The 55,292-nt window shown below is 63.3% G+C and carries 56 protein-coding genes and 3 tRNA genes (2 of these 59 cut by a window edge); 27 read left to right on the top strand and 32 right to left on the bottom strand.

The genetic code is table 11. From position 1 onward, the window contains the following. The 8 genes from ileS to AC3XQU_RS00275 form a co-directional block, all read left to right on the top strand. Nucleotides 1-664, top strand: partial view of an isoleucine--tRNA ligase gene (ileS, locus tag AC3XQU_RS00240; RefSeq protein ID WP_489872122.1) — the final stretch only. 2,228 nt of this gene lie to the left of the window's left edge; 664 of the gene's 2,892 nt are visible here — the last part of the coding sequence; the start codon falls outside the window, past its left edge; it ends in the stop codon at nucleotides 662-664. A 73-nt stretch (nucleotides 665-737) separates the two neighbouring features. Then, a complete protein-coding gene (lspA, locus tag AC3XQU_RS00245; RefSeq protein WP_489872123.1) occupies nucleotides 738-1,265 on the top strand; it encodes a signal peptidase II in 528 nt (175 codons plus the stop codon). Between the two features lie 47 nt (nucleotides 1,266-1,312). Further along, the gene (gene coaBC, locus AC3XQU_RS00250; RefSeq protein WP_489872719.1) at nucleotides 1,313-2,533 is read left to right on the top strand and encodes a bifunctional phosphopantothenoylcysteine decarboxylase/phosphopantothenate--cysteine ligase CoaBC; all 1,221 of its coding nucleotides are present in this window, start codon (nucleotides 1,313-1,315) and stop codon (nucleotides 2,531-2,533) included. Nucleotides 2,534-2,546: 13 nt separating this feature from the next. Further along, nucleotides 2,547-2,996, top strand: coding sequence for a dUTP diphosphatase (gene dut, locus AC3XQU_RS00255; RefSeq protein ID WP_489872124.1), 450 nt, complete (start codon nucleotides 2,547-2,549; stop codon nucleotides 2,994-2,996). Between the two features lie 26 nt (nucleotides 2,997-3,022). After that, entirely contained in the window at nucleotides 3,023-4,108 is a 1,086-nt protein-coding gene (locus AC3XQU_RS00260) for a M48 family metallopeptidase (RefSeq protein ID WP_489872125.1), read from the top strand. Between the two features lie 153 nt (nucleotides 4,109-4,261). Continuing rightward, a complete protein-coding gene (locus AC3XQU_RS00265) occupies nucleotides 4,262-5,275 on the top strand; it encodes an XdhC family protein (protein WP_489872126.1) in 1,014 nt (337 codons plus the stop codon). Between the two features lie 93 nt (nucleotides 5,276-5,368). Continuing rightward, complete coding sequence (locus AC3XQU_RS00270) at nucleotides 5,369-6,277, top strand: DMT family transporter (RefSeq protein WP_489872127.1); 909 nt, start codon at nucleotides 5,369-5,371, stop codon at nucleotides 6,275-6,277. Further along, nucleotides 6,277-7,164 carry a DNA-3-methyladenine glycosylase family protein gene (locus AC3XQU_RS00275; protein ID WP_489872128.1) on the top strand — a complete coding sequence of 296 codons (888 nt, stop codon included), beginning with the start codon at nucleotides 6,277-6,279 and terminating at the stop codon, nucleotides 7,162-7,164. The genes AC3XQU_RS00270 and AC3XQU_RS00275 overlap by 1 nt, the downstream gene beginning before the upstream one ends. 24 nt (nucleotides 7,165-7,188) lie before the next feature. On the opposite strand, the gene AC3XQU_RS00280 is transcribed toward AC3XQU_RS00275, so the two are convergent. Both AC3XQU_RS00280 and AC3XQU_RS00285 read right to left on the bottom strand, forming a co-directional pair. Next, nucleotides 7,189-7,602 carry a T6SS immunity protein Tdi1 domain-containing protein gene (locus AC3XQU_RS00280; protein ID WP_489872129.1) on the bottom strand — a complete coding sequence of 138 codons (414 nt, stop codon included), beginning with the start codon at nucleotides 7,600-7,602 and terminating at the stop codon, nucleotides 7,189-7,191. A gap of 173 nt (nucleotides 7,603-7,775) precedes the next feature. Next, nucleotides 7,776-7,852: transfer RNA gene (locus AC3XQU_RS00285), tRNA-Met, on the bottom strand. A 176-nt stretch (nucleotides 7,853-8,028) separates the two neighbouring features. On the opposite strand from AC3XQU_RS00285, the gene AC3XQU_RS00290 reads away from it, so the two are divergent. From AC3XQU_RS00290 to AC3XQU_RS00310, 5 genes are read left to right on the top strand one after another with little or no spacing between them, the layout of a single operon-like run. Then, entirely contained in the window at nucleotides 8,029-8,610 is a 582-nt protein-coding gene (locus AC3XQU_RS00290; RefSeq protein WP_489872130.1) for an NUDIX hydrolase, read from the top strand. 14 nt (nucleotides 8,611-8,624) lie between these two features. After that, the gene (aat, locus tag AC3XQU_RS00295) at nucleotides 8,625-9,359 is read left to right on the top strand and encodes a leucyl/phenylalanyl-tRNA--protein transferase (protein WP_489872131.1); all 735 of its coding nucleotides are present in this window, start codon (nucleotides 8,625-8,627) and stop codon (nucleotides 9,357-9,359) included. Nucleotides 9,360-9,418: 59 nt separating this feature from the next. Continuing rightward, entirely contained in the window at nucleotides 9,419-10,147 is a 729-nt protein-coding gene (locus AC3XQU_RS00300; protein ID WP_489872132.1) for an arginyltransferase, read from the top strand. A gap of 58 nt (nucleotides 10,148-10,205) precedes the next feature. Continuing rightward, nucleotides 10,206-11,234, top strand: a complete 1,029-nt coding sequence (locus AC3XQU_RS00305; protein ID WP_489872133.1) for a quinone-dependent dihydroorotate dehydrogenase — start codon at nucleotides 10,206-10,208, stop codon at nucleotides 11,232-11,234. Between the two features lie 13 nt (nucleotides 11,235-11,247). Continuing rightward, on the top strand, nucleotides 11,248-12,294 hold the full coding sequence (locus AC3XQU_RS00310; RefSeq protein WP_489872134.1) for an aldo/keto reductase: 1,047 nt from the start codon (nucleotides 11,248-11,250) through the stop codon (nucleotides 12,292-12,294). Between the two features lie 6 nt (nucleotides 12,295-12,300). On the opposite strand, the gene AC3XQU_RS00315 is transcribed toward AC3XQU_RS00310, so the two are convergent. The 7 genes from AC3XQU_RS00315 to AC3XQU_RS00345 all read right to left on the bottom strand — a co-directional run bounded on the left by AC3XQU_RS00315 (nucleotide 12,301) and on the right by AC3XQU_RS00345 (nucleotide 18,250). After that, nucleotides 12,301-13,230 (bottom strand): CysB family HTH-type transcriptional regulator, encoded by a 930-nt coding sequence (locus tag AC3XQU_RS00315; protein ID WP_489872135.1) that lies wholly within the window; start codon nucleotides 13,228-13,230, stop codon nucleotides 12,301-12,303. Next, a complete protein-coding gene (locus AC3XQU_RS00320; protein WP_489872136.1) occupies nucleotides 13,227-14,309 on the bottom strand; it encodes a sulfate/molybdate ABC transporter ATP-binding protein in 1,083 nt (360 codons plus the stop codon). Before AC3XQU_RS00320 ends, AC3XQU_RS00315 begins: the two co-directional genes overlap by 4 nt. Next, on the bottom strand, nucleotides 14,306-15,226 hold the full coding sequence (cysW, locus tag AC3XQU_RS00325; RefSeq protein ID WP_489872137.1) for a sulfate ABC transporter permease subunit CysW: 921 nt from the start codon (nucleotides 15,224-15,226) through the stop codon (nucleotides 14,306-14,308). The genes AC3XQU_RS00320 and cysW overlap by 4 nt, the downstream gene beginning before the upstream one ends. Continuing rightward, on the bottom strand, nucleotides 15,223-16,071 hold the full coding sequence (gene cysT / locus AC3XQU_RS00330; RefSeq protein ID WP_489872138.1) for a sulfate ABC transporter permease subunit CysT: 849 nt from the start codon (nucleotides 16,069-16,071) through the stop codon (nucleotides 15,223-15,225). Before cysT ends, cysW begins: the two co-directional genes overlap by 4 nt. 118 nt (nucleotides 16,072-16,189) lie before the next feature. Then, nucleotides 16,190-16,963, bottom strand: a complete 774-nt coding sequence (locus AC3XQU_RS00335) for a sulfite exporter TauE/SafE family protein (RefSeq protein ID WP_489872139.1) — start codon at nucleotides 16,961-16,963, stop codon at nucleotides 16,190-16,192. A 121-nt stretch (nucleotides 16,964-17,084) separates the two neighbouring features. Further along, the gene (locus tag AC3XQU_RS00340; protein ID WP_489872140.1) at nucleotides 17,085-17,723 is read right to left on the bottom strand and encodes a peroxiredoxin; all 639 of its coding nucleotides are present in this window, start codon (nucleotides 17,721-17,723) and stop codon (nucleotides 17,085-17,087) included. A gap of 140 nt (nucleotides 17,724-17,863) precedes the next feature. Continuing rightward, a complete protein-coding gene (locus AC3XQU_RS00345; protein WP_489872141.1) occupies nucleotides 17,864-18,250 on the bottom strand; it encodes a diacylglycerol kinase in 387 nt (128 codons plus the stop codon). 149 nt (nucleotides 18,251-18,399) lie between these two features. On the opposite strand from AC3XQU_RS00345, the gene AC3XQU_RS00350 reads away from it, so the two are divergent. Continuing rightward, on the top strand, nucleotides 18,400-19,203 hold the full coding sequence (locus tag AC3XQU_RS00350) for an IclR family transcriptional regulator (RefSeq protein WP_489872142.1): 804 nt from the start codon (nucleotides 18,400-18,402) through the stop codon (nucleotides 19,201-19,203). A gap of 7 nt (nucleotides 19,204-19,210) precedes the next feature. Here the strand turns inward: AC3XQU_RS00350 and AC3XQU_RS00355 are convergent, their stop codons facing one another. The 3 genes from AC3XQU_RS00355 to AC3XQU_RS00365 all read right to left on the bottom strand — a co-directional run bounded on the left by AC3XQU_RS00355 (nucleotide 19,211) and on the right by AC3XQU_RS00365 (nucleotide 22,163). Beyond that, complete coding sequence (locus tag AC3XQU_RS00355) at nucleotides 19,211-20,419, bottom strand: serine hydrolase (RefSeq protein ID WP_489872143.1); 1,209 nt, start codon at nucleotides 20,417-20,419, stop codon at nucleotides 19,211-19,213. A gap of 133 nt (nucleotides 20,420-20,552) precedes the next feature. After that, entirely contained in the window at nucleotides 20,553-21,248 is a 696-nt protein-coding gene (locus AC3XQU_RS00360) for a nitroreductase (protein ID WP_489872144.1), read from the bottom strand. A 9-nt stretch (nucleotides 21,249-21,257) separates the two neighbouring features. Beyond that, nucleotides 21,258-22,163, bottom strand: coding sequence for a DMT family transporter (locus AC3XQU_RS00365; RefSeq protein ID WP_489872145.1), 906 nt, complete (start codon nucleotides 22,161-22,163; stop codon nucleotides 21,258-21,260). A 330-nt stretch (nucleotides 22,164-22,493) separates the two neighbouring features. Here AC3XQU_RS00365 and AC3XQU_RS00370 point away from each other — a divergent pair, with 330 nt between their 5' ends. Further along, entirely contained in the window at nucleotides 22,494-23,069 is a 576-nt protein-coding gene (locus tag AC3XQU_RS00370; RefSeq protein ID WP_489872146.1) for a phasin family protein, read from the top strand. A 71-nt stretch (nucleotides 23,070-23,140) separates the two neighbouring features. On the opposite strand, the gene AC3XQU_RS00375 is transcribed toward AC3XQU_RS00370, so the two are convergent. The 6 genes from AC3XQU_RS00375 to AC3XQU_RS00400 all read right to left on the bottom strand — a co-directional run bounded on the left by AC3XQU_RS00375 (nucleotide 23,141) and on the right by AC3XQU_RS00400 (nucleotide 28,400). Continuing rightward, complete coding sequence (locus AC3XQU_RS00375; protein WP_489872720.1) at nucleotides 23,141-23,863, bottom strand: ABC transporter ATP-binding protein; 723 nt, start codon at nucleotides 23,861-23,863, stop codon at nucleotides 23,141-23,143. A gap of 2 nt (nucleotides 23,864-23,865) precedes the next feature. Continuing rightward, nucleotides 23,866-24,636 carry an ABC transporter ATP-binding protein gene (locus AC3XQU_RS00380; protein WP_489872147.1) on the bottom strand — a complete coding sequence of 257 codons (771 nt, stop codon included), beginning with the start codon at nucleotides 24,634-24,636 and terminating at the stop codon, nucleotides 23,866-23,868. Further along, complete coding sequence (locus AC3XQU_RS00385) at nucleotides 24,633-25,844, bottom strand: ABC transporter permease subunit (RefSeq protein ID WP_489872148.1); 1,212 nt, start codon at nucleotides 25,842-25,844, stop codon at nucleotides 24,633-24,635. The genes AC3XQU_RS00380 and AC3XQU_RS00385 overlap by 4 nt, the downstream gene beginning before the upstream one ends. A gap of 13 nt (nucleotides 25,845-25,857) precedes the next feature. Then, complete coding sequence (locus AC3XQU_RS00390) at nucleotides 25,858-26,787, bottom strand: branched-chain amino acid ABC transporter permease (RefSeq protein ID WP_489872149.1); 930 nt, start codon at nucleotides 26,785-26,787, stop codon at nucleotides 25,858-25,860. Between the two features lie 184 nt (nucleotides 26,788-26,971). Further along, nucleotides 26,972-27,919, bottom strand: coding sequence for a 4-hydroxy-3-methylbut-2-enyl diphosphate reductase (ispH, locus tag AC3XQU_RS00395; protein WP_489872150.1), 948 nt, complete (start codon nucleotides 27,917-27,919; stop codon nucleotides 26,972-26,974). A 13-nt stretch (nucleotides 27,920-27,932) separates the two neighbouring features. After that, on the bottom strand, nucleotides 27,933-28,400 hold the full coding sequence (locus AC3XQU_RS00400) for an FKBP-type peptidyl-prolyl cis-trans isomerase (RefSeq protein WP_489872151.1): 468 nt from the start codon (nucleotides 28,398-28,400) through the stop codon (nucleotides 27,933-27,935). A 114-nt stretch (nucleotides 28,401-28,514) separates the two neighbouring features. On the opposite strand from AC3XQU_RS00400, the gene radC reads away from it, so the two are divergent. The 3 genes from radC (at nucleotide 28,515) to rpmG (ending at nucleotide 29,768) form a co-directional block, all read left to right on the top strand. Next, nucleotides 28,515-29,186, top strand: a complete 672-nt coding sequence (gene radC, locus AC3XQU_RS00405) for a RadC family protein (RefSeq protein WP_489872152.1) — start codon at nucleotides 28,515-28,517, stop codon at nucleotides 29,184-29,186. 164 nt (nucleotides 29,187-29,350) lie between these two features. Continuing rightward, complete coding sequence (gene rpmB, locus AC3XQU_RS00410; RefSeq protein WP_123069134.1) at nucleotides 29,351-29,587, top strand: 50S ribosomal protein L28; 237 nt, start codon at nucleotides 29,351-29,353, stop codon at nucleotides 29,585-29,587. Nucleotides 29,588-29,600: 13 nt separating this feature from the next. Further along, a complete protein-coding gene (gene rpmG / locus AC3XQU_RS00415; protein WP_005665735.1) occupies nucleotides 29,601-29,768 on the top strand; it encodes a 50S ribosomal protein L33 in 168 nt (55 codons plus the stop codon). Between the two features lie 232 nt (nucleotides 29,769-30,000). On the opposite strand, the gene AC3XQU_RS00420 is transcribed toward rpmG, so the two are convergent. The 5 genes from AC3XQU_RS00420 to AC3XQU_RS00440 form a co-directional block, all read right to left on the bottom strand. Further along, nucleotides 30,001-31,215: a DesA family fatty acid desaturase gene (locus AC3XQU_RS00420; RefSeq protein ID WP_489872153.1), complete on the bottom strand. Its 1,215-nt coding sequence runs from the start codon at nucleotides 31,213-31,215 to the stop codon at nucleotides 30,001-30,003. Nucleotides 31,216-31,320: 105 nt separating this feature from the next. Then, entirely contained in the window at nucleotides 31,321-32,628 is a 1,308-nt protein-coding gene (locus AC3XQU_RS00425) for a mechanosensitive ion channel family protein (RefSeq protein ID WP_489872154.1), read from the bottom strand. Between the two features lie 10 nt (nucleotides 32,629-32,638). Beyond that, nucleotides 32,639-33,976, bottom strand: a complete 1,338-nt coding sequence (locus AC3XQU_RS00430) for an RsmB/NOP family class I SAM-dependent RNA methyltransferase (protein WP_489872155.1) — start codon at nucleotides 33,974-33,976, stop codon at nucleotides 32,639-32,641. Between the two features lie 12 nt (nucleotides 33,977-33,988). Beyond that, entirely contained in the window at nucleotides 33,989-34,621 is a 633-nt protein-coding gene (purN, locus tag AC3XQU_RS00435; RefSeq protein WP_489872156.1) for a phosphoribosylglycinamide formyltransferase, read from the bottom strand. Between the two features lie 60 nt (nucleotides 34,622-34,681). After that, nucleotides 34,682-35,194, bottom strand: a complete 513-nt coding sequence (locus AC3XQU_RS00440) for a barstar family protein (protein ID WP_489872721.1) — start codon at nucleotides 35,192-35,194, stop codon at nucleotides 34,682-34,684. A gap of 284 nt (nucleotides 35,195-35,478) precedes the next feature. On the opposite strand from AC3XQU_RS00440, the gene AC3XQU_RS00445 reads away from it, so the two are divergent. The 4 genes from AC3XQU_RS00445 (at nucleotide 35,479) to AC3XQU_RS00460 (ending at nucleotide 38,855) form a co-directional block, all read left to right on the top strand. Beyond that, nucleotides 35,479-35,994, top strand: coding sequence for a glycine zipper 2TM domain-containing protein (locus AC3XQU_RS00445; protein ID WP_489872157.1), 516 nt, complete (start codon nucleotides 35,479-35,481; stop codon nucleotides 35,992-35,994). Nucleotides 35,995-36,101: 107 nt separating this feature from the next. Continuing rightward, a complete protein-coding gene (locus AC3XQU_RS00450) occupies nucleotides 36,102-36,884 on the top strand; it encodes a spermine/spermidine synthase domain-containing protein (protein WP_489872158.1) in 783 nt (260 codons plus the stop codon). Between the two features lie 23 nt (nucleotides 36,885-36,907). Further along, nucleotides 36,908-38,722, top strand: coding sequence for a type IV pilus assembly ATPase TfpB (tfpB, locus tag AC3XQU_RS00455; protein ID WP_489872159.1), 1,815 nt, complete (start codon nucleotides 36,908-36,910; stop codon nucleotides 38,720-38,722). Between the two features lie 57 nt (nucleotides 38,723-38,779). Then, a tRNA-Lys gene (locus AC3XQU_RS00460) sits at nucleotides 38,780-38,855 on the top strand. 140 nt (nucleotides 38,856-38,995) lie between these two features. On the opposite strand, the gene AC3XQU_RS00465 is transcribed toward AC3XQU_RS00460, so the two are convergent. The 4 genes from AC3XQU_RS00465 to AC3XQU_RS00480 all read right to left on the bottom strand — a co-directional run bounded on the left by AC3XQU_RS00465 (nucleotide 38,996) and on the right by AC3XQU_RS00480 (nucleotide 45,243). Next, nucleotides 38,996-40,993, bottom strand: coding sequence for a T6SS phospholipase effector Tle1-like catalytic domain-containing protein (locus AC3XQU_RS00465; protein ID WP_489872160.1), 1,998 nt, complete (start codon nucleotides 40,991-40,993; stop codon nucleotides 38,996-38,998). Continuing rightward, a complete protein-coding gene (locus tag AC3XQU_RS00470; RefSeq protein ID WP_489872161.1) occupies nucleotides 40,974-41,534 on the bottom strand; it encodes a DUF3304 domain-containing protein in 561 nt (186 codons plus the stop codon). Before AC3XQU_RS00470 ends, AC3XQU_RS00465 begins: the two co-directional genes overlap by 20 nt. Nucleotides 41,535-41,620: 86 nt before the next feature. Then, entirely contained in the window at nucleotides 41,621-42,379 is a 759-nt protein-coding gene (locus tag AC3XQU_RS00475) for a DUF4123 domain-containing protein (protein ID WP_489872162.1), read from the bottom strand. Nucleotides 42,380-42,387: 8 nt separating this feature from the next. Continuing rightward, complete coding sequence (locus tag AC3XQU_RS00480; RefSeq protein ID WP_489872163.1) at nucleotides 42,388-45,243, bottom strand: type VI secretion system Vgr family protein; 2,856 nt, start codon at nucleotides 45,241-45,243, stop codon at nucleotides 42,388-42,390. Nucleotides 45,244-45,440: 197 nt separating this feature from the next. Between AC3XQU_RS00480 and AC3XQU_RS00485 the strand changes: the two genes are divergently transcribed. From AC3XQU_RS00485 to AC3XQU_RS00505, 5 genes are all read left to right on the top strand, one after another. After that, entirely contained in the window at nucleotides 45,441-45,956 is a 516-nt protein-coding gene (locus AC3XQU_RS00485; RefSeq protein WP_489872164.1) for a hypothetical protein, read from the top strand. A gap of 93 nt (nucleotides 45,957-46,049) precedes the next feature. Then, nucleotides 46,050-46,125, top strand: a tRNA-Lys gene (locus AC3XQU_RS00490). A 113-nt stretch (nucleotides 46,126-46,238) separates the two neighbouring features. After that, entirely contained in the window at nucleotides 46,239-47,879 is a 1,641-nt protein-coding gene (locus tag AC3XQU_RS00495; protein WP_489872165.1) for a choice-of-anchor I family protein, read from the top strand. Nucleotides 47,880-47,945: 66 nt separating this feature from the next. Continuing rightward, nucleotides 47,946-48,539: an IMPACT family protein gene (locus AC3XQU_RS00500; protein ID WP_489872166.1), complete on the top strand. Its 594-nt coding sequence runs from the start codon at nucleotides 47,946-47,948 to the stop codon at nucleotides 48,537-48,539. Nucleotides 48,540-48,641: 102 nt separating this feature from the next. Then, nucleotides 48,642-49,808 (top strand): MFS transporter, encoded by a 1,167-nt coding sequence (locus AC3XQU_RS00505; protein ID WP_489872167.1) that lies wholly within the window; start codon nucleotides 48,642-48,644, stop codon nucleotides 49,806-49,808. A gap of 13 nt (nucleotides 49,809-49,821) precedes the next feature. Here the strand turns inward: AC3XQU_RS00505 and AC3XQU_RS00510 are convergent, their stop codons facing one another. From AC3XQU_RS00510 to AC3XQU_RS00530, 5 genes are all read right to left on the bottom strand, one after another. Then, the gene (locus tag AC3XQU_RS00510) at nucleotides 49,822-50,637 is read right to left on the bottom strand and encodes an HDOD domain-containing protein (RefSeq protein WP_489872168.1); all 816 of its coding nucleotides are present in this window, start codon (nucleotides 50,635-50,637) and stop codon (nucleotides 49,822-49,824) included. Between the two features lie 139 nt (nucleotides 50,638-50,776). Next, complete coding sequence (locus tag AC3XQU_RS00515; protein WP_489872169.1) at nucleotides 50,777-51,757, bottom strand: BON domain-containing protein; 981 nt, start codon at nucleotides 51,755-51,757, stop codon at nucleotides 50,777-50,779. A gap of 133 nt (nucleotides 51,758-51,890) precedes the next feature. Further along, nucleotides 51,891-52,589, bottom strand: coding sequence for a hypothetical protein (locus AC3XQU_RS00520; RefSeq protein WP_489872170.1), 699 nt, complete (start codon nucleotides 52,587-52,589; stop codon nucleotides 51,891-51,893). Between the two features lie 137 nt (nucleotides 52,590-52,726). Continuing rightward, on the bottom strand, nucleotides 52,727-54,010 hold the full coding sequence (locus AC3XQU_RS00525) for an MCP four helix bundle domain-containing protein (RefSeq protein WP_489872171.1): 1,284 nt from the start codon (nucleotides 54,008-54,010) through the stop codon (nucleotides 52,727-52,729). Nucleotides 54,011-54,183: 173 nt separating this feature from the next. Further along, nucleotides 54,184-55,292, bottom strand: the 3' portion of a protein-coding gene (locus tag AC3XQU_RS00530) for a DUF8614 domain-containing protein (RefSeq protein ID WP_489872172.1). Its footprint extends 592 nt past the window's final position; 1,109 of the gene's 1,701 nt are visible here — the last part of the coding sequence; the start codon falls outside the window, past its right edge — the gene reads right to left on this strand; the stop codon is at nucleotides 54,184-54,186.

Here is a 55,292-nt window from a genome sequence, read left to right on the forward strand (position 1 = left end):
GGTGTCGCGCCTGCAGAACTACTGCTCGGAAGACCTGGGCGGCTTCTACCTCGACATCCTGAAGGACCGCCTGTACACCACGGGCATCGACTCGCCGGCGCGCCGCTCGGCCCAGACCGCGCTGTGGCACATCGCCCAGTCGCTGCTGCGCGTGATGGCGCCGATCCTGTCGTTCACGGCCGAGGAAGCCTGGGCCGTGTTCGCTGGCCAGCAGGCCTACCAGGACTCCGACGAGACCATCTTCACCCAGACCCAGTGGACCTTCCCGGAGCTGCCCGATGCCGAGGCGCTGCTGGCCAAGTACGCGGCCCTGCGCGACGTGCGCACCGACGTCACCAAGCAGCTCGAAGAGGTGCGCGCTTCCGGCGCCATCGGCTCCTCACTGCAGGCGGAACTGACGATCAAGGCCGCCGGCGACAAGTTCGCGCTGCTCTCGAGCCTGGACGACGACCTGAAGTTCGTCTTCATCACCTCGCAGGCCAGCGTCGAGCAGGTCGCGGACGCCGCCAACGAAGCCGTCGCCGTGACCCCGTCGGAAGCGGCCAAGTGCGAGCGCTGCTGGCATTACCGCCGCGACGTCGGCCACGACCACGCACACGCGGGCCTGTGCGGCCGCTGCACCAGCAACCTGTTCGGCAGCGGCGAGCACCGCCGGTTCGCGTAACAACCCCTCCCCTCACGGGGTCCGCCGCCATGCCGTTTCTTGAAACGGCATGGCGGGTATCGACACAATCATCATGGCTACCAAAAAGAAAACCGCACCCCTCGGCGCCAAGCCGGTCTACAAGAGCTCGGCCAGCCTGCTGCCGTGGTTCGGCATCGCCCTGGTCGTGATCCTGCTCGACCAGGTGACCAAGCTCACCGTCGAGCGCAGCTTCGCCTATGGCGAGACGCTGCCGATGACCAGCTTTTTCAACCTGATCAAGGTCTACAACCCGGGCGCGGCCTTCAGCTTCCTGGCCGATGCCGGCGGCTGGCAGCGCTACTTCTTCACGGCCCTGACCATCGTGGCGGTCGGCTTCATGCTCTACCTGATGAAGAAGCACGCCACCCAGCGCCTGTTCTGCTTTGCCCTCAGCCTGATCATGGGCGGCGCCATCGGCAACCTGATCGACCGCCTGGCCTATGGCCACGTGATCGACTTCCTCGATTTCTACTGGAAGGGCCTGGGCCACTTCCCGGCGTTTAACATCGCCGACATCGGCATCTCGGTCGGCGCCTGCCTGTTCATCCTGGATGAACTGCGGCGCGTGAACAAATCCTGATGCGCACGTCCTGACGCAACTATCCTGATTCTGGAGGCAGCATGAACATGGACCTCAGGGGCAAGAAAATCGTCCTCGGCCTCACCGGCGGCGTGGCCTGCTACAAGGCGGCGGAACTGTGCCGCGCCCTGGTCAAGCAGGGCGCGAGCGTGCAGGTGGTGATGAGCGAAGCGGCCACCCATTTCATCGGCGCGGTGACCATGCAGGCCCTGTCGGGCCAGCCGGTCTTCACCGACCAGTGGGACCCCCGCATGGCCAACAACATGGCCCATATCGACCTGACCCGCCACGCCGACGCGGTGCTGGTCGCGCCCTGCTCGGCCGACTTCATCCGCAAGCTCGCGCACGGCGCCTGCGACGACCTGCTCTCGACACTATGCGTGGCGCGCCCGCGCCACGTGCCGCTGCTCGTCGCGCCGGCCATGAACGTCGAGATGTGGGAAAACCCCGCTACGGCTCGCAACGTCGCCCGGCTGCGGGAAGACGGCATCAAGCTGTTCGGCCCCGCGGCCGGCTCCCAGGCCTGCGGCGAGACAGGGCTGGGCCGCATGCTCGAGCCCGAGGAGCTGGTCGAGGAACTGATCGCTTCCTTCCAGCACAAGGTGCTGGCCGGGCGGCGCGTGCTGATCACGGCCGGGCCCACGTTCGAGCCGATCGACCCGGTGCGCGGCATCACCAACCTGTCGTCGGGCAAGATGGGCTATGCGGTCGCGCGCGCCGCGCGCGAAGCCGGCGCCGAGGTCACGCTGGTGTCCGGCCCGACTTCCTTGAGCACGCCGCACGGCGTGCGCCGCATCGACGTGCTCACGGCGCAGCAGATGCACGATGCGGTCATGGCGGGCGTCGAAGGCCAGCACGTCTTCATCGGCGTGGCGGCGGTCGCCGACTGGCGCGTGGCCAATGCCAGCGACCAGAAAATGAAGAAGACCGAAGACGGCGCCGCGCCCCAGCTGGAATTCGTGCAGAACGCCGACATCCTGGCCTCGGTCGCCGCCACCACCTCGCTCTCGGGCTGGCCGTATTGCGTGGGCTTTGCCGCCGAATCGGAAAACCTGGTGGAGTTCGGCGCGGCCAAGCGCGAGAAAAAAGGCATTCCCCTGCTGGTTGGCAATATCGGCCCGCAGACCTTCGGGCAGGATGAAAACACCATCATCCTGTTCGACGACACCGGCCATACCCTGCTCGAGCGCGCCGACAAGCTTACCTTGGCGCGCCAGCTGGTTTCCGAGATCGCGAAGCGCCTGGAACGGCGCTCGCTCCTGACCTGAACGAAACAAGAACATGAAGAACATCGACCTCAAGATCCTCGACCCGCGCATGAAGGACCTGCTGCCGAGCTACGGCACGCCCGGCAGCGCGGGCCTGGACCTGCGCGCCTGCGTCGACGCGCCGCTCACGATCGAGCCTGGCCAGACGGTCCTGGTGCCGACCGGCCTGGCCATCCACATCGGCGATCCGGGCTATGCCGCCATGATCCTGCCGCGTAGTGGACTCGGCCATAAGAACGGCATCGTTCTCGGCAATCTGGTAGGCTTGATCGACTCCGATTACCAGGGACAGCTGATGGTCTCGACCTGGAACCGCAGCCACACCACCTTCACGCTGCAGCCGATGGACCGGCTCGCCCAGCTCGTGATCGTGCCGGTGCTGCAGGTAGGCTTCAACGTGGTAGACGAGTTTGCATCGAGTGAACGGGGCGCCGGAGGATTCGGCAGCACCGGAAAACAATAACGAACAAAAATAATCCGAGGAGGACCATGATCCGCATTCATCGCCTGCGCCAGGCTGCGTTGGGCGTCACGCTCGCCGCACTGCTGTCGGCCTGCGCCACGCAAGGCCCAACCGCCCCAGGCGCCCAGCCTGGCCCATTCGGCCCCGCTACCCCTGCTACCCCGCAAGTGACGCCGGAAATGACGGCGGCAGCCGAGACGCTCACCAGAATGGCGGCGCTGCAAGACCGCCTGTACAAGGTCGCGGCTCCCCTGCTGATCGATAACGCGGAACTGTGCACCCGCCACGCGCGCAACCTGCTCGGCTTCACCGCCAAGAACCGCTACGCCTATCCGGGCCAGTACAACGAGGCCGCGCACACCGTGCTGGGCATGGGCGAGCGCCTGCAGGTCACCAGCGTGCTGGTGGGCAGCGGCGCGGCCAAGGCCGGCCTGCGCAAAGGCGACGCACTGCTGGCCGCAGGCGGCACGCCGCTCCCGCCGGGCCCGAATGCCTTGACCCAGGCCGGCGCCGTGTTCCGCCCGATCGTGGCCAAGCAAGCCACGCTGCCGCTCACGGTCGAACGCAATGGCAAGCCGCGCGACCTGAGCATCCCGGTCACGCGCGCCTGCGCCTTCGGCATCGAGCTGGGCAACGCCGACAACGTCAACGCCTACGCCGACGGCCAGCGCGTGATGCTCACCCGCGGCATGATGGGCTTTGCCCAGAGCGACGACGAACTGGCCTATGTCATCGCACGCACCATGGCGCACAACATGCTGGGCCATGCGGCCACGCAGCGCAACGGCGCCACCATCGGCGGCATCATCGAGAACCTGACGAACATCTCGCCGGATACCTCGATGCTGATCGGCAGCGGCGGCATCAAGGCCATGCCTGCAGGGCTCGACGCGGCCGCCGACCGCCTGGCGATCTACTTGCTGGCGCGCGCCGACTACCGCATCGACGGTGCCTCCGCGTTCTGGAAGCGCTTCCTCGGCACCTATCCGGCCACGGTCCTGAACAGCCACACGGCCAACCACCCTTCGACGGCGCAGCGCCTTGCCGCCATCGACAAGGCAGTGGCCGAGGTCAAGGCCAAGAAGTCGGCCAAGCAGCCGCTGACGCCGTAAGCATCGTCCGCGTGGATGCCCCCGGCGGGCATCCACGTTTCCCTCCCCCGCGCTTTCCCCGGGCGCGCGTTCTGCCCGCCACCGGCAAGCCCCCCGCATTTTTTGTATCATGGTCCATCTTCACCACTGGCGCCGTGCATGCGGCCGGCATTCATGGACAGTATCGACCTCGACGTATTGAAGACCTGCGACGCCTGGCTGGCCCTGGGCCACCGCTGCCAGCTGGTCACGGTCGTCAAGACCTGGGGCTCGAGCCCGCGCCCGATCGGCGCCACCCTCGGCATCCGCGCCGACGGCACCGTGGTCGGTTCGGTATCCGGCGGCTGCATCGAGGACGACCTGATCGACCGGGTGCGCGCCAGGGGCATCGAGCTGGCGGCCCCGCGGATCGTCAGCTACGGCATCAGCGCCGACGAGGCGCACCGCTTCGGCCTGCCCTGCGGCGGCACCATCGAGCTGGCCATCGAACCGCTGTCGAACGATAGCCGCATCCGCGAACTGCTGGGGCGCCTGGGCGAGGGCGAGCTGGTCGAACGCCGCGTGGACCTGGCGAGCGGCGCGGTTGCGCTCGAGCGCGCCGCCGCCAGCGCCACCCAGCGCATCGAAGACGGCGTGCTGGCCACCATCCACGGCCCGCGCTGGCGCCTGTTCATCATCGGCGCCGGCCCGCTGTCGCGCTTCCTGGCCCAGGTGGCCAGCGGCATGGATTACCGCGTAACCGTGTGCGACCCGCGCGAGGAATACCGCAGCGGCTGGAACCTGCCCGGCGTGGAGCTGGTGCATGCCATGCCCGACGACCTGGTGATCGAAGCACGGCTGGATGCGCGCTGCGCCGTGGTCGCGCTCACCCACGACCCCAAGCTGGACGACCTGGCGCTGATGGAAGCGCTCAAGTCCGAGGCCTTCTATGTCGGCGCGATCGGCTCGCGCCTGAACAACGAGAAACGGCGCGAGCGCCTCAAGCTGTTCGACCTCGACGAAGCCCAGCTGGCGCGCCTGCATGGGCCGGTCGGCATCTACATCGGCAGCAAGACCCCGAGCGAGATCGCGATCTCGATCATGGCCGAGATGACGGCCGTGAAGAACGGCGTGCCGGCCGCGCTGCTGGTGCCGCATGCGGCCGCGCCGGCGCCCGCGACGGCAGCCGTCTGCGCGCGCGAGGCCTGAGCGGGCCGGTCCGCCATCGACCAACGCAAGAAACGGATGGCGCATTGAAGGGCGCGCCGCCATAATCGCAGCTTCGCCCCGACTCGACCTTCCATGAATACCGTGAACATGTTGCGCCTCGTGGCGCTGGCCGCCATCTGGGGCGGCTCCTTTCTCTTCATGCGCATCGCCGCGCCCGTGCTGGGGCCGGCCGTCCTGATCGAATACCGGGTCCTGTTCGCGGCCCTGTTCCTGGCCGGCGTCGCCTGGTTCATGCGCCTGCGCGGCAAGGGTGCGCCGCTCGAGCTGCGCCGGCACTGGAAGCATTACCTGATCCTGGGCTTCTTCAATTCGGCCCTGCCCTTCCTGCTGTTCGCGTTTGCCGCGCGCACCCTGAGCGCGTCGGTGCTGTCGGTGCTCAACGCCACCGCGCCGATGTGGGGCGCCCTGGTGGGCGCCGTGTGGGCGCGCCAGGCCGTCTCGGGGCGCGCCGCGCTCGGCCTGCTGCTGGGCACCGTCGGGGTGGCGCTGCTGGTGGGCTTCGACCACGTGTCGGAACGCCCGGGCGCCTTCATCGCGATTGCCGCCGCGCTGGTGGCGGCCTTCAGCTACAGCATTGCCAGCCAGTACGCCAAGTCGGCCAAGGCGGTGGCGCCGTTTGCCAATGCGCACGGTTCGATGTGGGCCGCCACCGTCTGCACCATCCCGGCGCTGGCCTTCTTCCCTGCGCCAGGCGAGCCGACCGTGGGCATCATGGCCGCCGTGCTGGCGCTGGGCGTGGTGTGCAGCGGGATCGCCTACATCCTCTACTTCAAGCTGATCGAGGAAGTCGGCACCACCTCGGCGCTGACGGTGACTTTCCTGAACCCGATGTTCGGGATCCTGTGGGGCGCGCTCTTCCTGCACGAAACCATCGGCTGGCACACGCTGGTGGGGTCGGCCATCGTGCTGGCCGGCACGGCCCTGGTCACGGGCTTCAGGCCTGCCTTCCTGCGCACGCCCGGCGCGGTGCAGGGCAAGTGATGCAGACCCGGTTCGGCATCGCCCTGCCGCCCGGCTACCGCACCCGGGACGTGCTGGCCTTCCACAGCCGCGATGCCGAAGGGCTCGCGGAACAGGTGGCGCCGCAGGGCGTGCGCAAGGGTGTGCTGTTCGACGGCGTGCCGACCGTGCTGGAGGTGACGTTCGAGGCCGATAGCGCGCGCTGCACGGTCGACGCGGACGGGCCGCTCACGCCGGCCCTCCTCGAGTACGCACAGGAGGCGCTACGCAACATCCTGGGCCTGCGCATCGACCCCACGGCGTTCGCCGCCTTCGTGCGCGACGACCCCGCCCTGGGACCGCTGGTGGCGCACCAGCCGGGCCTGCGCATCGTGCAGTCGGCAACGGTGTTCGAAGCGCTGACCTGGGCCATCATCGGCCAGCAGATCAATTTACCCTTCGCCATTTCGCTGCGGCGCAGCTTCATCCAGATTGCAGGCCGCCCCCACACGAGCGGCCTGTGGTGCTATCCGGAAGCGCGGGACGTGGCGCGTCTTCCCCTAGAGGAGCTGACTAGCCGTAAGTTCTCCCGCGCAAAAGCGGAAACCCTGCTGCGGCTGGCCCAGCTCGTCAGCGACGGCGCCGTCCTGCTGGACCGCGAGCGGCCGATCGGCGAGGTGGTGCAGGAGCTGCTGGCAATCAAGGGCATCGGTCCCTGGACCGTCAACTACGCGCTGCTGCGTGGCTATGGCTACCCGGATTGTTCGCTGGAGGGCGACGTGGCCATCCGCACCGCCTTCCACCGCCTGCTGGGCGGCGACAACCGTCCGGACATCCCGGCCACGGCGCGCCTGCTGGCTCGCTACGCGCCGCATCGCACGATGGCGGCGGCCTACCTGTGGGCCAGCCTGGGCAAGGAATCGGACTGAGCCGCCGAGGCGCGCTTCACGTGCTCAATTCCACCGTGGCAATCCATCGAACTGTTGCGCCCCCTCCCCCGAAAAACGGATCAGTTCCGGCAGAGGAACGGTCGCAAGGTTGTCGCGCCCGTAGTGCCCGCCGAGGGCACTGGGAATCTTGAGGCAATACCTGCGGTCGTCGGTCAACGGCCCCAGCGTCGCTTCGGCCAGGTGCACGACTTCCGGCATATACCAGTCGTTCAGGAAATCCTGGTTATAGGACAGCGCATCGAGCGCATCGCGGCTGTCGGCCAGCGGTTCGCAGCACAGGTCTTGCGGGCGCAGGCGCCAGTAGCGGCCCTCGTCGTCGCGGATGATGAGATTACCGAATGCATTGGCCCCCAGCACCTCGACGGCGGTCAAGCCAACCCAGCCCCAGGCCTCGTTGATGTCGTCTACATTGATCATGCTGTGTCTCCCCCTTGGCGTCATCGGCCGCGATCGCGCCGGCCGTCCTGTGTTGGACCGGGCTGAGCAAGCAAGATTGCAGGCAGACGCGCCAGGTTTGACCTGTGTCGCACCGGGAAGCAGCGCCAATGGAAAAAGCCGCCGACTCTTGCGAATCGGCGGCTTTTCGAATGTGGTTGCGGGGACAGGATTTGAACCTGTGACCTTCGGGTTATGAGCCCGACGAGCTGCCAGACTGCTCCACCCCGCGGAATGAATTATACGCCGGCATGCCCGATTACGCAAATGCAATTCCTTAAAAGATTGAAATTGCAGGACAAGCCCGCTTCCGGCGCCGGCCGCGCGCCGGCGCAGCTGCCTGTGCCGCATCTCATGCGCGCGGGATTTCAGTGTAAAGTAAGCACAATTCCACCCTCCCGACGCCCCATGAAATTCTGTTCCGAGTGCGCCCATCCCGTCGCCCTGGCCATTCCCGAAGGCGACAACCGGCCGCGCTATGTCTGCCCGCAATGCCACACCATCCACTACCAGAATCCCAAGCTGGTGATCGGCACGCTTCCCGTCTGGGAACATGATGGCAAGCTGCAAGTGCTGCTGTGCAAGCGTGCGATTGAACCGCGCCATGGGTACTGGACCTTGCCGGCAGGCTTCATGGAGAACGAAGAGACCACCGAACAGGCCGCCATCCGCGAAACCGAGGAAGAAGCCGGCGCCGATATCGAACTGGGCCCCCTGTTCACCCTGCTGAACGTGGCCCATGTCCACCAGGTGCACCTGTTCTACCTGGCGCGCCTGCGCAGCCTCGACTTCGCGCCCGGCGAGGAAAGCCTCGACGTGCAGATGTTTGCGCAGGACGAGATCCCCTGGGACGACCTGGCCTTCCCCACGGTGCGCAACACGCTCGAACTGTTCTTCGCCGACCGCGTCAAAATCCGCGAGGGCGGCAGCTACGGATTCCACAGCCGGGACATCAATCGCCCGATGCTGGCCCCCCGCGAACCCGACTGACCCATCGAGGCCGCATGATTCCCTGGCTCGAGCCGACTTCGCCGTTTCCCGACGTGTCCGAGGCATTGACGATGGATGCGCCGGGCCTGCTCGCGGCCGGCGCCGACCTCTCGCCCAAGCGCCTGCTGCTGGCTTACCAGAACGGCATCTTCCCCTGGTTCTCGGAAGGCCAGCCCATCCTGTGGTGGAGCACCGACCCGCGCATGGTGCTGCAGACCGACCGTTTCAAGATCAGCGACAGCCTCAAGAAGACGCTCAAGCGCATCGAACGCAGCCGCACGGGCGGCGAAGCGGGCGGGCAGCGCTGGGACGTGCGCTTCGACAGCGCCTTCGAGGACGTGATGCGCGCCTGCGCCGCGCCGCGCCGCGACGGCCCCGGCACCTGGATCTCGGAAGAGATCATCGACGGCTATACCGGCCTGCACGCCATGGGCTATGCCCATTCTTCCGAAGTCTGGCTGGACGGCGAGCTGGTGGGTGGCGCCTATGGGGTCTGCATCGGCCGCATGTTCTATGGCGAATCGATGTTCGCGCGCGTGCCGGATGCTTCCAAGGTGGCGCTTGCCTACCTGGTCGCTTTTTTGCGCCGGCACGGCGTGCGCATGATCGACTGCCAGCAGGAGACCGGCCACCTGGCCTCGCTGGGCGCCGCGCCGATTCCCCGCAGCGCCTTTCTCGCCCACCTGCGCGAGGCCATTCGCGAGCCCGCCATCGCCCGCTGGGAGGTGGCGGCACCGTTGGTTGGCTAACGGTGGCGCGGCCACGAATTCGCTAAAATAGGTGCACCACGTCGTCCCGAGAGCTTTGCATGACGCACCTAAATGACCTGCCCTTCGCTACGCTGCAGTTCTACACGACGGCGCCCTACCCGTGCAGTTACCTCGACGCACGGCAGGCCCGGTCGCAGGTCGCGACGCCTTCGCACCTCATCAACGCCGACGTGTATTCCGAACTGGTGCGCAATGGCTTCCGCCGCAGCGGCATCTTTACCTACCGCCCTTATTGCGACGGCTGCCAGGCCTGCATTCCGGTGCGGGTCAAGTGCGAGGCCTTCACCCCCAACCGCACCCAGCGCCGCGCCTGGCGCCGCCACGGCGACCTGGTCGCGATGGTGGCCAACCTGGCCTTCTCGGACGAGCATTACGCCCTCTACCTGCGCTACCAGACCACGCGCCACGTCGGCGGCGGCATGGACCAGGACAGCCGCGACCAGTACGCCCAGTTCCTGCTGCAAAGCCGGGTCAATACCCGGCTGGTCGAGTTCCGCGAGCCGGACGGCACCCTGCGCATGGTCTCGATCATCGACGTGCTGTCCGACGGCCTGTCCTCGGTCTACACCTTCTTCGACCCGGACCTGGCGGGTGCTTCCTTCGGCACCTATAACGTGATGTGGCAGGTGAACCAGGCGCGCGAGCTGGGCCTGCAGTATGTCTATTTGGGCTACTGGATCGAGCAGAGCCCCAAGATGGCGTACAAGATCAATTTCCGGCCGCTGGAAGCGCGCATCAACGGCGAATGGGGCGTGCTCGACCGCTGAGGCTGGGGCGCCGCCGCGCGCATTGTAAAATGGCGGCAGTTCCCATCCTGAGCCCTCCATGTCCCTGTACACCCTCGCCCGTCCGCTCCTGTTCTCGCTCGATGCCGAGACCGCCCACCACCTGACCCTGCCGCTGCTGCGCCGCGCTGCTTCCCTCGGCCTGACCAAACTGGCTGCCAAGCCGGCGCCAGACCCGCGCACGGTCATGGGCATCACTTTCCCCAACCCGGTCGGCCTGGCGGCCGGCCTGGACAAGGACGGCGCCTATATCGATGGCCTGGCGTCGCTGGGCTTCGGCTCGATCGAGATCGGCACCGTCACCCCGCGCGGCCAGGCCGGCAATCCGAAGCCGCGCATCTTCCGGCTGCCGCAGGCGCAGGGCATCATCAACCGCATGGGCTTCAATAACGGCGGCGTGGATGCCTTTGTGGCCAACGTGCAGGCCTCGCGCTTCTACCAGGACAAGCAGGGCGTGCTAGGCCTGAACATCGGCAAGAATGCCGACACCCCGATCGAGCGCGCAGCCGACGACTACCTGCACTGCCTGCGCAAGGTCTACCCTTACGCCAGCTATGTGACCGTGAACATCTCCTCGCCCAACACCAAGAACCTGCGCCAGCTGCAGGGCGAGTCGGAACTCGATTCGCTGCTCGCGCAACTCAAGCAGGAGCAGCTGCGCCTGGCCGACCAGCACAAGCGCTACGTACCGGTGACGCTGAAGATCGCACCGGACATCGACGGCGACCAGGTGCGCAACATCGCCGGCGCCCTGCTGCGCCACCAGATCGACGGCGTGATCGCCACCAACACCACGCTCAGCCGCACGGCCGTCACCGGCATGCAGCATGGCGAAGAAACCGGCGGCCTGTCGGGCGCGCCCGTGTTCGAGCTGTCCAACACCGTGATCCGTTTGCTGAAGGCGGAACTGGGCGAGGCGCTGCCGATCATCGGCGTGGGCGGCATCATGCGCGGCGAGGATGCGCGCGCCAAGATCGCGGCCGGCGCCCAGCTGGTGCAGCTGTATAGCGGCTTGATCTACGCCGGCCCCGCGCTGGTGCGCGACTGCGCGGCCGCGCTGCGCCGCTGACAAGGAGAAGCGCATGGACCGCAGGCAGCTGGGACGAAGCGAATTGATGGTGTCGAAGGTCTGCCTGGGCAGCATGACCTTCGGCGAGCAGAACAGCGAGAGCGAAGCGCACAGCCAGCTCGATTTCGCGTTTGAACGCGGCATCAATTTCATCGACACGGCCGAGATGTACCCGGTGATGGCGCGCGCCGAAACGCAGGGCGCGACCGAGCGCTTCATCGGCAGCTGGCTCAAGAAAACCGGACGCCGCAGCGAAGTGGTGCTGGCCACCAAGATCGCCGGGCCGAATGCCAGCATGCCCTGGATCCGCGGCCCACGCCACAACCTGGATGCGTCGAATATCCGCTCCGCCGTCGAGGACAGCCTGCGCCGCCTGAACACGGACTACATCGACCTGTATCAGATTCACTGGCCGAGCCGCAACCTGCCGATCTTCGGGGCCAACAGCTTCAATCCGCAGGCCGAGCGCTCGGCCGTGCCGATCGAGGACACGCTCGGGGCGCTGGGCGATCTGGTCAAGGCCGGCACCATCCGCCACATCGGCGTCTCGAACGAAAGCGCCTGGGGCGTGTGCGAGTACGTCAAGCAGGCCGAGTTGAAGGGCTTGCCGCGCATCGCCACGGTGCAGAACCTGTACAACCTGACGGCGCGCGCCTTCGAGACCAGCCTGATGGACGAGGCCTGCTACCGCGAAGGCGTCAGCTTGCTGGCCTACAGCCCGCTCGCCTTCGGCCAACTGACGGCGAAATACCTGGACGATCCGAAAGCGCGCGGGCGGCTGACGATTTTTCCGGCCGGCTGGAGTCCGCGCTACGTGCGGCCATCGGTGCTGGCGGCCGCCGCGGAGTATGCGGCGCTGGCGCGCTCGCACGGCTTGCTGCCCTCGCAGATGGCGCTGGCCTGGTGTTATTCGCGCTGGTTCGTGGGCTCGACCATTATCGGGGCCACCAACCTGGTGCAGCTGAAGGAGAACATCGATGCGGCGGAGCTGGTGCTGCCGCTGGAGGTGATGAAGGGGATCGAGGCGATTCATGCGAAGTACACGAATCCGGGGCAATGAGCCCGCCTACTCCACCGTCTGCAAGGCCTTCTCGATATCCGCCCGCGTGTACCCTTGCGCAAAGCGCTCGATGAAGTGATAAGCATAGGCGCGCAGATACGACCCGCGGCGCACCGCCAGCCGCGTCACGTTCGGCGCGAACAGGTGCGATGCCTCGATCGCCCGCATGCCCTTGTCGCGGCCATGGTCAAACGCCATCGAGGCCACGATCCCCACGCCCATCCCCAGCGACACGTACTGCTTGATGACGTCCGAATCCATGGCGGTCAGCACGATGTCCGGCGCCAGCCCGGCTTCGCGGAAGGCGGCGTCGATGTGGCTGCGGCCCGTAAAGCCCTGGTCGTAGGTAATCAAGGGATACTCGGCCAGGTCGTCCAGGCGCAGCGGGGTGGCGGAATTGAAGATCGGGTGGCCTTCGGGTGCGACCACCAGGTGGCTCCAGCGGTAGCAGGGGAACGACACCAGGTCCGGGAAGGCCGACAGGCCTTCGGTGGCGATGCCGATGTCGGCCTTGCCCGACAAGACCCATTCGGCGATGTGTTCCGGCGCGCTTTGCTGCAGGGCGATGCGCACGCCCGGGAAGGCGTTGCGGAAGGACTGCACCACTTGCGGCAACGCGTAGCGCGCCTGGGTGTGGGTGACGGCCACGGTGAGCGTGCCGCTATCCTGCGCGGCGAATTCGGCGCTGGCCTGCTGCAGGTTTTCCGCTTCCACCAGCAGGCGCTCGACGATCTTCAGGATGCCCTTTCCGGGGGGCGTGAGACCCGTCAGGCGCTTGCCGTTGCGTTCGAAAATGACGACCCCGAGCTCGTCCTCGAGCTCGCGGATCTGGCGCGACACGCCCGGCTGCGAGGTGAACAGCGCATTGGCGACGTCGGTCAGGTTAAAGTCGCGGCGGGCCGCTTCACGTACCGAGCGCAGCTGCTGGAAGTTCATATCCCCTCCCCTGCATCGACGAACACTTCGATCCGGCGCGGCTTGACCACCAGGGTGTCGCCTTCCCTGAAGCCGTGCCGAGCGTACAGCTCGTTGGGCATGACCGCTTCGATCAGCTGCTGGTTGTCGAGGCGTTCCAGGTCGAGCTGGGCCAGCGGGCCGATGGCATGGGCGCGGCGCAGTTTCGCCACCACGCCGCCGCTGTCGCCGGCGCCGGGAATGTAGCGCTCAACGTCGAGGTCGTGCGGGCGGACGTAGCCGATGCCGTTGCCGTTGCGCGCGGCCGGGCCCTGGGGCACCTCGAACTGCACCGCGCCGCTGGCCAGCACGCCGTCCTGCACCCGGCCGTGGAACAGGTTCACGTTGCCCAGGAAGCCGTAGACGAAGGGCGAAGCCGGGTGGTTGTAGACCGCGTCCGGCGTGCCGAGCTGCTCGATGCGGCCCTTGTTCATCAAGACCACCTGGTCGGCCACTTCCAGCGCTTCTTCCTGGTCGTGGGTGACGAAGATCGAGGTCACGTGCAGGTCGTCGTGCAGGCGGCGCAGCCAGCGCCGCAATTCCTTGCGCACCTTGGCGTCGAGCGCGCCGAAGGGTTCGTCCAGCAGCAGCACGCGCGGCTCCACCGCCAGGGCGCGCGCCAGGGCGATGCGCTGGCGCTGGCCGCCCGAGAGCTGGGGCGGATAGCGGTCGGCGATCCAGTCCAGCTGCACCAGCTCGAGCAGCTGGCGCACCTTGTCGCGGATCTGGGCTTCGCTCGGGCGCTCCTTGCGCGGCTTGACGCGCAAACCGAAGGCGACATTCTCGAACACCGTCATGTGCTTGAACAGCGCGTAGTGCTGGAACACGAAGCCCACCTGGCGCTCGCGCACGTGGTGGTGCGAGGCGTCCTGGCCATCGAGCAGCACGGCGCCCGAATCGGGATGCTCCAGGCCCGCGATGATGCGCAGCAGGGTCGTCTTGCCGCAGCCCGAAGGGCCGAGCAAGGCGGTCAGCTGGCCGTCCGGGAACTGCAGCGAGACGTCGTCGAGCGCGGTGAACTGGCCGAACTGCTTGCGGATGTGTTGGACTTCGATGGTCATGCTAGCGCTTCCTGTTGTCGTTCGTCGGCGGCGGCCTTGCGCACCTGGTGCAGGCGCCATTCGATCAAGCTCTTCACCGCCAGGGTCACCAGCGCGAGCAGCGCCAGCAAGGATGCGATCGCAAACGCGGCCGTGAAGTTGTATTCGTTGTAGAGGATCTCGACCTGCAGCGGCATGGTGTTGGTCTCGCCCCGGATGTGGCCCGAGACCACCGACACCGCGCCGAACTCGCCCATCGCACGCGCATTGCACAGGATGACGCCGTACAGCAGGCCCCACTTGATGTTGGGGAGCGTCACCCGCATGAAGGTCGACCAGCCGGAGGCGCCCAGCACCAGCGCGGCTTCTTCTTCTTCGGTGCCCTGCTGCTGCATCAGCGGAATCAGCTCGCGCGCGACAAACGGGAAAGTGATGAACACGGTGGCCAGCACGATGCCGGGCACCGCGAACAGGATCTTGATGTCGTGCTCCATCAGCCACTCGCCGAACCAGCCCTGGGCGCCGAACAGCAGCACGTAGATCAGGCCCGCGATCACGGGCGAAACCGAGAACGGCAGGTCGATCAGGGTCAGCAGGATGCTTTTGCCGCGGAACTCGAACTTGGTGATGCACCAGGCGGCGGCCACGCCGAAGACCAGGTTGAGCGGCACCGAGATGCCGGCCGCGATCAGGGTCAGGCGGATGGCCGACAGCGCGTCCGGGTCGGTGATCGATTCGACATAGGTGCCCCAGCCTTTCTTGAGCGCCTCGGTGAAGACGGCCGCCAGCGGCACGAACAGGAACAGGGTCAGGAAAGCCAGGGCTACCACGATCAGGAGGTAGCGCACCCAGTCGGGTTCGAGCACGCTGGTCGAGCGGCGTTTGCCAGGTAGAGCCGCCTTGGGCACGGCCTTGATGTTGTCGAGGACTGCGCTCATGATTTGCCTGCCCGTTTGCGTGTCCAGGCCTGCAGCAGGTTGATCGTCAGCAGCAGGATGAAGGAGATGACCAGCATGACCACGGCGATCGCCGTGGCGCCCGCGTAGTCGTATTGTTCGAGTTTGGTGATGATGAACAGCGGCGTGATTTCGGACACCATCGGCAGGTTGCCCGCGATGAAAATCACCGAGCCGTATTCGCCGGTGGCGCGCGCAAACGCCAGCGCGAAGCCGGTCAGCAGGGCCGGGGTGATCGTCGGCAGCACCACGCGCCAGAAGGTGTGCAGTGGCGAGGCGCCCAGGCTGGCGGCGGCTTCTTCGAGTTCGCGCTCGGCTTCTTCCAGCACCGGTTGCACCGTGCGCACCACGAAAGGCAGGCCGATGAAGGTCAGCGCGACCAGCACGCCGAGCGGGGTGAAGGCCACCTTGATGCCGAACTTGGCGAGCTGCTCGCCGATCAGGCCATTGTGCGAATACAGGGCGGTGAGCGTGATGCCGGCCACCGCGGTGGGCAACGCGAACGGCAGGTCGACCAGGGCGTCGATGATGCGCTTGCCCGGGAAGGTATAGCGCACCAGCACCCAGGCGACGATGCCCCCGAAGATGACGTTGATGAAGGCGGCGATCAGCGAGGTGCCGAAGCTGAGGCGATAGGACGCCATCACGCGCTCGGAGGTGACGGCGCTCCAGAAGGCGTCCCAGCTCATGGTGAAGGTCTTCAGGAAGACCGCCGACAGGGGAATGAGCACGATCAGCGCCAGGTAGAACAGCGTGAAGCCGAGCGAGATCCCGAAGCCGGGGATGACCCGGCCCGGAGACTTGCGCGGCTGAGCGAGCGATGTCATGGAGGCCTTATTACAGAAACTTCTAACGGGCTGCCATATTCCCACACAGCCCGCATATTACAAACGAAGCAATCCTTATTTGCATAGACAGTTCAGCTATTAGCTTCGGCGGAAATCGTCACAGCACCAGCTTGGCCGCCACGCCCGTGAGGGTCATGGCCAGCAGGGCGCGCAGGAAGCGCTCCGGCACCTTGCGCGCCATCATGGCGCCGAGGGTAATGCCGGGCACCGAACCGATGAGCAGGGTCAAGAGCAGCATCCAGTCGATCGAGCCCAGCCACCAGTGGCCGATCGCGGCAATCGCGGTGAGCGGCACGGCGTAGGCAATGTCGGTGCCGGCCACTTCGGCGGAAGACAGGCGCGGATACAGCATGACGAGCAAGGTGGCGCCGATGGCGCCGGCGCCGATCGAGGACACGGTGACCAGCACGCCCAGCACGGCGCCCGAGACGACGGTGGCGGTGGCGAGCCTGCTTCCCTGCAGCTGGCGTTCGGGGTGCGCGCTGATCCAGCGCAGCATGCGGGCACGGAACAGCAGCGCCACGACGGTCAGCATGACGGAGACGGCGATCGAATAGCGGATCACCTGCCCCACCTGCGGATTGACGGTGCCGAACTGGCTCAGGGCCAGCGTGGTGAACAGCGCGGCCGGCAAGGCGCCCAGGCACAGCAGGCGCACGATCGGCCACTGGACGGTGCGGTTGAAGCGGTGGGTAATGGTGCCGACGCCCTTGGTGATCGAGGCGAAGGCCAGGTCGGTGCCGACGGCCACCGAGGGCGAGACGCCGAACAGCAGCGTGAGCAGCGGGGTCATGAGCGAGCCGCCGCCGACGCCGGTCATGCCGACCAGCAGCCCTACCGCGAAACCCGCCATTACATATGTCATCGACATGCCAGCCCCCCTATTTCAGGGACCAGCGTAAGGGGACTCAGCGGTTATGGGAAGGACAGGTTTCTTATTTGCTTATGCGGGCTGCGCGCCGGACGCCAGGGACGTCCGGCGCGATGCGGGCTTACTTGTTCGGCTGCGGGGTCAGGCGGAGGTAGGGACGCGGCGAGGTAAAGCCCTTCGGATACTTCTGCTCGATGACAGCAGGATCTTGCACGGTCAGCGGGATGATGACGTCGTCGCCATCCTTCCAGTTGCCCGGCGTGGCCACGGTGTAGCCGTCGGTCAATTGCAGGGCGTCGATTACACGCAGGACTTCGTCGAAGTTGCGGCCGGTGCTCATCGGGTAGGTGATCATCAGGCGCACTTTCTTGGCCGGATCGATCACGAACAGCGAACGCACGGTGGCGGTCAGCGAGGCTTCCGGGTGGATCATGTCGTACAGGGTAGAGACGGTACGGTCGGCGTCGGCGATGATCGGGAAGCCGACCACGGTCTGCTGGGTTTCCTCGATGTCGCGGATCCAGTCGCGGTGCTTGTCGGCCGGGTCGACCGACAGGGCGATGGCCTTGACGTTACGCTTGTCGAATTCCGGCTTGAGCTTGGCGGTCAGGCCCAGTTCGGTCGTGCAGACCGGGGTGAAGTCGGCCGGGTGCGAGAACAGCACCACCCAGGAATCGCCCGCCCACTCGTGGAAGCGGATCTTGCCGGCACTGGAATCCTGCTCGAAGTCGGGGGCGGTATCGCCGAGGCGTAAGGTCATGTTCAACTCTCCATGGTATGAAACTGCGGGGCAAACTGAGCCGTTTTACAAATTTATCACCAAGTCTAAGCAAACCCGGCGCCAATGCAAACGACAAGTTAGTTATTTGCTTAGGCGCCGGCGATGTGGAAGCGGCATCCCTACAAATAGCGGCTATACAGGACGACGGACCAGGTGGCCACTGCCAGCAGCAGGGTGAGCGCGACCGCGGCGCTGCCCATGTCCTTGGCCACTTTCGACAGCGGATGGCGCTCGAGCGAGATGCGGTCGACGATGGCCTCGATGGCCGAGTTGATGATCTCGACGATCAGCACCAGCACCAGCACGCCGATCAGGGCCAGCTTCTGGAAGCCGGATACCGGCAACATCAGCGCGACTGCCGTGGCGACCACGATGACCATGATTTCCTGGCGAAAGGCCGCTTCGCTGCGCCAGGCCCAGGAAACGCCGTCCCAGGTGTTACGGCAGGCGGCGGCGATGCGTGCCAGGCCGCGCTTGGTCTTGAATTCGCTGATCGGTTGTTCCATCGTGGTGGGCTGTGAGTTGGGTTGATGACAATATCGACTCGTCATTATGCCGTGCCGCGGCAAGGTTGCCCATTGCAGCCTGCCGGTTTGCATCTGCGTTTCACATCATGGTATAAAGAAGGTCGATACTGCACCGCACCAACCACATCATGAAAATGGACACCCCAGAATTGGCAGCAGCATCGAGCCCGGCCAAGACATCGATCCAGGTGATCGACCGCATGATGGCCCTGCTCGACGCCCTCGCCAGCTATTCCGACCCGGTCAGCCTGAAGGAATTGTCCAAGGTATCGGGCCTGCACCCGTCGACCGCGCACCGCATCCTGAACGACATGGTGGTGACGCGCTTCGTCGACCGCGTCGAGCCCGGCACCTACCGGCTCGGCATGCGTCTGCTGGAACTGGGCAATGTGGTCAAGAGCCGCCTGTCGGTACGCGAAGCGGCGCTCGACTTCATGCGCGCCCTGCACAAGAAGACGCAGCAGACGGTGAACCTGTCGGTACGCCAGGGCGACGAGATCGTCTACATCGACCGCGCGTTTTCCGAGCGCTCGGGCATGCAGGTGGTGCGCGCGATCGGCGGGCGCGGACCGCTGCACCTGACCTCGACCGGCAAGCTGTTCCTGTCGGTGGACGACCCGAAAGGCGTGCGCGCCTATGCCACGCGCACGGGCCTGGCCGGCCACAACAAGAATTCGATCACGGAACTGGCGCGCCTCGAGCGCGAGCTGAGCCTGGTGCGCTCGCGCGGCTATGCGCGCGACAACGAGGAGCTGGAACTGGGCGTGCGCTGCATGGCCGCCGGCATTTTCGACGACAGCGGCAAGCTGGTGGCCGGCCTGTCGATCTCGGCGCCAGCCGACCGCCTGCAGGAAGAATGGCTGGAAGACCTGGTGCAGACGGCATCGAGTATTTCTTCGACGCTGGGCTACCGCCCTACTCCCCAGATCTGAAGTCGCGTCAATGCAGCGCGGCCGCACCGCCGGCCGCGCTCATCATCGGGTTCGGCACCGGTCCGCCCAGGGTGCCGGGCGTCAGCACCTGGATCTTGTCCGGCGAGATCGCCTCCAGGAAGCGCCGCACCCGGCCCGCGTCCGCGGTGCGCGACATCTTTCCCTTTGAATCCAGGAACACCATGATCACGCTGCGCCCGTGGATCGCCGCCTGCATCACCAGGCAGCGTCCGGCTTCGTTGATGAAGCCGGTTTTCTGCAGGCCGATATTCCAGTCCGGCAGCGCCACCAGGTAGTTCGTGTTGGCGTAACGCATCGGCCGGCCGCTGGCGCGCACGATCGAATTCGGCGTGGTGGAATATTCGCGCAGCAGCGGCTCGCCATAGGCCTTGGCCACCAGCCGCGCCAGGTCGCGCGCGCTCGAGACGTTGCGGCTCGACAGGCCGCTCGAATCGACGTAGCGGGTGTCGTTCATGCCCAGTTCGCGCGCCTTGGCGTTCATGGCGGCGATGAAGGCGTCGATTCCGCCCGGATAGTTACGGCCCAGCGCAGAGGCGGCGCGGTTCTCCGAACTCATCAGGGCAATGTGCAGCAATTCGCGGCGCGTCATGCGCGAGCCTACCGGCAGGCGCGAGCTGGAATACTTGTGGCGGTCGACGTCGGCGTCGGTGATGCGCAGCACTTCCTCGAGGTCCTGGTTGGCCTGGACCACGACCAGGCCGGTCATGAGCTTGGTGATCGAGGCGATCGGCAACGCGACGTTGGCATTTTTCTCGAACAGCACTTCCGAGCTGTCCTGGTCGAGCACGAAAGCGACGCTCGAGCGCAGCGACAGTGGGTCGGCGGTGCGGCCCAGGCCGGCGGCATCGCCTACCGTGCGCGGATCGAAGGCAGCCACGCGCGGCACGGCGCGCCCGGCGCGGCGCACTACCTGGTAGGTGACCTTGCGCTTGCCGCGCACCATTTCCACGCGGCGAACCATGCGCTCTCGGTTATCGGCGGCGATGGCATGGGCCAGGTCCTGGCGCTTGCCACGGGCGGCCTTGCCCCGGGTGGCTTTCTTGCGCGCCGGCTTCTTGGCGACGACCGTACGCTTCTGCTTTTTCTTGACGCCCTGGGTCTTCTCGGCGCCTGCGCCTGCGCCTGCGCCAAGCGCGGAAACAGGCTGGAAGGCCAACAGCAGCGACACAATGGCAGCCAATGCAACTTTGAACATCTGGAAACCCTTCGACGCAAACTGATGAGGTACGAAATGCAGTTTAGCCGAACAAAGCATCATCGCAAGTGAATTGTAAATTCCGTGCGGCAACACAACGAACTATTTTTTTCCTTATTAGCATGCTGACAAGCTATTCCAGGAAGCGTGCAAACTTGCTTGCCGGCTCGCGCTCCGTGACGAGGGAGTTCTCGATTTTTTCCGGGTCGGCCCATCCCAGGGCCATGCCGCACACGACCATCTCATTTTCCGGCAGCGCCAGTTGTTGCGCAATCACCCGGTGATATTGCGTGAAGGCGGCCTGCGGGCAGGTATCGAGGCCGCGGCCGCGCGCCGCCACCATGATGCTCTGCAAGAACATGCCGTAGTCGAGCCAGGAGCCCTGCTCCAGGATGCGGTCGATGGTAAAGATCAGGCCGACCGGCGCATCGAAGAAAGAATAGTTGCGTGCATGTTGCGCCGCCATGCCGGCCTTGTTATCGCGCGTCAAGCCCAGCAGCGAATACAAATCCCAGCCTACCTTGCGGCGGCGGTCGACGAAAGGCGACACCCACTCGCGCGGATAGTAGGCGTACTCCTCGGTGTGCTGGCGCGCCTGCTCGGGGTCGGCGTTGACCGCGAGGATGGCATCGCACAAGCGTTGCCGCGCCTGCCCCGTCACCACATATACCTTCCATGGCTGGGTATTGGTACCGGAAGGGGCGCGCGCGGCTACCTCGAGGATGCGCTCGACGTCCAACCGGTCCACCGGCTTGTCGAGGAAAGCGCGAATCGAACGGCGCGAGGTGATGGCCGCATCGACGGCTTCCTGCTGGGGGCTCTGAATCATGGGGTCTCCTTATTTTTTGACGACGAATGCAACGCCCAGCACGGCGACGGCCATGCCGGCCAGGGCGAGGATGCTGAAGGCCTCGCCGAACAGCACCCAGGCCATGACGGCAGTGGTGGGCGGGGTCAGGTACAGCAGGCTGGTCACTTCAAGCGCCTGGCTGCGGCGAATGAGCGTGAACAGCAAGAAGATGGCGCCGATCGACAGCGCGAAAATCGACCACAGCCAGGCCAGGATGAAGTCGCGGCTCCACTCGACGCTGGAAAAGCGCAGGTCCAGGCCTTCGAGCACGATGGCCAGCGGCAGCAGCGCCGCCACCGTGGCGGCGAACTGGATGACGGTGCCGGTGCGTAAATCGAAAGATGGGCAATAGCGGCGCTGGTACATGGTGCCTGCCGTGATGCACAGCAGCGCAAACACGCACAGCCCCAGGCTGGCCGCGCTCAAGCCGGCCAGGTGCAGCTTGGCCACCACGACCAGCGCCACGCCCGACAGGCCCAGCGCCAGCCCGAGCCACTGGCGCGGCCGGACCCGCTCGCCGATCAGGGGCGCGGCGGCGGCAGTGAGGATGGGCTGCATGCCGACGATCAGCGCGGTCAGCCCGGCCGGCATGCCCAGCTTGATGGCCGCCCAGACACCGCCAAGATAGCCTGCCTGCAGCAACAGGCCGGCCACCGCCACGTGCAGCATCCGGCCGCGCGGCCAGGGTGCGCCGAAAAACAACACCACCGGCAACAGCACGGCGAGTACGCCAAGGCAACGCAGGATCAGGAAGGTCAGCGGCGGCGCATAGGGCAGCCCCAGCTTGGCGACGATGAAGCCGGTGCTCCACAGGAAGACGAAGAACAGCGGGACCGGCGACAGCCAGGAGGATGCTGCGGCGGCGGGCGCATGGGTGGGGGTGCCGGGCGACATGACAGGTGCTGCTTGGCAGCTTGAAAGAATCACAAGCAGCTAGTCTAGCATGGGTGGACAAGCCCTTCGGCAGACGGGCTGATTACGGTTTTGTTGCGATAAATCAAACAAAAACCGTTGAAATTTCTTGCAAACAATGCATTCAAGAAATTTATGCACATCGGATGGTGCAGCGCATCAAATCCGCTTGACTCGCCTGTCCACTTGGGTGAAAATTCGCCCTGTTGCGGTGCACAAAAAAGAGTTTCGTCGAAACCAAACGAATAAAACCTGCCTCACCGGTCCAAGCAACATTTATCCACTTGAACTTTTTGAATTTTGGAGATCCACATGTTTGCAATCCCTGAGCAGTTCTCGAATGCTACCAAAGCCAACCTCGAATCGCAGTTCGCGCTGTTCTCGTCGCTGACCGCCAAGACCTTCGAAGGCATGGAAAAGCTGGTCGAGCTGAACATCAACGCCGCCCGCACTTCCCTGGAATCGTCGCAGAACGTCACCCGTGCCCTGCTGAGCGCAAAAGACCCACAAGAATTCTTCTCGGTCACCACCTCGCAAGCCCAGCCGACCGCCGAAAAGGCCATGTCGTACAGCCGCGAACTGGCGTCGATCGCCAGCGGCACCGGCGCCGAGTTCTCGAAAGTCGCCGAGACCCAGATCGTCGAAACCAACCGCAAGGTCATCGCCCTGGTCGACGAAGTGAGCAAGAACGCCCCTGCCGGTTCGGAGAACTTCGTCGCCGCCGTCAAGACCGCGATCAGCAACGCCAACGCCGGCTACGAGCAGTTCAGCAAAACCAGCAAGCAGGCTGCTGAAGCCATCGAAAACAACGTGAGCGCCGCCGTGAACCAGTTTTCGGCAACTGCTCGCAAGGCGACCGCCACCGCGACAGGCGCAGCCGCCGCCTAAGCTTCGCTTGGTCAAAAAATAAAAAGCCGGAACGGCGACGTTCCGGCTTTTTTGCGTTAACGCTGTAGCGGCTATTCGCCGAGGTAGGCCGCCTGCACCCGCGGGTCGTTGAGCATCTCGCCCGCATTGCCGGTCATGGTCACCAGCCCCGATTCCATCACATATCCGCGGTGCGCCGCCTGCAGCGCCAGTTTTGCATTCTGCTCGACCAGCAGGATCGTGATCCCTTGCCGCGACACGTCGCGGATCACCTCGAAGATCTTTTCGACCATGATCGGCGACAGGCCCATCGAGGGTTCATCGAGCAGCAGCAGGGTCGGATGGCTCATCAAGGCGCGCGCCATGGCCAGCATCTGCTGCTCGCCGCCCGACAGGGTACCGGCCAGCTGGGTAGAGCGCTCCTTCAGGCGCGGGAACACGCCGTACCACTTCTCGATGTCGGCCGCGATCCCCGCCGCGTCGTCGCGCGTGAAAGCGCCCATCTGCAGGTTCTCGTGGATCGTCATGCGGGTGAACACGCCCCGCCCTTCCGGCACCATGGCCAGCTTCTGCTGCACCATGCGGAAGGACTGGGTCCCCTTGAGCGACTTGCCCAGGTAGGCGATCTCGCCCTCGACCTTGCAGGCCGGGAGGGTGCCGGTGATCGCCTTCAGGGTGGTAGTCTTGCCGGCGCCGTTGGCGCCGATGAGCGTGACCAGCTCGCTCTTGTTCACTTCCAGGTCCACGCCCTTGACCGCCTTGATGCCGCCGTAGGCGACCTTCAGGCCGGACACTTTCAGGATGTTGTCGTTCATCGTCATGTATGGGCTCCGCCCAGGTAAGCCTTGATCACGGCCTCGTTCTTCTGGATCTCGGAGGGCAGGCCTTCCGCGATCTGCTTGCCGTATTCGAGCACCGTCATGCGGTCGCACAGGCCCATCATCAGCTTGACGTCGTGTTCGATCAGCAGCACGGTCTTGCCCTGCGCCTTGATTTTCACCAGCAGCTCGCGCAGGCCCAGTTTTTCGGTGGCGTTCATGCCGGCCGCCGGTTCGTCCAGCGCCAGCAGCTGCGGGTCGGTCGCGAGCGCACGCGCGATTTCCAGTCGCCGCTGGTCGCCGTAGGACAGGTACTTGGCGGTGCGGTTGGCAAATTCGCCGATGCCCACGAAATCGAGCAGCTCCTGGGCGCGCGCGCGGATCGCCGCTTCCTCGATGCGCGCGGCCTTGTGGCGCAAGATCGCGCCCAGCACACCCTGGCGGGTGCGCACGTGGCGGCCCACCATCACGTTTTCGAGCGCGCTCATTTCGCCGAACAGGCGGATGTTCTGGAAGGTACGCGCGATGCCGGCCCTGGCCACCTCGTGCGGGGCCGAAGGCGAATAGGGTTTGCCGCCCAGTTCGAACGTGCCGCTGTCGGGCTGGTACAGGCCCGTGATCACGTTGAAGAAGGTGGTCTTGCCGGCGCCGTTCGGGCCGATCAGGCCATAGATCTGCCCGCGCTCGATGCGGATGCCGACGTCGGTCAGGGCCTGCAGGCCGCCGAAGCGCTTGTTCACGCCGGCGATGTTGAGAATCAGCTCGCTCATGCCTTGGCCCCCTCCTCTTCGTCGCGCGCCAGCGCCGCATTCGGGCGCTCTTCCTTGTTCGGCGACGGCCACAGGCCGGCCGGGTTGACCAGCATGATCAGCACCAGCGCCAGCCCGTACAGCAGCTGGCGCAGCACCTCGGCCTCGATCACGACGGTACCGAACAGCGCCTGCTGCGCCGGCTCCACCACGTGGCGCAGCACTTCCGGCAGGGCCGCCAGCAGCACGCCGCCCAGCACCACGCCGGGAATGTGGCCGATCCCGCCCAGCACCACCATCGCCAGCACGGCGATCGATTCGGTCAGCGAGAACGATTCGGGCGACACGAAACCCTGGAAGGCGCCGAACATGGCGCCGGCTACGCCACCAAAACTCGCACCCATGGCAAAGGCCAGCAGCTTGACGTTGCGGGTATTGATGCCCATCGCCTTGGCCGCGATCTCGTCTTCGCGGATCGCCACCCAGGCCCGGCCCAGGCGCGAGTGCTGCAGGCGCGAGGTGATGAAGATGGTCGCGATGGTCAGCGCCAGGAACAGGAAGTAATACGCGTTCACCGAGGGCATGGAAAAGCCCTTGAAGTGCACGGTGGCCTGCGAGCCGGCTTCGCCTGCCAGCGACACCCCGAACACGCGGATCGGGTCGATCATGTTGATCCCCTGCGGCCCGTTGGTGAAGTTGATCGGGTCGTTCAGGTTGTTCATGAAGATGCGGATGATCTCGCCGAAACCGAGCGTCACGATGGCCAGGTAGTCGCCACGCAGCTTCAGGGTCGGGGCGCCCAGCAGCGCGCCGAACAGCCCGGCCACGATCGCAGCCAGCGGCACGATGGCCCACACCGACAGGTGGATGCCGTTCTGCTGGATCTCCGGTCCGAAGAAGCTCACCAATGCCTCGCCCAGCGCGGGAGAATAATAGATGACCGATTCGAGCAGGGCCGCGAACTGGGGCGAGGAGAACAGGCCGACCAGGTAGGCGCCGACGGCGAAGAAGGCGATATAGCCCAGGTCGAGCAGGCCGGCGAAACCGACCACGATGTTCAGGCCCAGCGCCAGCATGATGTAGAGCAGCGCGATGTCGATGATGCGTACCCAGGAGTTGCCGAACTGGGAAGCGACAAACGGGAAGACCAGCATCAGCACCAGCACGATGGCCATGCTTGCACGCGCCTGGCGCGGCTTGTGCTGGAGATCGAAAGTCAGGAGTGCCATGGTGCGTTCTCCTTTATGCGCGGTCGGCCACGCGCTCGCCCATGATGCCGGACGGGCGCAGGGTGAGCACGAGGATCAGCACGACGAAGGCGAAGATGTCCTGGTAGTGGCTGCCCAGGAAGCCGCCGGTCAGGTCGCCGATGTAGCCGGCGCCCAGCGCTTCGATAATGCCCAGCAGGATGCCGCCGATCATGGCGCCGTAAATATTCCCGATCCCGCCCAGCACGGCGGCGCAGAAGGCCTTCATCCCCGGCAGCACGCCCATGGTGAAGGTGATCGAGGCGTAGTTCGCGCCCCACATCACGCCGGCCACCGCCGCCAGCGCGGCGCCGATGGCGAAGGTGGCGACGATCACGCGGTTCGAGTCCACGCCCATCAGGCCGGCCACGCGCGGGTTCTCGGCCACGGCGCGCATCGCGCGGCCCATCCGGGTGCGTTCGACCAGCAGCACCAGGCCGACCATCGCGATGGCCGCCAGCACCAGCAGCAGCACCTGGGTCTGCGAAATGAGCGCGCCGCCGATGTTGATCGGCTCGGGCGAGAGCAGCTGCGGGAAAGGCAGCGGGCTGCGGCCCCAGATCATCATGGCGAAGGTCTGCAGCAGGATCGACACGCCGATCGCGGTGATGAGCGGGGCCAGGCGCGGCGCATTGCGCAGGCGGCGGTAGGCGACGCGCTCGATCAGGATATTGACCAGCATGGCCACGGGGATCGCGCCGAGGATGGCGATGGCCAGTTGCAGGTAGCCCGGCAGGCCGGGGGCATACGCGTCCAGCAGCTTGAGCAGGCTCAGGCCGACCATGGCGCCGATCATCAATACATCGCCGTGGGCGAAGTTGATCAGGTTGAGCACCCCGTACACCATGGTGTAGCCCAGCGCCACCAGGGCATACATGCTGCCCAGTACCAGGCCATTGAGTAGTTGTTGGATGAAGGTTTCCATCGTTCCGCTTGTCTAGTTTCCAAATTCCGGCCCAGCCAATGAAAAGCGGCACTCCGGGAAACCCGCAGTGCCGCTCATGGCCGTGCTATCGCATGCTTGCCTTGTCTATGACGACGATTCCGAGCGCCGTCATCATAACTTGGCAATGTGAAAACCGACACCCGAAAAGCGCGGTTGCGAAAAATTATCCCTGCGCCGGCCGCGCCCCGTCCAGGCCCTTCGGCAGCGGGAACACCACGTTTTCTTCCACGCCCTCGAGCGCGCGCACGCTGGCCGCGCCGAGTTGCTTGAGGCGGTCGATCACGGCCTGCACCAGCACTTCCGGGGCCGAGGCGCCGGCCGTGACGCCGATGCGCTTCTTGCCTGCGATCCACAGCGGATCGATGGCGGCGGCGTTATCGATCATATAGGCCGGGGTGCCCATCTTGTCGGCCACCTCGCGCAGGCGGTTCGAGTTCGAGCTGTTCGGGCTGCCCACGACGATCACCACTTCCACCTGGGGCGCGAGGAACTTCACGGCTTCCTGGCGGTTGGTGGTGGCGTAGCAGATGTCGCCCTTCTTCGGCTCGATGATGTTCGGGAAGCGCGCCTTGAGGGCCTGGATGATGTCTTCGGTGTCGTCCACCGACAGCGTGGTCTGCGAGACATAGGCCAGGTGGTCCGGGTTGTTCACCACCAGGGTCGCGACGTCTTCCACCGTCTCGACCAGGTGCATGCCTTCTTCGGCCTGGCCCATCGTGCCTTCGACTTCGGGGTGGCCGTCGTGGCCGATCATGATGATCTCGCAGCCCTGCTTGCGCATCTTGGCCACTTCGACGTGGACCTTGGTCACCAGCGGGCAGGTCGCGTCGAAAATGGTCAGGCCGCGCGATTCGGCTTCCAGGCGCACGGCTTTCGACACGCCGTGGGCCGAGAACACCAGCGTATTGCCGGCCGGGACGTCGTCGAGGCTTTCGATGAAGATCGCGCCCTTGTTGCGCAGGTCTTCGACCACGTAGGCGTTGTGCACGATCTCGTGGCGCACATAGATCGGGGCGCCGAACTGGCGCAGTGCGCGCTCGACGATTTCGATGGCGCGGTCCACGCCGGCGCAGAAGCCGCGCGGCTGGGCTAGCAGAATTTCGTTTTCCATGGAGGGTCCTGTTTTACAACACCGAAATCAGTTTCACTTCGAACTGCAGGGCCTGGCCGGCCAGCGGGTGGTTGAAGTCGAACAGCGCCGAGGTCTCGTGCATTTCCAGCAGCATGCCGGCGAAGCGGCCGCCCTTGGGCGCGTTGAACTCGATCAGCTCGCCGACCTTGTAGTCGGCGTCCGGCACCGAATTCTCTGCCAGCAAGGCCTTCGACACCGACTGGATCAGCTCGGGATTGCGCTCGCCGAAGGCGTCCGCCGCGCTCAGCTCGAAAGTCTGGTGCACGCCTTCCGCCAGGCCGATCAGGCGTTGCTCGAGGAACGGCGCCAACTGTCCCTGGCCCAGCATCAAGGTGGCCGGGTTGCCTGCAAAGGTAGTGATCAGATCAGTACCGTCGGCAGTGGCAAGCCGATAATGCAGGGTCAGGTAGGAAGCGTCGTTGACGACAGCAGCGGATGGGGACGACGGGACGTTGGACATGTTCGTTTGTGGTAACAGGCAGGCCTGTTGCAGGCAAACCGCTATTTTACCGCTAGTCAGGCATGGCCGGGCTTTGGCGCCGCAGGCCGCCCTCTTTTATGGCAAGGATCAGACATGGGAATTTGTGATTGGCCGGAACAGCAACGCCCGCGCGAACGCCTGATGCGCGCCGGCGCGGGTGCGCTGTCGGATACCGAACTGCTGGCGATCTTCCTGCGCGTGGGCGTGGCGGGCAAGAGCGCCGTGGCGCTGGCGCGCGACATGCTCGACCATTTCGGCTCGCTGCACCGGCTGCTGCACGCCAGCGCCGGCGAGTTCGGGCAATTGCATGGCCTGGGCCCGGCCAAGTACGCCCAGCTGCAGGCCGCCGTCGAGCTCACGCGCCGTGCGGTGGCCGAGAACTTCGAGCGCAAGGCCTTGTGCTCGCCGGACGCGGTGCGCGACTACCTGCGCAACCAGTTCGCCCTGCAGCCCTACGAATCCTTCCTGGTGCTGTTTGTCGACGTGAAGAACCGCCTGATCAATTACGAAGAAATGTTTCGCGGCACGCTGACGCATACCAGCGTCTATCCACGCGAGGTGGTCAAGGCCGCCCTGCGGCGCAATGCCGCGGCCGTCATCCTGGCGCATAACCACCCTTCCGGCGTGCCCGAGCCGAGCGAGGCCGACCTGCGCCTGACGGCAAGCCTAGTGCAGGCCCTGGGCCTGGTCGATATCCGGGTGCTGGACCATTTTGTGGTGGCCGGCACACAGGTGCATTCCTTTGCCGAGCATGGACAGTTGTAAACAGTTTACGGCGTGTAAACAGGGCCTTAGCTCACTCGACGGCAATTGTTAAATGTGTGAACTAAGCTAAGACACAATTGTTTTCTGCAAGTGATTGATTTGGCGTTGGTTTTCGCGCTATACTCTCGTTTTTCCAGTCCGGAATATTATTTAAGGAGTGCACTATGGCACGTGTCTGCCAAGTTACCGGCAAGGGTGTGATGGTTGGCAACAACGTCTCCCACGCTAACAACAAAACCAAGCGTCGCTTCCTGCCTAACCTGCAGAACCGTCGCATCTATGTGGAATCGGAAAACCGCTGGGTCTCCCTGCGTTTGTCCAACGCCGGTCTGCGCGTGATCGACAAGCTCGGCATCGATGTCGTGCTGGCCGACATGCGTGCCCGTGGCGAAAAAGTTTAATTAGGGAGCTATCATGGCAAAAACTGGCCGCGACAAAATCAAGCTGGAATCGACCGCAGGTACCGGTCACTTCTACACCACCACCAAGAACAAGCGCACGATGCCGGCGAAAATGGAAATCACCAAATTCGACCCTAAGGCACGCAAGCACGTGATCTACAAGGAAACCAAGATCAAGTAATCGATCTTGCTTCTCCCGAAAAGCCGCCCGCCTCAAACGGGCGGCTTTTTTATTTGTACGGTTGGCAAAAAACTGCGGGCAGTGGCGGCGCCCCTTGGTAGTGAATGCTCACCAGCCCCTGCTGCCGTGTCGGCTCAAGGCCAGGGTCCAGGTGATGACAGTGCACCGCGCCTTTGCAGGGCCGTAAAAAAAGCTCCCGAAGGAGCTTTTTTCATATGCAGCTTGCGGCTTGTTACGCGTAGCTGCGCAGGCGCAGCGAGAACTCCTGCAGCGACTTGATGCCCGAGGCTTCGGCGCGTGCGCACCAGTCCTGCAGTTGCTGCAGCAGCTGGTCGCGGGTCGCGTGCGAACGCTCCCAGATCGCGCCCAGTTCCACGCGCATCTGGTGCATGGTTTCCAGCGGCTTGCTGTGCTCGAAGAGCTCGACCAGCTGCTGCTTCTGCGACGATTCCAGCTTGCCCGGCTCGCGCTGCATCAGCTTGCGCGAGCTCTTCAGGAAACGGGTTTCCAGCTCGGCCTTGTGCTTCAGGTGCTCGAATTCCTCGCGGAAGGCATAACGCACCGACTTGGCATACTTCGCCATCACGTCGTAGCGGTTCGCGATCACCGACTGCAGGGTGTCGAGGTCGGCCACCAGCTTGTCCTTGGCGAACTCCGGCTTCGGCGCAACCTTCTTCACCTTGGCCAGGCGCAGTGTTTCCAGGATGCGGATATAACCCCAGCCCAGGTCGAACTCGTACCACTTGCTCGACAGCTTGGCCGAAGTGGCAAAGGTGTGGTGGTTATTGTGCAGCTCTTCGCCACCGATCAGGATACCGAACGGGATGATATTGGTTGCCGCATCGCTGCAGTCGTAGTTGCGGTAGCCCCAGTAGTGGCCGATGCCGTTGATGATGCCGGCGGCCGTGATCGGGATCCACATCATCTGCACGGCCCAGACCGAAATACCGACGATGCCGAACAGCGCAACGTTAATAAACAGCATCAACACCACGCCCATGGCGCTGTGCTTGGTGTACAGGTTGCGTTCGATCCAGTCGTCCGGCGTACCGTGGCCATACTTCTCCATGGTTTCCTTGACCTTGCTCTCGGCGCGGTACAGCTCGGCGCCTTCGAACAGTACCTTGCGGATGCCGCGGGTCTGCGGGCTGTGCGGATCTTCTTCGGTATCGCATTTGGCGTGGTGCTTGCGATGGATCGAGGCCCATTCCTTGGTGACCTGGCCCGTGGTCAGCCACAGCCAGAAGCGGAAGAAATGGCTCGGGATCGCGTGCAGTTCCAGCGCGCGGTGCGCCTGGTGGCGGTGCAGGTAGATCGTCACGGCGGCGATCGTGATGTGCGTCAGCCCCAGCGTAGCAAAGAACACTTGCCATCCGGTGAAGTCAAGCAGGCCGGTGGACATGAACTGCAGCACGGCTTGCACGGGTTCGCTACTAAAGAAATCCATTGAGTCTCCAAGAAATTGCCTGAGCCACCTTGACGCGGCAGCCTGCAAGCGCTCATTTTACGCGGTTCTAGTGATGCACGGCACGCGTGGGTGCCTTAATTCACTTTAAACCGGGCTGCGCGCCACAACCGATGTGATATGCGCATCGAGTAAGCGGGTATCGATGGACGGATGACCAAGTTTGATCGTGCCGGCTTGCACTAATGCATAGATTTTCTGGTTCACGTCCGAAATCGGGCCGCCCTGCCCGTTTTCCGGGTCGCCCAGCCAGAAGCCGACTTCCAGCTCGTAACCGTCGGCCCCGAAGGCATTGAGCAGCACGTTCGGCGCCGGTTCTTCGAGCACGCGGGCGACGCCGCGCGGCTGCGCTTCGAGCAGCGGCATGATGGTCGCCAGGTCGCTGTCATAGGACACCGTCAGCTTGGTGGTCGCGCGCACGTTGCGGTTGAAGCCGGACTGATTCAGGACGACGCCCGTGATCAGCATCTCGTTCGGCAACAGGGTCTGGGTGCCGTCGGCGCCGCGCAGCACGGTATAGCGCGTATTGATCCGCGCGACCTTGCCCGAGTATTTGTCGATGGTGATCGGGTCGCCGATGGTCAGGCTGCGTTCCAGCAGGATGATGAAGCCGGACACATAGTTACTCGCAATACGCTGCATGCCCAGGCCGAGACCCACGCCCAGGGCGCCGCCGAACACCGACAGCACGGTCAGGTCGAGGCCCGCCAGCGACAGGCTGAACAGTACCGCAACGAGGATCAGCACGGCGCGGCTCATGTGCGCCAGCACCACTTTCAGCGAGCTGTGCATGCGGTCGACGCGCATCAGTCGCTCTTCCAGCGCGGCGCCGGCCCACAGCGCCAGCATCATCAGCACCACGATCGAAACGACGCCTTCGACCAGGTCCGCCAGCTTCAGGTGATATTTGCCAATCGGCAAATATTTGTTCTCGAGGAAGCGGATCACGTCCGGCAGCACGCCGGTGATATGCAGCGCGACGCCCAGCCAGACGACCAGTGCGAAGATTTTTTCGAAGGTTTGCAGCGCTTCGCCCAGCTGCCCGCGCCGTGCGAACACGCGGCGCAGCAGGTAGAAGAAGGTGCGGATGACCGCCAGCGACGAGGCCAGCGGCACCGCGATGTTCAGCAGGTGCACGCTCTGGTAGCCTGCCATGGCGGCGCGCGCGGCCACCAGGAAGCCGAGGATCAGGAGCGGCGACAGCACGCGGCCGAAGCTGCCCATGCCGACGCCGATCAGGCCGGTATGCTGGTGATTCTGCAGCCACGAGCGGTGGATCAGCCGCGCCAAACCCCAGCCGGCAAGCACGCACAGGACGATGGCAAGCGCCTGCCACAGGATGGCAGGCTTGGGGATGTCGCCGAGCAGGTCGGCCAGCAATTGCTGGAGCGGCATGCCCGCGGCCTCAGGCGTCTGGGCTGCCGGTTGCCTCGTCGGCCGCTTCTTCCGCGTCCGCGTCGGCCTTTTCTACCGGCGCCGCCTTGGCCTTGGCCTTGCGCTCCAGCACGGCAGCAAAGAAGCCGTCGGTCTGGTGCTTGTGCGGCAGCATCTTGAGGTAGTCGCCCATCTCGAGCGGGATCTTCTGCTCGGCCAGCACCTTGCTCATCGGGACCAGCTCGAAGTCCGGGTGGCTGCCCAGGAATTGCTCGACGATGAAGTCGTTCTCTTCGTCCAGCAGGCTGCAGGTGGCGTACACCAGGCGGCCGCCGCTCTTAAGCAGGCGCGCCGCGCCGTCCAGGATCGCGGCCTGCTTTTCCTGCATCTCGCCGATGGCTTCAGGGCGCTGGCGCCATTTCACGTCCGGATTGCGGCGCAGGGTGCCCATGCCGCTGCAGGGTGCGTCGACCAGCACGCGGTCGATCTTGCCGGCCAGGCGCTTGATCTTGGCGTCGCGCTCGTGCGCGATCAACACCGGATGCACGTTCGACAGCCCGCTGCGCGCCATGCGCGGCTTCAGCTTGGCCAGGCGTTTCTCGGACACGTCGAAGGCGTACAGGCGGCCGGTATTGCGCATGGTCGCGCCCAGCGCCAGCGTCTTGCCGCCGGCGCCGGCGCAGAAGTCCACTACCATCTCGCCGCGGCGCGCACCGACGATCTGGGACAGCACCTGGCTGCCCTCGTCCTGCACTTCGATGGCGCCGTCCTTGAACAGCGGCAGGTTTTGCAGCGCAGGCTTTTTCAGCACGCGCAGGCCGAGTGGTGCGTAAGGCATCGGCTCGGCGGCGATCGGCGCCTTGGCCAGCTCGGCCATGACATCGTCGCGGTTGGACTTGATCGAATTCACGCGCAGGTCAAGCGGCGCCGGCGTGTTGAGTGCGGCAGCCAGTTCGAGGGTTTCCTGCTCGCCGTACTGGGCGACGAACTTGTCGTACAGCCAGGTCGGCAGGTTGGCCTGCATCTGAGGCGGCAACAGGCTGCGGTCGACTTCCTTGATGCGGGTCAGGAAATGGGTTTCGTCTTCGCTCAGGCCGCCGAGGGCATCGATGCCCGCGGTTTCAGCCAGGCCCAGCAAGGCCAGCTTGCGCATCGACGGGGTATTGCCGGCGCCGGCGAAATCGGTGAAGAAGGATTTATTACGCAGCACCGCATAAACGGCTTCGGCAATGACGCCGCGCTCGCGACCGCCGAAACGCGGGTGGTCCTTGAAGTAACGCGACAGGGTGACGTCGGCCGGCGACATAAAGCGCAGGACCTCGCGCAATACTTCTTCCGTATTGCCGAGGATTGCTGGTGGCAATCTCATGAATTTCCTTGGTTAAATGCTTGTGGTTTCGGCGGGCGCTTGCCTTGCAATGCGCACTTCGCCGTCAATAATACTGAGCCTGTCTTCGACGAACAGGCGCACCGCTCGGGGATACAACTTGTGCTCTTCGACGAGCACGCGGGCGGACAGCGTGTCTTCGGTGTCGTCCGGCAGCACCGGCACGCGTGCCTGCGCCACCACCGGGCCATGATCGAGCTCGGCCGTGACAAAATGGACGGTCGCGCCATGCTCGGTTTCACCGGCATCGATCGCCTGCTGGTGCGTGCCCAGCCCCGGGAACAAGGGCAACAGCGACGGATGGATGTTCAGCATGCGCCCTTCGTAATGCGCCACAAAAGGCGCAGTCAGGATGCGCATGAAGCCGGCGAGCACCACGAGGTCGGGAGTGAAGCGATCGATCGTTTCCTGCAGCGCCGCGTCGAACTCGGCGCGGCTGGCGAAATCCTTGTTGGCCACGACGGCAGTCGGGATGCCGCGGGACTGGGCAAATGCCAGCCCTTTTGCTTCCGGTTTATTGCTGATCACCGCCGCAATACGGGCCGGCCACCCTTCGTTTTCCGCTGCACGCACGACCGCTTCCATGTTGCTGCCGCGGCCGGAAATGAGGATCACAATATTTTTCATACCCCGCATTGTACCGTAAGGCAGGGGGGCAACCCCGGGAACCGGGGGAGGCGCCGGTCCTCAGGCCGGGATGGCGAACGAGTAGAATACTCGGAAAGGCACCTTCTTTTCGGCCCAGAACTCGGCCGCATCGCGGAAAACGTCGAGCAGGTTTTCGCGTGCTTCCTTGTCGAACTTCTGGGCGCTCGGCAGTTGTTCCAGCACCACAAGAAAGCCGGGCTGCGGGCCGGCTTCGGCGACCGTCTCGGTCAGGCATTTGCGCAGTGCGTCGAAATTCTTGCTGCAGGGCTTAGGAAAATAAAAGTTTTCGCCGATGCGCGAGCAGACCTGTTGTTTGGTCAAGGTATTGGCGCAATGTGCGTACAGGAAGTGCTGACCCAGGCGCACAGCCTCCTGCTGCAGCTCGACAACGCGGAAGGCGCGGATCGATTGCACAAGATTGGGCGGCACTCTCATCAACAAACTCATTTTTTCCTCAAGTTGACCAGGTCGGTAACATGTTCGCTCAAGCGTCACGCCGCGACGGTTGGCTTGCGTCGCTGTTCTCTCCTGCTTTCGTTTCCAAACGCCAATAAAAGTCCCTGATTTGTGTAAGGGTAACGTTTTGTGGTATTGGAAGCAACCCAAATGTGATTCCAGGAATCGACTTTGTAAGAATTGGTAGAAGCGAAGTCGGGCCTTTCGGCCTCGTCGCACACGTCCTCCCATTCTGGCGACGGGTAGAAATGCCTTATACCTCTGTTACATTTTGTTGCCATGCGGATCCGGCGCGTACAGCCAGCAGGATTACCATATGACGTATGAAAGTCCGGGGTCGCATCCCGCCGGACTCCTTGATTCCTACTATGAGGTAGCACATGAACATCCAAGCCAAACTGATGATTGCCGCCATGGGTTGTGCGGCACTGCCGCTGGCCCAGGCCCAGGGCACCGACTTCGAAGACTTCGGCCGCGTCGTGCGCGTCCAGCCGCGCGTGGAGCAGATCCGCATGCCGCGCCAGGAATGCCGTACCGATTACGTGCAGGTGCCGGTGCAGCAGCAGCGTGGCGCCGGCGGCGGCATCGTCGGCGGTATCGTCGGCGGCCTGCTCGGTAACCAGGTCGGCAGCGGCAGCGGCCGGGTGGCTGCCACGGCTGCAGGCGCCATTGCCGGCGCGATGGTCGGCGACCGTGCGGAAAACAACAACCGGCCGCAAGGCGTGCAGGAACAGGCCGTGCGCCAGTGCCGCGAGGTGGAAGCCTATGAATCGCGCACCAATGGCTACGACGTGACCTACGAATACCGCGGCCAGACCTATACTTCCCTGATGAGCCGCGACCCCGGCAACCGCGTGCGCCTGCGCGTTTCGGTCCAGCCGCTCGACGGGTATTGATTCCTGGCCGGCGCCCTTGCCGGCTTTGAATACTTCCTTCTGGGTTTCCGTGCTTGCGCTGCGGGAACCCCTCACCCGATAATAGGGCGATTCAACCAGGTCGCCCTATGCTCATCAAACGCAAATCCATCGAACAGGCCGAATCGTCGCGCCGCCCAGCGCGCAAGCCCAAGTTCGCCCCCGTCACCTTGTCCGAACAGGACGGCGTGCGTTACCTGCACTTCGGCACCGAATGGGTGCAAGGCGCCATGCGCCTGCGCAAACCCGACTGGCCGGAGCTCGAGTACGCCCAGCAGATGATGGCCTGGATGCTGTTCATCGAATCGCCGCGCGCCATCGCCCAACTGGGCCTGGGTGCTGGTACCTTGACCAAATTCTGCTATCGCCAGTTCCCGCAAGCGAGCGTCACTGCCGTCGAGCTCAATGAATCGGTGATCGGCATCTGCGCCTCGATGTTCAAGCTGCCGGACAACGACGAGCGCCTCGCGGTGTTGACGATGGATGCCATGGACTTCGTGCACGATCCCGCCAACCATGGCGCCTTCGATGTCCTGCAATGCGACCTGTACGACGCCACCGCCCGCGGCCCTGTGCTCGATACGCCGGAGTTCTACCAGGCCTGCAACGATTGTCTGGCCGAGGGTGGCATCATGACCGTCAACCTGTTTGGCGACCACCCCAGCTTTGCCAAGAACATCAAGGCCATGAAGTTCGCGTTCGACCACGTGATCTGCCTGCCGGAAGTCCATGACGGCAATGTCGTGGCGCTGTGCTTCCGCGACCGTCCACAACTGGACCAGGAAGCCCTGGCCGCACGCGCCGCGCAGATCGTGGCCGCCACCAAGCTGCCGGCCAAATCCTGGCTCAAGGGCATCTTCGCCGCCGACTGAACGTTTTGAACCGGGAGCCGCACGTGAATACGCAAGCCATCCCACCGAGCGCCAAGGCGCCGCGCCTGCGGGCACTGGACCTGCAGTCGATCTTCTCGTGGCTGCTGGCCGACGGCATCGTTACCAAGGAAGCCGTCAAGGCGCAGTTCGCCCAGGCCCAGGGCATCCTGAAAAATGCCGTCGGCTCCATGCACCCTCTCACGGCCGTGGCCCAGTGCAAGCTGGTGTCCGCCCAGGCGCCGCACCGGCTCCTGACGCTCGACGCGCTGACCGAATGGTGCGCGACCAAGGTTGGCCTGCCCTTCATCCGCATCGACCCCTTGAAAATCGATTTCACCAAGGTGGCGGACGTGATGTCGGCCAACTATGCGGCGCGCTTCAATATCCTGCCGGTGGAAATGAGTGGCTCGACCCTGGTCGTGGCCACCGCCGATCCGGCCAATATCGAATGGGAAGCCGAGATCACCAAGGTCTCGCGCCGCAAGATCGAACTGGTGCTGGCCAACCCGCTCGACATTTCCCAGTACATCTCGCAGTTCTTCAGCCTGGCCAAGACGATCCGCGATGCGAATCGCCACACCGGGCAAGACCTGGCAATGCGGAACAATTTCGAGCAGCTGGTCGAACTGGGCAAGTCGAACAAGCAGTTCGACGCGAATGACCAGCACATCGTCAATATCGTGGACTGGCTGTGGAGTTATGCCTTCGAACAGCGCGCCTCCGATATCCATCTGGAGCCGAAACGCGAATTCGCGGTCATCCGCTTCCGCATCGACGGCGTGCTGCACCAGGTCTACCAGGTGCCGGCGGTGGTCATGATTGCCATGACGGCGCGGATCAAGCTGCTGGGCCGGATGGATGTGATTGAAAAGCGCCGGCCGCAGGATGGCCGCATCAAGACACGTACGGCCGGCGGCCAGGAAGTGGAATTGCGTTTATCGACCTTGCCGACGGCCTTTGGCGAAAAGCTGGTGATGCGTATTTTCGATCCGGAGGTCGTGGTCAAGACCTTACCGGAGCTGGGATTCCCGCCCGATGATGCGCAGCGTTGGGATGCGCTCACCAGCCGGCCCCATGGGATCATCCTTGTTACCGGGCCGACTGGGTCGGGCAAGACCACGACCTTGTATACAACGCTCAAGGCGCTGGCGACGAGCGAAGTCAATGTCTGCACGGTGGAAGATCCGATCGAAATGGTGGAAGCGGCATTCAACCAGATGCAGGTGCAGCCCGGGATCGACTTGTCGTTTGCCGATGGCGTACGCGCGCTGATGCGGCAGGATCCGGACATCATCATGGTGGGCGAGATCCGCGATCTGCAGACCGCGGAAATGGCGATCCAGGCAGCGCTGACCGGGCACCTGGTGTTTTCGACGCTACATACGAACGATGCGCCGGCTGCGGTCGTGCGGCTGCTCGAGCTGGGTGTGCCGGACTATCTGCTGGAAGCGACCTTGATCGGTGTGATGGCGCAGCGCCTGGTACGCACCCTCTGCCCCGACTGCAAGGCGCCCGGCGGCGAGATCAGTGACGAAGTGTGGCAGGGCATTGGCGGGGCCTGGAATATTCCGAAGCCGGCTATCGTGTATCGGCCGATCGGGTGTCCGGAATGTCGCCAGACGGGGTATCGCGGCAGGGTGGGCATCTATGAACTGTTGACGGTCAGCGAAGGGTTTGCGCATATCGTGCGGGAATCGGGCGATATCCAGGAACTGCGCCGGCAGAGCGTGGCGGATGGGATGAAGCCCTTGCGGATTGCGGGGGCGATGAAGGTGGTCGAGGGCGTGACGACGGTGGACGAGGTGCTGAAGGTGACGGCGGCGCTGGCGTCTGGGTGAGTTGCTTACCTGACACTAGCGCAAATCGTAACGCCCGGCTATAATGCTGCCTCTTTCGGGTCGTTAGCTCAGCTGGTAGAGCAGCGGACTTTTAATCCGTTGGTCGCAGGTTCGAATCCCGCACGGCCTACCACGAATTTAGCAATAGCAAAAAAGGCGTTACGAGTGATCGTAGCGCCTTTTTTGTTTGCTACTAATCATGCAATAGGCGGCGGCCGTTTCGCTCTGCGTTGAAGATTCGGACCATCGGCCATGCCAAAATCGCGTAAGCAATCATGCAAGACTTTGTACATCGTCTACCTGATTTGTATTTTTTGCGAAACGCAGCTTTTGATCTCCTCCTACATAAACTACACGAGGGTCAGAAGGTAAGGAAGCATCTCTGGCGAATCCAGCTAACGAATCGTGAATGTATAGATCAAACAAAGCGATAACACTCTCGTCTTTTATGCCGCTGTTTCTATCGAATTCGTCTTCAAATGCTCTAAGCAAAACCCTATAGTGCGGCCTAAGATTTTCACGGCATGCGGTTAATCGAGTTTTGCCATCCTGCTTGTTTAAGGCAGCGCAAATCGACTTCACATCAGCCATTAACTGCTGATCATACAAATCCAACATTGCCTCAAGCTTTTCCATGTTAGGCACAGCATTTCTCTTGGCCTCTACCTTAAGCCGTTCATCACGCGCTTCCAAATATTGCTGGCGTGCCGATTTAATAGCAGACTGTTCCGACGTCGCATCCTTTGACTTTCCGACGGCCCCTGCCAATGGGTAACCGCCGGATTGCTGTGTTCGACTCAGAATTTCCAGCCTCTGCCTGGTTTCCGCTTCTATTTTTCCTAGTTTACGAACCTCTCCAGCCAGCATTCCCTCCTCGGCCCGATATTTGTTTTTATATTCCCGGAGAAGCTTTCTTTCATCACGCGAACCATTTATCTTTTTCTTTATTGATCTAAAACGCCAAGCGAAATAAAGCTCCTTATGCCGATTCATCAATTGACCAACTCCACTAACCGAGCCGATGACCTTCGAATAGTGATCATACACCTGACGCAAACCGTCACTAACTTCAAAATCCTGGACATTATATGACGAAATAATTGGCAAAAGCGGCACATTCTGGCGTATAGCATAGTCGTACATATGTCGCAGTGGGAGCAAACAGAAATTCTCTGACGGAAGTAGGGCTTTTGCGCCCTCTCCAGGTGCATACCCCCCGCCGACATCAGAGTGTGACCCTGGATAAATAGTTTCATAAAAATGCGGCGGCTTGATTATTCCAGCACTGCCCGCTATGCTGATACTGTCGACTGGGAACGAATTACGGATTTCATGTGCGGCAATAAAGTGCCGTACTTCCATTACCGTTTCATGTATGGCCATTCGACTACCCCAATCATCATGCCCCGCATGCTTGCCTGGCCCAGGATCGGCTCCTGCGCGTCCACCTGATGAGAACGCAAGCACCTGTGGACTCGTATCTGGATAATCATCCAAACGTTCGGCTATCATTCCAGCAACATCGCCCAACACCGGATTCACGATATCCATGTTATTGCCACTCATAGGCTGACCAACGGATGCAACCGTATCAAATAATCCCATGAATCGGAATTTGACGGGTGCGCCTGCACTTCGCAGTCGCCAAAGCCGACCCTGCAAAATACATCGAGTGCCCATCAACATATTAACAAAAGCACGGGCTAAGGCTGCCCCGCGACTGAAACCGAACACTGCGATATTAATTTCCTCAATTTCATTTAGCTTAGATTGTGATCTTGCGATTGGTTTTTCTAGCGCTTGATCAAATTGCTGTAATGCATATTTAAGTCGCGCCTCCCCCATTGCCCCAAAGGCATTCCCGGTTGCACTTCCGCCATTATCACCAATTTCTCTAAAGTAGGTTGCAATGCCAGGAATATAAAAGGAAAAAATTCCTGCAAGTGGATCGGTAGGCCTATGCACCCGATACAGGCGAGCAATGTTACTATGTTTTAACAAGTCTAAATCGGCATCTTTATTATTTCCGGTCCCATCGAAGAAGAACGTTAGCCACAAATTTTGCTTGCATGTCAAAGGTTTCTGCGCACTTAGATTCACGTCAGCGAGGGCTGCTCTGATGTTTTGCGCAACATTGTGACAAGTTGAAGGAGGAGACGGACTCGCACTTAGGTTTGTTTGACCAGCAGCTTCTCTTAATCCAAATTTCTCTGGGCGCAAAGCGAGCATTTTTGAGTCGCCCACAACAGCATTACTCTGGCTTTTTGCCATCTTTGCACCTCGGAAAGAGTGTTTGATTGGCACGACGATCGTCAGCCTTAACCAATGGCAAGGAAATTTCTTGTGTAAGCCGAACCGTTACGGCTGCATTTGAAAATATATGAGTCTCAATATAATTTGGATTCCCATTTGAAACGTCGTCTACACGAGCCAAAGCTTCTTTGAAATATAAATGGCGAATATTTTGATTAGCTCCCGTGATTCCATTTCGAAGCGTATACATGCATCCGCCCGCCTGCCATCTTACTTTTACACGATTTTTACGTGTTATTGCAGAAGGTTTAATGCAGCAGGTTATGCCGCTTCCACCACTGGTAATTGAGCTCAGACGAATATTCCCGCCTGCGATGCCGTTCACGGTATAACTTTCTATGTCGTTATTGGTATAGTTATAACCAACAATCCCCATAGATACTTCGTCGTCGCGCGCTTTTTGAAATGACGTATCCTCTCCATGAGCACACAAAGATGAGAAAAATAATGTTGCAGAAAAGACGAGGAAAAATCTTAACGGACATTTTATCCACCTCATAAATACGGCACCTTAAATTTAATCGTTTGCATATATCAAAGATCAACCTCAGCGTTCAACATATTCTATTATTATTTTTTGGATAGCTAATGATTCTTAGTCAATAGAGAATTAGCAGCATTACAAGCAATGTTCAGCAGTGACATTTCTCCTTCATTTCTCGCCATTTTTACCGACTTCATTACTTCAGTATATTGATCACGCGGTAGGATTGAATTCATTAACTCGGGAAATCTGCTATTCAGTATGCTCATGACTTGATCCGCCTCTGACTCCATTAGCAGTTTATCTTCCTGAGCTTGAGTGAGGCACATTGGCGCCTCCGCTTCAGAGTTTTGATTGAACGTATATTCTATAGATATCGTTTCACCGATGCGATTAACATACCCCCAATAATGAGCGATTCCAAAAAATGAGTTTTTCTGGGCTTCATTCAATGTTGTTACCAAGCCCTCAAGCACGCGAGGGTCGTAGTATCGCAGCATTGCTTGCACTCCCCCTGCAAGTGTAACTTCGAGGCGGGCAACCAACTTGGGAAATATGATTCCGAAATTTTCAGACGAAGAAAGCATCAAAATGGCTGAGCGATATTTACCCGCTTCATAAATCCATTCCGACATTCGCTTCGTCATATGTATCCGATGCTCACTTCCGACCAAAACAAGACTTGGTCCGGCATCTTGAGTGCTACGTTCGTGAGTATTTTTAAATAAACTTTCCCAGCGCAGCGTACTTGCCTCGAGCTGATTGCGAAGTCCTGGCAATCCGGCATGATCAAGTAGCAAATAGAAGTTGTCATTACAGCCTGACAATATCCGTTGCTGTACAATATTGTATAAATCCATATTAATTTTTAGCTCCGCAAGACAAAAGGTGCACCGACTGCCCTTGCTTTCAGTAAGCACTCAACGCATATGCTGCTCGGCAATTGCGGAAGTGCATAAGAAATGCTCCCTGCCGAAGAAAATTTCTTTTTGCCAGCATGAATCTTAATTTTGCCAGGGCACTGAACTAAGATCCTGCCCGCATTGATCGTGATATTCGCTCCACCTACCGTTCGCATGATGATATTTTTGTTAGCCGCAAAATCGATGTGGGCACTTGCACTGACAAGTTTCGATTCGTTTTTCCCACTTACTTTTAGCTCATCGGCCTGAGCCTGGATATCAACGCCGTCCTTGACAACTATAAATTGCAATCCAATGTTGGCGTCCGCAGGCTTCACTGCGCCTCCTACGACCCCAATCGCTTGCTTTGCTTGCAGCCGTAGTCGCGCACCAGTGATAACTTGCGTGTCGTGGCCGCTCATCAGGATGGTTGCTTCACCATTTGCCAACTCAACACTTTGTCCGGCGTTCGCAGTGAAGCCTGCCATTGCAGAAATCGCGATAACAGGGTTAGTCAAGATCGGAACTCTATCCGCGGTGCATTGTGTATCGTTCGCACTAGCGTCAGTCAACGCTGCATCAAGGTTTTTGGTAGTGGTCCTTCCTGACAGGGCAATGGATACGGCCCTGAGCGGTGCGGCTTTTATATTCAACGCGCATTCATTTGCGTTCGCGGCACCCAGATGTGCTGCTAACTCCACGGTTTGATGGGTTTTGGCAGCAGAGCTGAACACGCCCGCCATGACTACCGCTTGCTTCAACAAAGCCACCCCCGCAGCGTTTTCGCCTAGCGGATCGCGCGCCGCCGCGCTATGCGTGGTTTTGTAACTCGACACCAGCAACCCCGCCCCCGCCCGCACCGCCCCATACGCGTCCGTCCGCAGTTCCGCCCCCAGCCCCCGCACGCTTCCGCGATAATTATCGGCAGCGTGAATCAAGTGCCCCAGGTTCAGCTCGCTCCCGCCATGCGTACTCCTCAGCTGCACCCGCCCCTGCCCATCCGTATCGTCGAACAACAGCTGCGAATACCCATATCCCCCACCGAACTCCTTGCTACGTACCCCCCATTGCGCCGCCGCGTTCCGGTGCCCGGCACTATCCACCGACGCCCCGTGCCACACCGGGCTGTTCCCACCGGCGAGATTCCCCTGCCCCGAGGCCGCGTGATCATGTGCATTCCCGAAACAGGACAGGTCCACCTCCTTGTCGCACTGCCCACCCGGCGTGGGCAAGACACCACCCTCCCCCTGCCCGTTGTACAAGGCGCCCACAATCACCGGCCGGTCGATATCCCCCTCGAGGAACTGCACCAGCACTTCCTGCCCGATCCGCGGGAGGAACTGATGTCCCATTCCCCCACCAGCCGAACGCTGCGCCACGCGCACCCAGCAGCTCGCATCCCCGCTGTCCTGCCAATGAAACCGGATGCGAATCCGCCCCAGCCGGTCGCAATACAGCTCGTCCGCACCGCTTGGCTGATCGCTACCGTCAGCGCCAACGACAATCGCGCTCTGCGCGCCAAACGACGTCGGTTTCGCCGCCATGTGCCCGACGCTACCCGCCATAGACGGCCGCCAGATCAGGGACGAAGCAAGCGCCTCGAAACAATTCGCATAGCCCAGCTCGCGCGCCTGCTCAATCGCCAGCGCAAGCTCGGGAGTCACCTGCATGCGCGCCACCTCCTCCAGCAACTCTGGAATCGGCCCGAACAGCTCGGCGAGCGCATGCTGCGCCGCTGGCGGCATGTTGTTGAAGCCAATGCTGGTCACCCGCAGCACGGTGAACGTCGCCGACTCGCCCAATTGCTGCAGCGGCGCGCCGACGACCTCTACCCGCGTGCCGGCCCGCAAGGTGCGTACCGTGGAACGGCCCTGCCACAGCTGCCCGCGCGCCTCCTGCCCCTGCATCAGCAAGTCGGCGTAGCGCTGCGCCTGCTGCCAGTCGGCATAGGCGTACTGGCCGGGCACGTCGTAGGATTCGAGTTCCGGCAGCTTGCTGCCGCCGGGATAGTGGGAAGGCGAGCTCGCGCCCACTGCCTGCCTGGCCTTGTAGTCGATACTCAGTACCGTCGTCAGCGATGCATGCAGGCGCCGCTGCGCCGACAGTGCCTGGATGGTGTCGGACTCTTCCATGGCACGCGCGCCGTGAAAGCGAATGCCTGCATTCGCGGCGCTGGTGGCATCCATCGGAACGGTGGCGCTCTGGCTGCTGTCGGCAAACAGCACCAGGCCCGGGCCATCTTCGGTCTGCTCAACGCGCCACCCCAGGCCTTCCTCGGCCAGCAGTCTTTGTACAAAGGCGAGGTCCGACTCCCGGTACTGGCAGCAATAGCTGCGCGGCACGGCGTCCGACATGAAGGAGCTGGTGTCGTCGCTCCAGCGCCAGCGAGCCGATGGCAGGTAAGCGTCGAATACGGCATCCACGATCTCGATGACGCTCTTGTCTTGCCACACCCGGCTGTTGCGCACATGGTGCAAGCGCCATAGCCACGACGAGATCCTGAGCCGGTAGCGCGCCAGACCGCCATCGCTGCCAAGCATGGCGGCTTCGCAGATCTCGCCGGCGAAGCGCTCGCGGGTGCCGTCGGCCAGGCTCACTTCCAGCGCCGCCGATTGACCAAGCAGCGCCTCGATGTCGAAGCAGGCGTCGGTGGACAGCGCAATCACGTCGCGCGTGCCCACCTCCTGCAGCGCATCCTGGGCCACGAAGGCTTCAACCAGCAGGCGGGAATCGTCGTCACCAATCGCGAGTTCGTACAGCCGGCTTGCACTGCTAAATTCTGCCAACGCGGCAACAATCCGATCCGTCAGCGCAATGCCCATGACTGTGACAACTCCATAGTGGAAGGAGGTTTGCCGCACGCGGCGGCAGCCGAAGCCACCACGATATAAGCAGTCCTGACCGCAATTCTTGCGCCGGGTCATTTACTGGCTGTATCAGTGCAAGGGCATACCAAATGAACGCGTACGCCGGACGGATGGCGTTACACTTATGGCAATTCAATCTACCGGTGCAGGACGTGAAATATATCCAGAACGTTTTCCTGGTCGGCTACATGCTGATCGTCGGCCTGTTCTTCGTTTGCGGCCTCGGCTTGATCATCATGGCTGGAGTGGAAACCTGGGGCGCGCTCGATCCGCGTTCCGAGTTCAAAGTCCGCGACCGCTTCGAGCTCATCCTCGAATGCATCGGCCTGCTCACCATCGCGGTCGCTTCGCTCGAGCTTGGCCAGACGGTCCTCGAGGAAGAAGTGCAGCGCTCGGTCAACATCAGCTCGCCTACCCGCGTGCGTCGCTTCCTGTCGCGTTTCCTGATCGTGGTGGTGGTGTCGCTGTCGATCGAGTGCCTGATTGGCGTGTTCCAGTTCATGCACGGCAAGCCGGAATACCTGCTGCATTCCGCCTCGATCGGCGTGGCGGCCGCGGCCATCCTGGCAACCTGGGGGCTGTTCATCCGCAATAACGTTGAAGCGGAAAAGCTGGAACCGCACTCGATGCGCGAGGTCCAGGCAGAGGACAAGGAAGTTGCGACCTGAGTGAAAAGCCGAGGCAAATCACGCGAATTTTCACAACAATGAAACGAAGCACTTGGATATTCGCGCAAACGCCGCTATAATCTTGGCTTCCTTGGGTCGTTAGCTCAGCTGGTAGAGCAGCGGACTTTTAATCCGTTGGTCGCAGGTTCGAATCCCGCACGGCCTACCAAGATTCAGCAAGAAGGCGTCATGAGCAATCGTGACGCCTTTTTTGTTTCCACCGTCATCGTGCTGTCATAGGCGCTGCCTATGCTGTCGGGTTTTCAACATCGGAACCCGACCATGCCGTTTATTGACTCCGCACTTGCACCGACCTCCTTGCGCCTGCTCGGCGCCACCTTGTTGACCGCGGCGGTGCTTGCCGCCTGCGGCGGCAGCGACGAGGAGGCGACGCCGACCACGCTGACGATGGAAAAGATCGGCAGCTACAACGGCGGCGCGGTCGGTGCCGCGGAGATCACCGCCTACGATGCGGCCAGCAAGCGCCTGTTCGTCGTGAACGGCGCCAACGGCAGCGTCGATGTGCTCGACCTGTCCACGCCATCCACCCCGAAGCTGGTCGGCACCATCAAGGTGGCCGGCATGGGAGCTGCCGTCAATAGCGTCGCGGTGCATGACGGGCTGGTCGCGCTAGCGATCGAAGCCGCGCCCAAGACCAATCCGGGCACGGTGGCGTTCTACCAGGCGGCCGACCTCAAGCTTCTCAACACCGTGCGGGTCGGCGCCCTGCCCGACATGCTGACCTTCACGCCGGACGGCCGCACGGTGCTGGTCGCCAACGAAGGCGAACCGAACAGCTATGGCTTGCCCGACTCGGCCGATCCGGAAGGCTCGGTCAGCGTCATCACGGTCAATCGCGGCGGCACGCCCACGGTGGCCAACGCCGACTTCCGCGCCTTCAATGGCCAGGAAGCGGCGCTGCGCAGCCAGGGCATCCGCATCTATGGTCCGGGCGCCAGCGCGGCCCAGGACTTCGAGCCGGAATACATCGCCGTCAGCGAAGACGGCCGCACGGCCTATGTCACGCTGCAGGAGAACAATGCGGTCGCCATCGTCGATGTCGGCAGCGCCAAGGTGACGGCGCTCAAGCCGCTCGGCACCAAGAACCACAACCTGGCAGGCATGGGCCTGGACGCGTCCGACGAGGATGGCGGCACCAATACCAATAGCGGCACGCCGGCGGTCAAGATCGGTCCGCAGCCGGTCAAGGGCATGTACCAGCCGGACGCCATCGCGCGTTTCACGGTCGAGGGCAAGTCTTACCTGATTACCGCCAACGAAGGCGACGTGCGCGCCGACTGGCCAGGTTTCAACGAGGAGACCCGGGTGCGCACACACTGCAGCGCAGGCCTGGACCCGGCCGTCTTCGGCGATGCCGCCAACCTGATCCTAGACTCGAACCTGGGACGCCTGCGCATCACCACGACGCCCAACGGCGGCAGCGCCGGCAAGAATGCAGCCGGCCAGTGCAACGAGCTCTTTACCTTCGGCGCGCGCTCGTTCACGATCTGGGACACCGACCTCGCCCGTGTGTACGATTCGGGCGACGAGTTCGAAAAAACGACCGCGGCCTTGCCGAATGGCCGCTTCAATGCGAGCAACGACAACAACACCCTGGACAGCCGCAGCCCGGCCAAGGGCCCGGAACCGGAAGGGGTGGTGGTGGGCCGCTTCGGCAGCAAGAGCTACGCCTTCATCGGCCTGGAGCGCATCGGCGGCGTGATGGTATATGACGTGAGCAAGCCTGCTGCCGCGCGTTTCGTCACCTACCTCAACACCCGCAGCAACGACACCGGCGACCTGGGACCGGAAGGCCTGGCGTTGATCCCGGCCGACCAGTCACCCAACGGCAAACCCTTGCTGGTCGTCGGTAACGAGGTGAGCGGGACCACGGCGATCCTGCAGGTCAACCTGGCCTACTGAGCACGGCCCACGACATGCCGGCCGCGGCGGTTGGCATTTCGGGCCGGGCCGCCGATAATCGGCGCCATGCCCCACGCCATCGCCTCCCCCGTCCACTTCGAGCTCGTCATCAAGAAGAGCCGCTTCATCGCCTGCGTCCAGCCCATGCCGGACCGGGCCGGAGCGCAGCAGGTCGTCGCCGGCCTGCGCGCGCGACATCCAGGCGCGGCCCATGTGTGCTGGGCGCTGCTGGCCGGCGGCCAGTCGGCGGCGGTGGACGATGGCGAACCGAGCGGCACGGCGGGACGGCCGATGCTCGACGTGCTGCGCCACCAGGACCTGGAAGGCGTGCTGGCCACCGTGGTGCGCTATTTCGGCGGCGTCAAGCTCGGCGCGGGCGGACTGGTGCGGGCGTACACGGACAGTGTGGCGCAGGCCTTGCTGCAGGCGCAGAAGGTGGCGATCATCAAGCTGCAGCAGCTGCGCTGCACGGCGCCCTATGCTTTCGAGGGCATGGTGCGGCGCGAACTGGAGGCGGCCGGCGCCACGCTCGATGCGGTCGCGCATGGCGACGAGGTGGTGTTCGATTTCAGCCTGCCGGTCCAGGATGCCGCCGCGCTGCGCCTACGCCTCGACAATGCCGGGCATGGCCGCATCGGCTGGCCGCGCCTGGAAGATTAGTTCATCTCGCCAGGGTATACCTGTCATCACGACAGGAAAGCAGACCAGGCAGGCGCCAAGGGCTATAGTGCCGGTCCAGCCTGCCTTCACTCCCCGCATATTTTGATCAAGAAAAGCCTCGTTCCCCTCGCCCTCGGCGGTTTCGGCATCGGCATGACCGAATTCGTCACCATGGGCATCCTGCCGGATATTGCCAGCGGCCTGCAGATCAGCATCCCGCAAGCGGGCTACCTGATCACCGCGTATGCGCTGGGCGTCGTCGTGGGCGCCCCGACCCTGGTCAGCCTGCTGGCGCACCGGCCGCCGCGCAGCGTGCTGGTCTGGTTCATGCTGATGTTCACCGTGTTCAATGCGATGTCGGCATTTGCGCCGAACTTCGAGGTGATGATGCTGTCGCGCTTCATGGCGGGCTTGCCGCATGGCGCCTTCTTCGGTGTCGGCGCGGTGGTGGCCAGCCGCCTGGCCGACGAAGGCAAGGTGGCTGCGGCGATGGCCACCATGTTCACGGGCCTGACCCTGGCCAATGTCATCGGCGTACCGGCCGGCACCTGGCTGGGGCATCACCTGAGCTGGCGGGCGGTGTTCCTGGTGGTGGCGGCGATCGGACTTGTCACCTTGCTGAGCCTGCGGCAATGGGTGCCATACATCGAAGCAAAAGCCCGCACCAGCTTGAGGCAGGACCTGCGGATCTTCCGCAGCCGCGCCCTGTGGCTGGCGCTGGGCATCACCTCGATCGGCACCGGCGGTTTCTTTGCCTTCTTCAGTTATATCGCGCCGTTGCTCACCGAGGTCACGCGCTTCCAGCCCGCCACCATCCCGATGGTGATGACCGTGGTCGGCGTCGGCATGACGGTGGGCGTGCTGCTGGGGGGACGCCTGGCCGACCGGGTGGCGCCGCTGCCGGCGATCGCGATGCTCTTGACGAGCATGACCGGCCTGCTGCTGTGTAATGGATTGTTTGCCACATCGCAGCCGGCCATGCTAGTGCTGGCCTTTGCCACCGGCGCCAACGCGCTGGCGCTGGGCCCGCCGATCCAGATGCTGCTGATCGAGCATTCGCGCCAAGCCCAGATGCTGGGTTCCTCGCTGGGCCAGTCGGGTTTTAATATCGGCAATGCGCTTGGCGCTTTCCTTGGCGGGATTCCGCTGACCCTGGGCTATTCGTATGCTTCGCCTCAGTGGGTCGCGGCCGGTCTTGCCGTGTGCGGCGTGGCGCTGGCGCTGTGCATGCTGCTGCAAGGTCGCATGGCCGCACGCGCCCCCGCCTGAGGCCGCTAGCGGCTCAGACCAGGGTGGCGTCGCCCAGCGCCTGGGCCGTGTCTGCGGCCTCGTCGAGCAGGACGCGCACGGTGGCGGGGTCGAGCGGCCCGGTATCCGGCCACTCCTCCGCCCCGCCCAGGGGCGAGCCTACCGTTGCATAGCGGTTGGCCAACAGCAGGGTGTCGAGCAGCGTGTGCGGCTCGGGACTCAGGACGCCGTCGCGCAGCGCGGCAATGGCCCCTGCCACGTCGGCCGGGATCCCCAGTTTGCGGATGACCTCGGCGCTGACTACGTCTTCGCACAGCGCGCCCCAGTTCTCGGGATCGTCATCCAGCAGGCCGGGGAATTCGTCGGCGCGCGACAGCAGGTAAAAGCCGCCCACTTCGTGCACGATGCCGGCGAACAGCGCCGTATCGGGATCGACGTTGGTGACGCGGCGCGCCAGCACCTGGGCCAGGGCCGCGACGTGGGCGCTGTGGGACCATAGCTGCTCGGCCTTGGCGCGCAGCACCGGGTCGGCGATGCGGTGGCCGAACTGGCGCACCATCAGGGCGGCAACCAGGCCGCGCAGGCGGCGGTAGCCGATGCGCAGCACGGCCGCGCGTACATTGGTCACCTGCACGCCGCCGGCGCCGAAGGCGGCGGTATTGGCCATGGCCACGGTACGGGCAGCCAGCTGCGGCTCGGACAGCACCAGCCGGATCGCCTCTTCGACATGGCAATCGGGATCTTCCAGGGCGAGCTGCAGGCGCAGCACGGCATTCACGCTGGTGGGAAACGTGATTTCGCCACGCGCGGCCTGGGCGGCAATGTAGCCAAAAGCTTCGAGTTTGTTCACGGGGGCATTATACCCCCGGTATCAGGCGGGCCCGGCCGTTCTCAGTGGCGCCGCGTCAACGAAAAAGCCCGGACGGGAACGTCCGGGCTTCGGTCCTGCGGGCATCGACGGGCAGGCCATAGCCCGCCCGCCTGCTTGATTACTTGACCTTGATCGAGTTCTTGACGCTGGTCACGCCTTCGACGCTCTTGGCGACCTGCTCGGCACGCTCGATTTCAGCTTTCGACTCGGCAAAGCCGCTCAGCATGACGACGCCTTTTTCGGTCTCGACCTTGATCGCGAGGGCGCTGGTGTTCGGCGCCTTGACCAGGCCGGCCTTGACCTTGGTGGTGATCATGGCATCGGAGACGTTGGCGGCGCCGCGCTCGCCGGCGCGCTCGGTCTTGGCCGCGGCAGTGGCTGCTGCAGCTTCGGTACGGTTGCCGGCATCGGCCGCCGCCATGCGGGTCTTGTCGCCGGCATCGGCTGCTGCCATGCGGGTCTTGTCGCCGGCGCGCTCGGCCGAGGTGGCGGCCTTGCGGCTGTCGTTCTCAACGACGCAGGCGGTCTTGTTGCCTTGCTGTTCGCATTTCTCGACAGCGGCGGCTTTTACCGGATCCTTGGTGTCGGTGCTGGCGATCAGGCCGCCGTCGGTGTCGGCCTTGTTGTCGGCCTTGGCGTTGGCTGCAGCGGCGCCTGCAGCGGTGGCGCCGGTGGCGCTACGGCCCATGGCGGTGTCGCGGTTATCCCTGGTGTCGCCCAGCGCTGCGGTGCGCGCCGACTTGGCGGTGCTCATGCAGCTGTCTTTCTGGTCGCCCTTGAGGGTGTCGCATTTTTCTTCGGCCAGCTCGTACTCCGCGTCGGCCAGCTTGCGGCGGGCCGCGTCGCGGTTGTCCGTGGTATTGGCATGCTTGGTGACCGCAGCCAGCTCGGCGCGGGCGCGCATCACGTCGGCCTGCTCTTCGCAGACGTCTTCATCCTTGAGCGCGTCGCACTTCTGTTTGGCCGCCTTGTGGTCGGCTTCCACCTTCTGCATCGCTTTGCGGTAGGCCGCATTGTCGGATTTCTGGGCAAAAGCAGGGGCTGCGGCGATGGTGGCGCCGAGGGCGGTTGCCAGCAGGGTGGCGAGGAGCTTGTTCATGATGTGTCCCTTTATGTTCGGTTTGTTGTGACAGGACCCATTAAACGCTCCCCCACCGGACAGCATCTGTGCGACAACGTACACTTGTCGATAAAACATCACTTTCGCTTGTGTCCGCCCTGGCGCGCCAAGCTCATTCGGTCTCGAGCAAGCCTTCGCGCCACAAGCCGCCGGCATCGTCGAAAGGCGCGGAGGCGCTCCCGAAGCGGGCGCCATCCCCGGCCAGGCGCACCCAGGCGCGGGTGTCGTGGCCGCTGCGCGGCACCGTCACCCGGTCGCGCACGCCGGCCAGCCAGCGGTAGACCCGCGCATACTCGCCGGGGTTGTTGTGGCGCGTCCAGGCCAGGGCGACCAGGTCGGCATAGCCTTCCTCGCGCCGCGTTTCGCGCATGGCCTTCGAGGCCTTCAACATCGACAGGTCGGCCGCCGTTTCCTCGCCCACTTCCTCGAAGCCGGCCGGCAGCGCATGCCACACGCCTTGCGCGTAGCGCCAGCAGTGCGCGATCTCGTGCGCCGCCATCGCTTCGATCAGGGCGCCCTGCTCGGCTTCCGGGACGCCGGCCAGCACGGTCTCGGCATCGGGGTTGTTGCGCAGCGACAGCACGAGCTTGCAGCGGCCCTTGTCGAAGCCCATCGCCAGCGGCACGTCGCCGGGACGCGGCTGGGGCTGGACGGTGATGTCCAGCGGCAGTTTCATTTGTTGGGAATAGGCCAGTACCGGACCGGCGGCGGCGAGCCAGCGCTTTTCCAGCACGGTCAGCTCGGCGGCCTGCAGCAGCGGCGCAAGGGTGGAGGCAGCCAGCAGGACAGCGAGCAGCAGGGGCTTGGACATGATAATTCTCCCAGGGACGATAAAATGCCTAACGGCAATTCTAGTCCGAGGTTAAGCCCTGTCCGCAGGTATATATTGCGCTGTGTCCAAAAGAATAAGGGCTGCCGTAGCAGCCCTCATCGTTCATGCAGGCTTGCTCAAGAGGCCGAGGGTTCCGGCTCTTGCGCACGGTCGGCACGCAGCCCGGTCACCGCCTGCGCCAGGCGTTCGGCCTGCGTCTCCAGCAGGGCCGCGGCATCGGTCCCCTGCTGCACCAGCACCAGGTTTTGCGAGAGCGCATCGCTTACTTGTTCCAGGGGGCTGTCAACCTGGCCGGGGCCGGTCCCGCCCATGAGTTCGGTTACACGGCGGGCCGAGGCGACGATCTCGTCCATCCGTGCACGGGCCTCGTCGACCAGCCGGGCGCTGGCCTCGGCGCGCTCGACCGAACTGCCGATCAATTCCCGGATCTCCCTGGCCGCCGCCGCCGAGCGCTGGGAAAGCCTGCTCACTTCGGTTGCAGCAACGAAGGACACCTGCCCCCCGGCGTCGGCGCGGGCGGCTTCGACCGCGGCGTTCAGGGCCAGGATGGTGGCCTGGAAGGCCAGGCCGTCGGCCACGCCGATGATGTCGACGATCTTTTTTGATGAGGCATTGATCGCCGCCATAGCCTGGGAAACCTGTGCGGCCGGCGGGCCGCCGCCAGGTAGGTCTTGCGGCGCCGGTTCGCCCGCCTCGGCGCGCCGCGCCGCGATGGCGATGCGGTCGACATGGCGCTGCAGGCCGCGCGCGATCGTCCAGGCGCTGAACGCGCCGGTCACGATGGCGCACAGGAACAGCAGCAGCATCCAGCCGGAGAAGCCGGACGCCAGCCGGCGCGCAGCGGCGGCGTCTTGCTGGTGCAGCTTTTCCTGCAACTCGATGAAGCCGTTGATGCTGGCCAGCCAGTCCACGAAGGCCGGCGCCGCCTGCTGCGACAGCAGGGCCGTGGCTTGCGCCACCTCGCCGGCGGCATGCAGCGCCACCACGCGGTCGATCAGCGGCCGGGTGCGACGCTCCTGCTTCTTGATGGCCGCCAGTGCGTCCTTTTCGGCAGGCTGGATATCCGGCAGCTCATGGAACAGCGCATCCATGGGCGAGGCCGAGCGGGCGTAGTTATCGTCCAGCGTCTTGATCAGGCCGACCGGCGCGGCGGCGTTGGCCGCGTCGGCTGCCAGCACGACATCGCGCAGCGCGATCGCGCGCTCGCGCACGCTCGCGCGCAGATTGAGCGCGTAGCGCTCCTTGACGCTGGTCACGTCGTTGAGGTGGCTGAGGGTGCGGTCGATCTCCGCGACGCGGCCCGCGGCCAGCATCGACAGGACGATCATCAGGAGGAAAAAAGCGGCGTAGCCGAGAGCCAGGCGAGCGCCGATACTCAAGGGCTTGTTTGTCATGTTCATACTCGAGGTCCACTACCGGACCGGCGCACAGGCGTCAATAATTTCCCGGTAGCAATATCTCGACTATATCATGGCGTATGTACCAATTGTCCGCCCGGCCATGTCAAGTGCCGTAAATCCGGCAGTACTGTTGCGTAGCGTCCAACGATACTGCCGAAAAAACCACAGCTTCCCTACTTGGCGAGCGCCGCTGCCGTGGTAAAGGCCGGGCGGATATCGTTCGGCACCCTGTTCTTGAGCCGGTCGAGCGCTTTCTGCACTCCCGGGCGGATGACGACGTACTTGTCCATCATCGCCTTCGCGCGCGCATAGTCGCCGGTGGCTTCGATGGTCAGGATTTCGCGGTCCAGGTCGATCACGGCCTGCTTGATCTTCTTGAAGTCCACCGAGAAGGTGCCGTCGGCCTTGGCCACGAAGGCGCCCTTGTCGAGCAGGTAATTCACCTGGATCGCCATGCCGCGCGCGTGCGAGGAGGTCAGGCCGAAGTGCAGGGTGCGGAAGCTCGAGGCCAGGAAGGTGTTGTACAGCTTGCGCTCGGCTGCTGCACCCTGCCCCAGTCCGTCCTTGAGCAGGCCCTTGTCCATCATGTAGCCCAGCGCCCACAGTCCGGTGATGTCGGCCTTGGCTTCCTCGATGGTCGAATAGGTCTCCTTCAGGTCCTGGCGCGGGGTCGATTCCTTGCCGTCCTTCTTCGTGTGGTGCGGGCCCAGGCCGTGCATGATCTCGTGGGCCAGGATGTGGGTGAAGAAGGAATCGAAATCGAGGTCCTTCTGGTCAGCGGGGCTGAGCACCAGTTTCGAGATCGGCGTCAGCGTCGACTTGAATTTCGCTTCCTGCACGTTCTTGAGCATCACGCGCTTAGAGCCGCGCTCGCGGATCACGCGTTCGTCGTTCGGGAGGTTGTAGGCGGCGGTCTGCACGCCCATGTTGCCGTCGCCGGCGCCATACACCTGGTTGACCACGACCATCGGGGCGATCGCGCCGACCTTCGGGTTGCGGTACTGCTTGTCCACCGGCAGGTTGTTTTCCAGCTCCTGCAGGTGCTTGCCGAAGAAGTCCAGCTTCTGCGTTTCCTTCTGGTCGCGGATGCTGACATAGGCTTCGAAAGCGGCCTTGTAGCCGAACAGCTCGTCGTTATAGGTTTCATACGGGCCGATCGTGATGTCGACCGGCGAATCCAGGTCCATCCAGGCGAAGTCCGAGGCCAGGTAGTCGTTGCTCAGGAAAGCGTCGGCGCGCATCGTCAGGAATTTCTTGAGCGAAGCGTTGTCGGTCGCGCTGG

The organism is Telluria sp. AZSoR62 (assembly GCF_058111565.1).

Coding starts and splice junctions, on each gene's coding strand:
- AC3XQU_RS00500 (WP_489872166.1), top strand. CDS start 47,946: ATGCCCCACGCCATCGCCTCCCCCGTCCACTTCGAGCTCGTCATCAAG.
- aat (WP_489872131.1), top strand. CDS start 8,625: ATGATTCCCTGGCTCGAGCCGACTTCGCCGTTTCCCGACGTGTCCGAG.
- AC3XQU_RS00340 (WP_489872140.1), bottom strand. CDS start 17,723: ATGACCTTACGCCTCGGCGATACCGCCCCCGACTTCGAGCAGGATTCC.
- cysT (WP_489872138.1), bottom strand. CDS start 16,071: ATGACATCGCTCGCTCAGCCGCGCAAGTCTCCGGGCCGGGTCATCCCC.
- rpmB (WP_123069134.1), top strand. CDS start 29,351: ATGGCACGTGTCTGCCAAGTTACCGGCAAGGGTGTGATGGTTGGCAAC.
- AC3XQU_RS00515 (WP_489872169.1), bottom strand. CDS start 51,757: ATGAACAAGCTCCTCGCCACCCTGCTGGCAACCGCCCTCGGCGCCACC.
- AC3XQU_RS00465 (WP_489872160.1), bottom strand. CDS start 40,993: ATGGCAAAAAGCCAGAGTAATGCTGTTGTGGGCGACTCAAAAATGCTC.
- AC3XQU_RS00430 (WP_489872155.1), bottom strand. CDS start 33,976: ATGAGATTGCCACCAGCAATCCTCGGCAATACGGAAGAAGTATTGCGC.
- AC3XQU_RS00420 (WP_489872153.1), bottom strand. CDS start 31,215: ATGGATTTCTTTAGTAGCGAACCCGTGCAAGCCGTGCTGCAGTTCATG.
- AC3XQU_RS00400 (WP_489872151.1), bottom strand. CDS start 28,400: ATGTCCAACGTCCCGTCGTCCCCATCCGCTGCTGTCGTCAACGACGCT.
- AC3XQU_RS00290 (WP_489872130.1), top strand. CDS start 8,029: ATGAAATTCTGTTCCGAGTGCGCCCATCCCGTCGCCCTGGCCATTCCC.
- AC3XQU_RS00475 (WP_489872162.1), bottom strand. CDS start 42,379: ATGGATTTATACAATATTGTACAGCAACGGATATTGTCAGGCTGTAAT.
- AC3XQU_RS00280 (WP_489872129.1), bottom strand. CDS start 7,602: ATGATCAATGTAGACGACATCAACGAGGCCTGGGGCTGGGTTGGCTTG.
- lspA (WP_489872123.1), top strand. CDS start 738: ATGGCTACCAAAAAGAAAACCGCACCCCTCGGCGCCAAGCCGGTCTAC.
- rpmG (WP_005665735.1), top strand. CDS start 29,601: ATGGCAAAAACTGGCCGCGACAAAATCAAGCTGGAATCGACCGCAGGT.
- AC3XQU_RS00450 (WP_489872158.1), top strand. CDS start 36,102: ATGCTCATCAAACGCAAATCCATCGAACAGGCCGAATCGTCGCGCCGC.
- AC3XQU_RS00260 (WP_489872125.1), top strand. CDS start 3,023: ATGATCCGCATTCATCGCCTGCGCCAGGCTGCGTTGGGCGTCACGCTC.
- radC (WP_489872152.1), top strand. CDS start 28,515: ATGGGAATTTGTGATTGGCCGGAACAGCAACGCCCGCGCGAACGCCTG.
- AC3XQU_RS00315 (WP_489872135.1), bottom strand. CDS start 13,230: ATGAACTTCCAGCAGCTGCGCTCGGTACGTGAAGCGGCCCGCCGCGAC.
- AC3XQU_RS00375 (WP_489872720.1), bottom strand. CDS start 23,863: ATGAACGACAACATCCTGAAAGTGTCCGGCCTGAAGGTCGCCTACGGC.
- AC3XQU_RS00390 (WP_489872149.1), bottom strand. CDS start 26,787: ATGGAAACCTTCATCCAACAACTACTCAATGGCCTGGTACTGGGCAGC.
- AC3XQU_RS00355 (WP_489872143.1), bottom strand. CDS start 20,419: ATGTTCAAAGTTGCATTGGCTGCCATTGTGTCGCTGCTGTTGGCCTTC.
- AC3XQU_RS00365 (WP_489872145.1), bottom strand. CDS start 22,163: ATGTCGCCCGGCACCCCCACCCATGCGCCCGCCGCCGCAGCATCCTCC.
- AC3XQU_RS00345 (WP_489872141.1), bottom strand. CDS start 18,250: ATGGAACAACCGATCAGCGAATTCAAGACCAAGCGCGGCCTGGCACGC.
- AC3XQU_RS00385 (WP_489872148.1), bottom strand. CDS start 25,844: ATGGCACTCCTGACTTTCGATCTCCAGCACAAGCCGCGCCAGGCGCGT.
- AC3XQU_RS00480 (WP_489872163.1), bottom strand. CDS start 45,243: ATGGGCATTGCGCTGACGGATCGGATTGTTGCCGCGTTGGCAGAATTT.
- AC3XQU_RS00470 (WP_489872161.1), bottom strand. CDS start 41,534: ATGAGGTGGATAAAATGTCCGTTAAGATTTTTCCTCGTCTTTTCTGCA.
- AC3XQU_RS00425 (WP_489872154.1), bottom strand. CDS start 32,628: ATGCCGCTCCAGCAATTGCTGGCCGACCTGCTCGGCGACATCCCCAAG.
- AC3XQU_RS00525 (WP_489872171.1), bottom strand. CDS start 54,010: ATGAACATGACAAACAAGCCCTTGAGTATCGGCGCTCGCCTGGCTCTC.
- AC3XQU_RS00370 (WP_489872146.1), top strand. CDS start 22,494: ATGTTTGCAATCCCTGAGCAGTTCTCGAATGCTACCAAAGCCAACCTC.
- AC3XQU_RS00265 (WP_489872126.1), top strand. CDS start 4,262: ATGGACAGTATCGACCTCGACGTATTGAAGACCTGCGACGCCTGGCTG.
- AC3XQU_RS00350 (WP_489872142.1), top strand. CDS start 18,400: ATGAAAATGGACACCCCAGAATTGGCAGCAGCATCGAGCCCGGCCAAG.
- AC3XQU_RS00520 (WP_489872170.1), bottom strand. CDS start 52,589: ATGTCCAAGCCCCTGCTGCTCGCTGTCCTGCTGGCTGCCTCCACCCTT.
- dut (WP_489872124.1), top strand. CDS start 2,547: ATGAAGAACATCGACCTCAAGATCCTCGACCCGCGCATGAAGGACCTG.
- coaBC (WP_489872719.1), top strand. CDS start 1,313: ATGGACCTCAGGGGCAAGAAAATCGTCCTCGGCCTCACCGGCGGCGTG.
- purN (WP_489872156.1), bottom strand. CDS start 34,621: ATGAAAAATATTGTGATCCTCATTTCCGGCCGCGGCAGCAACATGGAA.
- AC3XQU_RS00360 (WP_489872144.1), bottom strand. CDS start 21,248: ATGATTCAGAGCCCCCAGCAGGAAGCCGTCGATGCGGCCATCACCTCG.
- AC3XQU_RS00335 (WP_489872139.1), bottom strand. CDS start 16,963: ATGTCGATGACATATGTAATGGCGGGTTTCGCGGTAGGGCTGCTGGTC.
- AC3XQU_RS00300 (WP_489872132.1), top strand. CDS start 9,419: ATGACGCACCTAAATGACCTGCCCTTCGCTACGCTGCAGTTCTACACG.
- AC3XQU_RS00495 (WP_489872165.1), top strand. CDS start 46,239: ATGCCGTTTATTGACTCCGCACTTGCACCGACCTCCTTGCGCCTGCTC.
- AC3XQU_RS00275 (WP_489872128.1), top strand. CDS start 6,277: ATGCAGACCCGGTTCGGCATCGCCCTGCCGCCCGGCTACCGCACCCGG.
- AC3XQU_RS00305 (WP_489872133.1), top strand. CDS start 10,206: ATGTCCCTGTACACCCTCGCCCGTCCGCTCCTGTTCTCGCTCGATGCC.
- AC3XQU_RS00320 (WP_489872136.1), bottom strand. CDS start 14,309: ATGACCATCGAAGTCCAACACATCCGCAAGCAGTTCGGCCAGTTCACC.
- AC3XQU_RS00445 (WP_489872157.1), top strand. CDS start 35,479: ATGAACATCCAAGCCAAACTGATGATTGCCGCCATGGGTTGTGCGGCA.
- AC3XQU_RS00270 (WP_489872127.1), top strand. CDS start 5,369: ATGAATACCGTGAACATGTTGCGCCTCGTGGCGCTGGCCGCCATCTGG.
- ispH (WP_489872150.1), bottom strand. CDS start 27,919: ATGGAAAACGAAATTCTGCTAGCCCAGCCGCGCGGCTTCTGCGCCGGC.
- AC3XQU_RS00310 (WP_489872134.1), top strand. CDS start 11,248: ATGGACCGCAGGCAGCTGGGACGAAGCGAATTGATGGTGTCGAAGGTC.
- AC3XQU_RS00380 (WP_489872147.1), bottom strand. CDS start 24,636: ATGAGCGAGCTGATTCTCAACATCGCCGGCGTGAACAAGCGCTTCGGC.
- cysW (WP_489872137.1), bottom strand. CDS start 15,226: ATGAGCGCAGTCCTCGACAACATCAAGGCCGTGCCCAAGGCGGCTCTA.